The 55874-nt window shown below is 71.5% G+C and carries 54 protein-coding genes and 1 pseudogene (1 of these 55 only partly in view); 27 read left to right on the top strand and 28 right to left on the bottom strand.

What is annotated here, in order from left to right; translation table 11 throughout:
- The first annotated feature begins 31 nt into the window (after positions 1–31).
- Both OO60_RS08820 and OO60_RS08815 read left to right on the top strand, forming a co-directional pair.
- Positions 32–667, top strand: coding sequence for a class I SAM-dependent methyltransferase (locus OO60_RS08820; protein ID WP_004562801.1), 636 nt, complete (start codon positions 32–34; stop codon positions 665–667).
- 72 nt (positions 668–739) lie between these two features.
- A complete protein-coding gene (locus tag OO60_RS08815) occupies positions 740–1612 on the top strand; it encodes an SGNH/GDSL hydrolase family protein (RefSeq protein WP_004562800.1) in 873 nt (290 codons plus the stop codon).
- Here the strand turns inward: OO60_RS08815 and OO60_RS08810 are convergent.
- Both OO60_RS08810 and OO60_RS08805 read right to left on the bottom strand, forming a co-directional pair.
- On the bottom strand, positions 1596–2372 hold the full coding sequence (locus OO60_RS08810; protein ID WP_033261163.1) for an alpha/beta fold hydrolase: 777 nt from the start codon (positions 2370–2372) through the stop codon (positions 1596–1598). The two genes, OO60_RS08815 and OO60_RS08810, sit on opposite strands and share 17 nt — an antisense overlap.
- A gap of 3 nt (positions 2373–2375) precedes the next feature.
- On the bottom strand, positions 2376–3137 hold the full coding sequence (locus OO60_RS08805; protein WP_004562798.1) for an alpha/beta fold hydrolase: 762 nt from the start codon (positions 3135–3137) through the stop codon (positions 2376–2378).
- Between the two features lie 88 nt (positions 3138–3225).
- Here OO60_RS08805 and OO60_RS08800 point away from each other — a divergent pair, with 88 nt between their 5' ends.
- Positions 3226–4110 (top strand): LysR family transcriptional regulator, encoded by an 885-nt coding sequence (locus OO60_RS08800; protein ID WP_033261162.1) that lies wholly within the window; start codon positions 3226–3228, stop codon positions 4108–4110.
- 82 nt (positions 4111–4192) lie between these two features.
- Here the strand turns inward: OO60_RS08800 and OO60_RS08795 are convergent, their stop codons facing one another.
- Entirely contained in the window at positions 4193–6814 is a 2622-nt protein-coding gene (locus tag OO60_RS08795) for a valine--tRNA ligase (RefSeq protein WP_004562796.1), read from the bottom strand.
- A gap of 56 nt (positions 6815–6870) precedes the next feature.
- Here OO60_RS08795 and OO60_RS08790 point away from each other — a divergent pair, with 56 nt between their 5' ends.
- The 5 genes from OO60_RS08790 to OO60_RS08770 all read left to right on the top strand — a co-directional run bounded on the left by OO60_RS08790 (position 6871) and on the right by OO60_RS08770 (position 12408).
- Entirely contained in the window at positions 6871–7164 is a 294-nt protein-coding gene (locus OO60_RS08790; RefSeq protein WP_004562795.1) for a hypothetical protein, read from the top strand.
- A 50-nt stretch (positions 7165–7214) separates the two neighbouring features.
- On the top strand, positions 7215–8213 hold the full coding sequence (locus tag OO60_RS08785) for a hypothetical protein (RefSeq protein WP_004562794.1): 999 nt from the start codon (positions 7215–7217) through the stop codon (positions 8211–8213).
- A 42-nt stretch (positions 8214–8255) separates the two neighbouring features.
- Positions 8256–8693: a MarR family winged helix-turn-helix transcriptional regulator gene (locus OO60_RS08780; RefSeq protein WP_033261161.1), complete on the top strand. Its 438-nt coding sequence runs from the start codon at positions 8256–8258 to the stop codon at positions 8691–8693.
- Positions 8694–8757: 64 nt separating this feature from the next.
- Positions 8758–10059: an MFS transporter gene (locus OO60_RS08775; RefSeq protein WP_033261227.1), complete on the top strand. Its 1302-nt coding sequence runs from the start codon at positions 8758–8760 to the stop codon at positions 10057–10059.
- 42 nt (positions 10060–10101) lie between these two features.
- Positions 10102–12408: an FdhF/YdeP family oxidoreductase gene (locus OO60_RS08770; RefSeq protein ID WP_004562791.1), complete on the top strand. Its 2307-nt coding sequence runs from the start codon at positions 10102–10104 to the stop codon at positions 12406–12408.
- 3 nt (positions 12409–12411) lie between these two features.
- Here the strand turns inward: OO60_RS08770 and OO60_RS08765 are convergent, their stop codons facing one another.
- From OO60_RS08765 to OO60_RS08750, 5 genes are all read right to left on the bottom strand, one after another.
- On the bottom strand, positions 12412–13020 hold the full coding sequence (locus tag OO60_RS08765) for a hypothetical protein (protein ID WP_004562790.1): 609 nt from the start codon (positions 13018–13020) through the stop codon (positions 12412–12414).
- 237 nt (positions 13021–13257) lie between these two features.
- The gene (locus OO60_RS08760) at positions 13258–14670 is read right to left on the bottom strand and encodes an LCP family protein (RefSeq protein WP_004562789.1); all 1413 of its coding nucleotides are present in this window, start codon (positions 14668–14670) and stop codon (positions 13258–13260) included.
- A gap of 48 nt (positions 14671–14718) precedes the next feature.
- On the bottom strand, positions 14719–15471 hold the full coding sequence (locus tag OO60_RS08755) for an SDR family NAD(P)-dependent oxidoreductase (protein WP_004562788.1): 753 nt from the start codon (positions 15469–15471) through the stop codon (positions 14719–14721).
- The gene (locus tag OO60_RS48170) at positions 15468–15596 is read right to left on the bottom strand and encodes an MFS transporter small subunit (protein ID WP_004562787.1); all 129 of its coding nucleotides are present in this window, start codon (positions 15594–15596) and stop codon (positions 15468–15470) included. The genes OO60_RS08755 and OO60_RS48170 overlap by 4 nt, the downstream gene beginning before the upstream one ends.
- Positions 15596–16945, bottom strand: a complete 1350-nt coding sequence (locus tag OO60_RS08750) for an L-lactate MFS transporter (protein ID WP_004562786.1) — start codon at positions 16943–16945, stop codon at positions 15596–15598. Before OO60_RS08750 ends, OO60_RS48170 begins: the two co-directional genes overlap by 1 nt.
- A gap of 102 nt (positions 16946–17047) precedes the next feature.
- Here OO60_RS08750 and fdhD point away from each other — a divergent pair, with 102 nt between their 5' ends.
- Positions 17048–17872: a formate dehydrogenase accessory sulfurtransferase FdhD gene (gene fdhD, locus OO60_RS08745; RefSeq protein WP_004562785.1), complete on the top strand. Its 825-nt coding sequence runs from the start codon at positions 17048–17050 to the stop codon at positions 17870–17872.
- Positions 17873–17924: 52 nt separating this feature from the next.
- On the opposite strand, the gene OO60_RS08740 is transcribed toward fdhD, so the two are convergent.
- Positions 17925–19367 carry a carotenoid oxygenase family protein gene (locus OO60_RS08740; protein ID WP_004562784.1) on the bottom strand — a complete coding sequence of 481 codons (1443 nt, stop codon included), beginning with the start codon at positions 19365–19367 and terminating at the stop codon, positions 17925–17927.
- Positions 19368–19437: 70 nt separating this feature from the next.
- Between OO60_RS08740 and OO60_RS08735 the strand changes: the two genes are divergently transcribed.
- Positions 19438–20145, top strand: coding sequence for a TetR/AcrR family transcriptional regulator (locus OO60_RS08735; RefSeq protein ID WP_004562783.1), 708 nt, complete (start codon positions 19438–19440; stop codon positions 20143–20145).
- 79 nt (positions 20146–20224) lie between these two features.
- Positions 20225–21178: an alpha/beta hydrolase gene (locus OO60_RS08730; protein ID WP_004562782.1), complete on the top strand. Its 954-nt coding sequence runs from the start codon at positions 20225–20227 to the stop codon at positions 21176–21178.
- Positions 21179–21246: 68 nt separating this feature from the next.
- On the opposite strand, the gene OO60_RS08725 is transcribed toward OO60_RS08730, so the two are convergent.
- The 7 genes from OO60_RS08725 to OO60_RS08695 all read right to left on the bottom strand — a co-directional run bounded on the left by OO60_RS08725 (position 21247) and on the right by OO60_RS08695 (position 27731).
- Complete coding sequence (locus tag OO60_RS08725; protein ID WP_004562781.1) at positions 21247–22167, bottom strand: sensor histidine kinase; 921 nt, start codon at positions 22165–22167, stop codon at positions 21247–21249.
- Between the two features lie 53 nt (positions 22168–22220).
- Positions 22221–22628 (bottom strand): hypothetical protein, encoded by a 408-nt coding sequence (locus OO60_RS08720; protein ID WP_033261160.1) that lies wholly within the window; start codon positions 22626–22628, stop codon positions 22221–22223.
- A gap of 50 nt (positions 22629–22678) precedes the next feature.
- Positions 22679–23974, bottom strand: coding sequence for an ATP-dependent Clp protease ATP-binding subunit ClpX (gene clpX, locus OO60_RS08715; RefSeq protein ID WP_004562779.1), 1296 nt, complete (start codon positions 23972–23974; stop codon positions 22679–22681).
- Between the two features lie 231 nt (positions 23975–24205).
- Positions 24206–24862 carry an ATP-dependent Clp protease proteolytic subunit gene (locus OO60_RS08710; protein ID WP_004562778.1) on the bottom strand — a complete coding sequence of 219 codons (657 nt, stop codon included), beginning with the start codon at positions 24860–24862 and terminating at the stop codon, positions 24206–24208.
- A gap of 25 nt (positions 24863–24887) precedes the next feature.
- The gene (locus OO60_RS08705; protein WP_004562777.1) at positions 24888–25493 is read right to left on the bottom strand and encodes a ClpP family protease; all 606 of its coding nucleotides are present in this window, start codon (positions 25491–25493) and stop codon (positions 24888–24890) included.
- A 138-nt stretch (positions 25494–25631) separates the two neighbouring features.
- The gene (gene tig / locus OO60_RS08700) at positions 25632–27011 is read right to left on the bottom strand and encodes a trigger factor (protein ID WP_004562776.1); all 1380 of its coding nucleotides are present in this window, start codon (positions 27009–27011) and stop codon (positions 25632–25634) included.
- A 129-nt stretch (positions 27012–27140) separates the two neighbouring features.
- A complete protein-coding gene (locus OO60_RS08695) occupies positions 27141–27731 on the bottom strand; it encodes a TetR/AcrR family transcriptional regulator (RefSeq protein ID WP_004562775.1) in 591 nt (196 codons plus the stop codon).
- 138 nt (positions 27732–27869) lie between these two features.
- Here OO60_RS08695 and OO60_RS08690 point away from each other — a divergent pair, with 138 nt between their 5' ends.
- Entirely contained in the window at positions 27870–29966 is a 2097-nt protein-coding gene (locus OO60_RS08690) for a fatty acid desaturase (RefSeq protein WP_004562774.1), read from the top strand.
- A gap of 35 nt (positions 29967–30001) precedes the next feature.
- Here OO60_RS08690 and OO60_RS08685 read toward each other — a convergent pair whose 3' ends face one another.
- A complete protein-coding gene (locus tag OO60_RS08685; protein WP_033261159.1) occupies positions 30002–30577 on the bottom strand; it encodes a hypothetical protein in 576 nt (191 codons plus the stop codon).
- 188 nt (positions 30578–30765) lie between these two features.
- On the opposite strand from OO60_RS08685, the gene OO60_RS08680 reads away from it, so the two are divergent.
- The 3 genes and pseudogenes from OO60_RS08680 to OO60_RS47725 form a co-directional block, all read left to right on the top strand.
- Entirely contained in the window at positions 30766–32301 is a 1536-nt protein-coding gene (locus OO60_RS08680; RefSeq protein ID WP_033261158.1) for a sensor histidine kinase, read from the top strand.
- A gap of 4 nt (positions 32302–32305) precedes the next feature.
- Positions 32306–34156: an ArnT family glycosyltransferase gene (locus tag OO60_RS08675; RefSeq protein ID WP_051767659.1), complete on the top strand. Its 1851-nt coding sequence runs from the start codon at positions 32306–32308 to the stop codon at positions 34154–34156.
- 42 nt (positions 34157–34198) lie between these two features.
- Positions 34199–34612, top strand: a pseudogene (locus tag OO60_RS47725) (GNAT family N-acetyltransferase); the annotation flags it as partial.
- Between the two features lie 31 nt (positions 34613–34643).
- Here OO60_RS47725 and OO60_RS47720 read toward each other — a convergent pair.
- Both OO60_RS47720 and OO60_RS08665 read right to left on the bottom strand, forming a co-directional pair.
- Complete coding sequence (locus tag OO60_RS47720; RefSeq protein ID WP_003081599.1) at positions 34644–35903, bottom strand: hypothetical protein; 1260 nt, start codon at positions 35901–35903, stop codon at positions 34644–34646.
- Positions 35903–36958, bottom strand: a complete 1056-nt coding sequence (locus OO60_RS08665; RefSeq protein WP_033261157.1) for a helix-turn-helix domain-containing protein — start codon at positions 36956–36958, stop codon at positions 35903–35905. Before OO60_RS08665 ends, OO60_RS47720 begins: the two co-directional genes overlap by 1 nt.
- 251 nt (positions 36959–37209) lie before the next feature.
- Here OO60_RS08665 and OO60_RS08660 point away from each other — a divergent pair, with 251 nt between their 5' ends.
- The 4 genes from OO60_RS08660 (at position 37210) to OO60_RS08645 (ending at position 39488) form a co-directional block, all read left to right on the top strand.
- Positions 37210–37827 carry a hypothetical protein gene (locus tag OO60_RS08660; protein ID WP_003081601.1) on the top strand — a complete coding sequence of 206 codons (618 nt, stop codon included), beginning with the start codon at positions 37210–37212 and terminating at the stop codon, positions 37825–37827.
- A gap of 27 nt (positions 37828–37854) precedes the next feature.
- Positions 37855–38517, top strand: a complete 663-nt coding sequence (locus OO60_RS08655; RefSeq protein ID WP_003081602.1) for a Crp/Fnr family transcriptional regulator — start codon at positions 37855–37857, stop codon at positions 38515–38517.
- A gap of 78 nt (positions 38518–38595) precedes the next feature.
- Positions 38596–38865 carry a hypothetical protein gene (locus OO60_RS08650; protein WP_003081603.1) on the top strand — a complete coding sequence of 90 codons (270 nt, stop codon included), beginning with the start codon at positions 38596–38598 and terminating at the stop codon, positions 38863–38865.
- Between the two features lie 110 nt (positions 38866–38975).
- Positions 38976–39488, top strand: a complete 513-nt coding sequence (locus OO60_RS08645) for a hypothetical protein (protein WP_033261224.1) — start codon at positions 38976–38978, stop codon at positions 39486–39488.
- Here the strand turns inward: OO60_RS08645 and OO60_RS08640 are convergent.
- Genes OO60_RS08640 through OO60_RS08625 form a run of 4 tightly spaced genes read right to left on the bottom strand, consistent with a single transcriptional unit; the run spans position 39485 to position 43118 of the window.
- On the bottom strand, positions 39485–40537 hold the full coding sequence (locus OO60_RS08640) for a thiamine-phosphate kinase (protein WP_003081605.1): 1053 nt from the start codon (positions 40535–40537) through the stop codon (positions 39485–39487). The genes OO60_RS08645 and OO60_RS08640 overlap by 4 nt on opposite strands.
- Entirely contained in the window at positions 40521–41135 is a 615-nt protein-coding gene (dcd, locus tag OO60_RS08635; RefSeq protein WP_003081608.1) for a dCTP deaminase, read from the bottom strand. The genes OO60_RS08640 and dcd overlap by 17 nt, the downstream gene beginning before the upstream one ends.
- Complete coding sequence (locus tag OO60_RS08630; RefSeq protein WP_033261156.1) at positions 41132–41884, bottom strand: hypothetical protein; 753 nt, start codon at positions 41882–41884, stop codon at positions 41132–41134. Before OO60_RS08630 ends, dcd begins: the two co-directional genes overlap by 4 nt.
- A gap of 16 nt (positions 41885–41900) precedes the next feature.
- The gene (locus OO60_RS08625; RefSeq protein WP_003081612.1) at positions 41901–43118 is read right to left on the bottom strand and encodes a helix-turn-helix transcriptional regulator; all 1218 of its coding nucleotides are present in this window, start codon (positions 43116–43118) and stop codon (positions 41901–41903) included.
- 345 nt (positions 43119–43463) lie between these two features.
- On the opposite strand from OO60_RS08625, the gene OO60_RS45765 reads away from it, so the two are divergent.
- From OO60_RS45765 to OO60_RS08610, 4 genes are all read left to right on the top strand, one after another.
- Complete coding sequence (locus tag OO60_RS45765) at positions 43464–43787, top strand: hypothetical protein (protein WP_081911168.1); 324 nt, start codon at positions 43464–43466, stop codon at positions 43785–43787.
- The gene (locus OO60_RS08620; protein ID WP_003081613.1) at positions 43784–44356 is read left to right on the top strand and encodes a hypothetical protein; all 573 of its coding nucleotides are present in this window, start codon (positions 43784–43786) and stop codon (positions 44354–44356) included. Before OO60_RS45765 ends, OO60_RS08620 begins: the two co-directional genes overlap by 4 nt.
- A 93-nt stretch (positions 44357–44449) precedes the next feature.
- The gene (locus OO60_RS08615) at positions 44450–45706 is read left to right on the top strand and encodes a bifunctional glycosyltransferase family 2/GtrA family protein (protein ID WP_003081615.1); all 1257 of its coding nucleotides are present in this window, start codon (positions 44450–44452) and stop codon (positions 45704–45706) included.
- Positions 45706–47553 (top strand): ArnT family glycosyltransferase, encoded by a 1848-nt coding sequence (locus OO60_RS08610; protein ID WP_003081617.1) that lies wholly within the window; start codon positions 45706–45708, stop codon positions 47551–47553. The genes OO60_RS08615 and OO60_RS08610 overlap by 1 nt, the downstream gene beginning before the upstream one ends.
- A gap of 26 nt (positions 47554–47579) precedes the next feature.
- On the opposite strand, the gene OO60_RS08605 is transcribed toward OO60_RS08610, so the two are convergent.
- Complete coding sequence (locus OO60_RS08605; RefSeq protein ID WP_003081619.1) at positions 47580–48008, bottom strand: nuclear transport factor 2 family protein; 429 nt, start codon at positions 48006–48008, stop codon at positions 47580–47582.
- Between the two features lie 85 nt (positions 48009–48093).
- Between OO60_RS08605 and OO60_RS08600 the strand changes: the two genes are divergently transcribed.
- Positions 48094–48837 carry a hypothetical protein gene (locus OO60_RS08600; protein ID WP_003081621.1) on the top strand — a complete coding sequence of 248 codons (744 nt, stop codon included), beginning with the start codon at positions 48094–48096 and terminating at the stop codon, positions 48835–48837.
- Here OO60_RS08600 and OO60_RS08595 read toward each other — a convergent pair.
- Positions 48825–49559 (bottom strand): AfsR/SARP family transcriptional regulator, encoded by a 735-nt coding sequence (locus OO60_RS08595; RefSeq protein ID WP_033261155.1) that lies wholly within the window; start codon positions 49557–49559, stop codon positions 48825–48827. The two genes, OO60_RS08600 and OO60_RS08595, sit on opposite strands and share 13 nt — an antisense overlap.
- A gap of 112 nt (positions 49560–49671) precedes the next feature.
- Here OO60_RS08595 and OO60_RS08590 point away from each other — a divergent pair, with 112 nt between their 5' ends.
- Positions 49672–50382 (top strand): PP2C family protein-serine/threonine phosphatase, encoded by a 711-nt coding sequence (locus OO60_RS08590; RefSeq protein WP_033261154.1) that lies wholly within the window; start codon positions 49672–49674, stop codon positions 50380–50382.
- Positions 50383–50538: 156 nt separating this feature from the next.
- Here OO60_RS08590 and OO60_RS08585 read toward each other — a convergent pair whose 3' ends face one another.
- On the bottom strand, positions 50539–51018 hold the full coding sequence (locus OO60_RS08585; RefSeq protein ID WP_004560853.1) for a DUF2127 domain-containing protein: 480 nt from the start codon (positions 51016–51018) through the stop codon (positions 50539–50541).
- Between the two features lie 82 nt (positions 51019–51100).
- On the bottom strand, positions 51101–53431 hold the full coding sequence (locus OO60_RS08580) for a GH92 family glycosyl hydrolase (protein WP_004560854.1): 2331 nt from the start codon (positions 53429–53431) through the stop codon (positions 51101–51103).
- A 117-nt stretch (positions 53432–53548) separates the two neighbouring features.
- Between OO60_RS08580 and OO60_RS08575 the strand changes: the two genes are divergently transcribed.
- Positions 53549–54343, top strand: coding sequence for a MerR family transcriptional regulator (locus tag OO60_RS08575; protein WP_004560855.1), 795 nt, complete (start codon positions 53549–53551; stop codon positions 54341–54343).
- Positions 54344–55666, top strand: coding sequence for an erythromycin esterase family protein (locus OO60_RS08570; RefSeq protein WP_004560856.1), 1323 nt, complete (start codon positions 54344–54346; stop codon positions 55664–55666).
- On the opposite strand, the gene OO60_RS08565 is transcribed toward OO60_RS08570, so the two are convergent.
- Positions 55650–55874 carry the 3' end of an amidohydrolase gene (locus OO60_RS08565; protein WP_004560857.1) on the bottom strand. It continues 1224 nt past the right edge of the window, so 225 of the gene's 1449 nt are visible here — the last part of the coding sequence; the start codon falls outside the window, past its right edge; its stop codon occupies positions 55650–55652. The genes OO60_RS08570 and OO60_RS08565 overlap by 17 nt on opposite strands.

Genomic DNA, 55874 nt, shown 5'->3' with positions numbered 1-55874 from the left:
CTACGTGCGTGCCGGGTGGCACTCTCGACGCATGCCGTTCAACCACAACGACCACTACCACCCGCTGCTGCTGGACCTGCTGCCGCCGGGGCCGGGGATCGCGCTGGACGTCGGCTGCGGCACCGGCCGGTTCGCGCGGCGGCTGGCCGCGACCGGCATGGCGGTGGAGGCGGTCGACGTCTCGGCGGCGATGGTCGGGGCGGCGGCCGGGCTCGGGTCGCCGGGGCCCGGCGAGATCGTCTACCGGCAGGCTGACGTCACCACGGACGCGCTGCCCGAGGCGCACTACGACTACATCTCGTGCCTGGCGTCGCTGCACCACATGCCGTTCGAAACGGTCGCCAAGCTGCGCCGCGCGCTGGTGCCGGGCGGGGTGCTCGTGGTGCTCGGCCTGGCGAAGCCGAGCACGCCGGCGGACTGGGCGCGTGCCCTCGCGGCGTTCCCGGTCAACGCGCTCGCGCGGCTGGTCGTCTACGCCGGCGAACGGCTGAACGGCGGCCCCGAAGAGGGTCCGAAGGCCCCGGTCGTCGACGACTACCCGACGCTGGCCGAGCTGCGCCGCGAGTCGGCCCGGCTGCTGCCCGGGAGCACGGTCCGGCCGCTGCTGTTCTGGCGCACCTTGATCACTTACCGTGAGCACGGCGACGGTGACCCGACTGGCGGGTGAAGTCCGTCCCCTCGGCGGCCGGGGCTCGCTAAATCTGGTGGCAGCAGTTCCACCAGCGAGAACGGGGTCTTCATGCGCACCACCCGGCTGCTCGTCGCCGGCTTCTCGGCAGCCATCCTGCTCACCACCACCGCGGCCGCCGCGTCGGCGGCCGAGTACCACCACTACGTCGCCCTCGGCGACTCCTACACCTCCGGGCCGTACATCCCGGTCCAGCGAATCGACCCGCTCGGCTGCGGGCGGTCGACGGCGAACTACCCGTCGGTGGTGGCCGCGGCCCTGCACCCGGGTCGGTTCACCGACGTCAGCTGCGCCGGGGCGGACACCACGAACATGACCCGGCCGCAGAAGGTGCCCTTCGACGGCACCAACGCCCCGCAGCTGGACGCCCTGCGCGTCGACACCGACCTGGTCACCCTCGGCATCGGCGGCAACGACTACGGCGTGTTCGGCACCCTGACCGCGACCTGTCCCGGATTGCGGGCGAGCGACCCGACGGGCAGCCCGTGCGAACAGCACTTCAGCGCGAGCGGCACGGACACGATCATGGCGGCGATCGACAACATCGGCCCGCGGGTCGAGGCGGCGCTCGCCACGGTCCACGAGCGCTCGCCGGGCGCGCGGGTCCTGCTGGTCGGGTACCCGCGGATCGCCCCCGAACAGGGCTACTGCCCGGACGTGCTGCCGTTCGCCGACGGCGACTACGCGTGGCTGAACAGCGTCGAAGAAGCCCTGAACCGGACGCTGTCCGACGCCGCGGACGCGGACGGGAAGGCGGAGTACGTCGACACCTTCGGCCCGTCACGCGGCCACGACGCCTGCGCCCGCGGCGGCTCGGCGTGGATCAACGGCAAGAACCAGGACGTCTTCGCCGCGGCCGCCTACCACCCGGTCAAGGCCGGGATGGCCGGCGTGGCCGCGGTGGTGCTCAAGGCGCTGACCTGACGAAGTCCAGCACGAGCCGGGCGAACTCGGCCGGCAGTTCGGCCGGGGCACCGTGCCCCGCGTCGATCTCGGCGGCGCGCGCGTCCGGGATCGCGGCGGCCAGCGCCCGCTGCTGGTCCGCGGTGACGATCCGGTCGTGCGCGCTGCCGAGCACGAGCACCGGCGCGGTGATCCGGCCGAGCACCGGACGGAGGTCGACGGCGCGGTCGGCCGCGATCTGGCGGTCCGTGCCCGGTTGGATCGCCGGTTCGAGGGTCTTGACGAGCTGTTCGTTGCTCTCCGCGGTGGCCTGGTCCCAGTAGCGCGGGCCGAAGGCCATCAGCGGGAGCATCCGGGCGAAGGTCCCGGTCTCCAGCAGGTCCAGCCAGTAGCGGAACTCGGCGTCCTGCCTGGTGTCGGTGACCGGCCAGGCGGCGTGCAGGACCGCGGACCGGACCCGGTCCGGGCGGGTGCCGGCCAGGTGCGCCGCCACGACCGCGCCGAGCGAGTGCCCGACGACGTGCGCGGCGCCGAACCCGGCGTGGTCCAGGACGGCTTCGGCCTGGGCGGCGAGGGCTTCGACGGTGATCGGGCCGCCGCCGTCGGTGGTCCGGCCGGAGCCGGGGAAGTCGGGGGCCAGGACGGTGAAGCCTGTTGCCAGCGCGGTCAGCGGCGCCCACTGTTCGCGGGAGGCGGCAGTGCCGTGGAGCAGGAGCAGACCGGGGCCGTCGCCGGTCCGGTCGTAGTGGACGACGGCGTCTTCGAAGGTCACTTTCGGCATCGTTCAGGCGATTTCCCGGAGGGCGGCGGTGAACGCGCGCGGGTTTTCCTGGTGCGGCAGGTGCCCGCAGCCGGCGAGGACGTGCACGCGGGCGCCGGGCGTCTCGGCGGCGCAGGTGCGCGGCACGTCCAGGGGGATTTCGGCGTCGAGTTCGCCGTGCAGGTAGGTGATCGGGGTCTTGAGGTCCGCCAGCCGGGGCCGCGGGTCGTAGGTGGTGCACTCGGTGAACAGCTCGTCGATGTAGGCACCGGAGTCGAGCAGCTGGCGGACGGTCCAGTCGACGAGCTCGCGCGCGGCGCCCGGGGCGAACCAGTTCGGCACCCAGTCCCCGAGGGTGCCCGCCCGGTCGTCGACGAGCCGTTCCCGAAGGTCGCGGACCTTCTCCAGCATGCCGGTGCTGGGCCAGTACGCGGGGCTGTCGACGGCGACGACGTGGTTCACGAGATCGGGCCGGGCGAGGGCCAGTTCGGTGGCGAAGACGCCGCCGATGCTCGACCCGGCGACGGTGGGTTCGATTTCCAGCGTCTCGATGACCTCGGCGAGATCCGCGGTGATCCGGGCGATGGTGTTGCCGTCGGCGGGGTGGTCGGAGCGGCCGCAGCCGCGCCAGTCGAGGGTGACGACGCGGTGGTCGCGCACGAGATCGGGCAGGCACGACTGCCAGACGCGGCCGCTGGTCCCCCAGCCGTGCAGGAGCAGCAGGGCCGGGCCGGTGCCGGCGTCTTCGTAGTGGAGGCGGATGTTGTCGACGTCCAAGAGGGGCATGCCGTCGAGCTTGGGGTTCGGCTCGGCGCTTTTCGAGGGGCAGTCCGCTCCTACACTGATCACGAAGCCTGATGAATGGGGTCGGCCGGTGGAGCTGCGTCAGCTGAGGTATTTCGTGACGGTCGCGGAGGAGCTGCACTTCGGCCGCGCGGCGGAGCGGCTGCACATCGTCCAGCCGGCGGTGAGCCAGCAGATCCGGCGGCTGGAGCGTTCGCTGGGCGTGCCGCTGTTGACGCGCACGACGCGGTCGGTGGCGTTGACGGAGGCGGGGCAGCGGTTCCTGCCGGAGGCCCGGGCGGTGCTGACGGCGGCCCGGCGGGCGGAATCGTCGGTGGCGGACTTCCGCGACGTCCGGCTGCTGCGGCTCGGCACGAGCGAGGGCCTGGGCGACCGCTTGGACGTGCTGCTGGCCGAGTTCACGCGGCGGGCCCCGGAGGCGCAACTGGAGCTGGTCCACGCACCGACAGCCGAGCGGCTGCAGCGAGTCCGGGACGGATCGCTGGACGCCACGATCGTCCGGGGCTCCCGGTCTTCCCCCGGGCTCGACTTTACTCCACTGTGGACGGATGAGGTGGTGGTGGCCCTGCCGGCTTCGCACCCGCTGGCCGGGTCGGAGGTGGTCCCGTTCGCCTCGCTGGCCGCCATTCCGGCGCGGTTGAGCTCGCCTGCGCGGAACCAGCCGTTGTACGACCTGGTGGTGTCCTGCTGCCGGGAGGCGGGCTTCGAGCCGCTGCTGGGCCCGGACTTCACGACGGCTCAGGACACACTGGGGACGCTGGGGTTCGGCCGTCCACACTGGACGGTGTTCTACCGGGCGCACGCCAATCTGCTGCCGGTGCCGGGGGTGGTGTTCCGGCCGCTCCGGGACCCCTCACCGCGGATGCCGACGTACCTGGCCACGCCTTCGGACCGGCGGGTGACACCCGAGGTGGTCGCGTTGATCGAAGGGGCGCGGGCCACCGAGGCCGGCTGAGCAGCCCCCGTTTTCCACGCTACCCGAGGGGTACGACAAAGCCCGGCACTCCCGCGAGAGAGCACCGGGCTTCGTCCACAACTCAGGAAGCCGGAAGAGTCGCCAAGCGGGCCGTGATGCGGTCGATGTCCGCCGCCGCCGTTTCCTTGCGGGTCTTGATCTTGGCCACGACCTGCTCCGGGGCCTTCGCGATGAATGCCTCGTTGCCCAGCTTGGCCTCCGTCTGCGACAGCTCCTTCTCCGCCGCCGCGAGGTCCTTCTGGAGGCGCTTGCGCTCGGCCGCCACGTCGACCGTTCCCGACAGGTCCAGCTCCAGCGTCACCACGCCGTCCGCCAGGGCCACCTCCAGCGAGGCGCTCGCCGCGAAGTCGTCGGACGCCGGCGTCAACCGGACCAGGGACCGGATCGCCTCCTCGTGGCCGCCCGCGTAACCCGCCAAGCGCGCCGCCACCTTCTGGCCCGGCTTCAGCCCCTGGTCCGCGCGGAAGCGGCGGATCTCCGTCACCAGCTTCTGGACGTCCGCGATCCGGGCGTCGGCGACGGGATCCGCGTACCCCTCGAACGGCACCGGCCAAGCCGCGACGACCAAGGACTCGCCGCCGGTCAACGCCGTCCACAGCTTCTCGGTGATGAACGGGATGAACGGGTGCAGCAACCTCAGCACCGTGTCCAGCACGTGGCCCAGCACCGAGCGCGTAGCCGCCACCCGCGAGGAGTCTCCCTGGTACAGCTGGACCTTCGCCAGCTCCAGGTACCAGTCGCACAGCTCGTTCCAGGTGAACTGGTAGAGCGCGCCCGCCACCTTCGCGAACTGGAAGTCCTCGAACAGGCCGTCCACTTCGGACACCAGCGCGCCGAGCCGTCCCAAGATCCAGCGGTCCGCCTCGGTCAGGTCGGCAGCAGGCGGAAGAGCGGAAGCGACCGAAGCCCCGTTCATCATCGCGAACTTCGTCGCGTTCCACAGCTTCGTGCAGAAGTTGCGGGACCCCGCCGCCCACTCGTCGGCCAGTGCCATGTCCGCGCCCGGGTTGGCGCCGCGGGCCAGGGTGAACCGGGTGGCGTCCGCGCCGTACGCGTCCATCCACTCCAGCGGGTCGATCACGTTGCCGCGCGACTTCGACATCTTCTTGCCCTGCGCGTCGCGGATCAGGCCGTGCAGGTACACGTGGTCGAACGGCTGCTTGCCGTCCATCTGGTGCACGCCGAACATCATCATCCGGACCACCCAGAAGAACAGGATGTCGTAGCCGGTCGACAGGACGCTCGTCGGATAGAACTTCGCCAGATCCGCCGACGACGACGGCCAGCCCAGCGTCGACATCGGCCACAGGCCCGAGGAGAACCACGTGTCCAGCACGTCCGGGTCCTGCGTCCAGCCCTCGCCCGACGGCGGCTGCTCGTCCGGGCCGACGCACACCACTTCGCCGTCCGGGCCGTAGTACACCGGGATGCGGTGGCCCCACCACAGCTGGCGCGAGATCGTCCAGTCGTGCATGTTGTCGACCCAGTCGAAGTACCGCTTGCCCAGCTCCGGCGGGTGGATCTTCGTGCGGCCGTCGCGGACCGCGTCGCCCGCGAGGCGGGCCAGCTCCTCGACCTTCACCCACCACTGCAGCGACAGCCGCGGCTCCACCACCGTGTCACACCGCGAGCAGTGCCCCACCGCGTGCACGTACGGCCGCTTCTCGGCGACGATCCGGCCGGCCTCGCGCAGCGCGGCGACGACCGCCGGGCGCGCCTCGAAGCGGTCGAGGCCCTCGAACGGCCCCGGCGCGGTGATCTCCGCGCGCTCGTTCATGATCGTCAGCATCGGCAGGTCGTGGCGGCGGCCGATCTCGAAGTCGTTCGGGTCGTGCGCCGGGGTGACCTTCACCGCACCCGTGCCGAACTCCGGGTCGACGTGCTTGTCGGCCACGATCGGGATGCGGCGGCCGGTCAGCGGCAGCTCGACCTCGGTGCCGACCAGGTGCGCGTACCGCTCGTCGTCCGGGTGGACGGCGACCGCGGTGTCACCCAGCATCGTCTCCGCGCGGGTGGTCGCCACGACGATGGCGCCGTCACCGTCGCCGTAGCGGATCGACACGAGTTCGCCGTCGTCGTCGTTGTGGTCGACCTCGATGTCCGAGAGCGCCGTCTGGCAGCGCGGGCACCAGTTGATGATCCGCTCGGCCCGGTAGATCAGGCCCTCGTCGTAGAAGTTCTTGAACACCGTCTGGACGGCCTTCGAGAGGTTCTCGTCCATGGTGAACCGCTCGCGCGACCAGTCGACGCCGTCGCCGAGGCGCTTCATCTGGCCGAGGATCTTGCCGCCGTACTCGGCCTTCCACTCCCAGACCCGCTCGACGAACTTCTCCCGGCCCAGGTCGTGGCGCGAAAGGCCCTCGCCGGCCAGCTGCCGCTCGACGACGTTCTGCGTCGCGATGCCCGCGTGGTCCATGCCCGGTAGCCACAGCACCTCGTAGCCCTGCATGCGACGGCGGCGGCTCATCGCGTCCATCAGGGTGTGGTTGAGGGCGTGCCCCATGTGCAGCGAACCGGTGACGTTCGGTGGCGGCAGTACGATCGAGAACGGCGGCTTCCCCGACGAGGCGTCGGCCGTGAAGTACCCGGCCGCTACCCAGCGGTCGTACATCGGTGCTTCCTCGGCGGCCGGGTCCCAGGCACCCGGAAGGTCGGTGGTCTGCTGCGGAGCGTTCTCGGTCACAATGGACAAGTCTACGAACCCGTCACGGCGGGTCACCCAGGGGGAAGGCACTCGGGATGTCACAGCCTCAGCAGCCGCAGGATCCGGACGACCGGCGCCTCGAGACGCACCCGGACCTGATGAACCCGGACTGGCAGAAGTACGCCGCACGGGACGCCTGGCTGGGCGCGAAGAAGGACCTCAAGAAGCGCCGCAAGCACGAGCGCCGCGCGGGCGGCTTCCAGCAGCCGGGGACCAGCCGCTGGCCGGGCGTGCTCGCCCTGCTGGTCGTGGTCGCCCTGGTCGCGGCGGCGGTCATCCTGCACCAGCTCCAGGGCGCCGGCGTCAACGAAATCGCGTACTTCGGGTAACGCCCGTCCCCCGTCGCCGATGATCAGTCGTCGACCTTGGGGGGACGCACGTGGACGAGGACAACCCGCTCGACTCGCACCCGGACCTGATGGACCCGGACTGGCGCAAGCACGCGCAGACCGACGCCTGGCTGGGCGCGAAGAAGGACCGCAAGCAGTTCCGCAAGCAGCAGAAACGCGCCGCGCGCGGCCCGCGCCGCCGGTGGTGGGTCTTCGCCGTGTTCGTGCTGATCCTGGCCGTGACGACGGCGGCGATCGTGCTGATCGGCCGCCGCCCCGCCCGCGACGCCGCGCCGCCGGACCCGACGTCGGTGCCGGACGTCGCCGCGGTCGACCTGGCCCGCCCGTACGCGCACACCCCCGCCGACACCTGGCCGAAGGGCCTCGACGGCATCACGTCCCCCGCCGCGGCCGCCGTCGGCGCCTTCAAGGCCGGCGCGGTCGCCGACGCCTACGCGAAGGTCCGGCAGGCCATCAGCACCGCCCACCTCGACCCGGCGGTGCTGACCGGCCACGACGGCAAGGCGTATGCGGCGTTGTTCGCCCCCGACGACCGCGACCAGATCGTCCCGGAGCTGGCCAAGAAGCCGGTCAAGCACCAGGGCGGCTTCGCCGCGTATCTCACCGAGATCGCCGACGGCTACCACCTGCTCGACGCCGGCCCCCGCACCTTCGGCACGCTCACCGCGCGCGCCGGCGCCAAGCCCGGTGAGCTGGTCGTCGAGGCGAAGTACGCGGTCGCCTACGCCTTCGACCACCCCCACCCCAAGGAGCTCATGAGCCCCGCGGAGATCGTCACGTTCCAGCGCCTCGACGAGACGTACGTGCTCCGGAGCGGCTCGTCGTTCACGAAGAGCAGCCACGGCCTGTGGCTCGACTCCACGACCGGCGCGTACTCGTCGGTGGGCTGCGCGGCGGCGAACGAGGGCTACCTGGCACCGGGTTACGCGAACCCGCGGTCCGCCGCGCCGCAGACCGGCGAGCACGACGCGCCCGGCTACTACGACCCGAAGTACCCGGTCCCGACCCTCGACGGCTGCCCCGCGTAGCGCCAGGATGCACAGCCTGGACTGCACAGCTAAACTGTGTGTATGGGCGAAGTACCTCCGCACGTGGCCGAGAGCGCGGGCTGGATCCGCGGGGTCGTCGGGCAGCTGCACCGCCGGCTGCGCCACGTCGACAACGCCGGGATCCTGACGCCGTCGCAGTCCGCCGTGCTCCACCGGCTGCACCGCGAAGGCCCGGCCACCCAGGGCGAGCTCGCCGCGGCCGAGCACGTGCGGCAGCAGTCGATGGCCGCCACCCTCGGCGTCCTCGACGAGCTCGGCTACCTCGCCCGCACGCCCGATCCGGCCGACCGGCGGCGCGTGGTGATCAGCCTGTCCGGCGCCGGCCGCGACACCGTGCGCGGAATCCAGCAGAACCGCGACGAGTGGCTGGCCCGCGCCCTGCTGGACGAGCTGTCCCCCGCCGAACTCGACACCGTCACCCGCGCGCTGCCGTTGCTGCAGCGTGTTGCCGAGCACTGAAGGAGTGCGTACGAGCACCGTCACCGCCCCCGCCAAGTTCGGCGCCCGCCTGGTCACCCCGCTGGTGGCCGGCGCGGTGCTCAACCCGATCAACTCCACGCTCATCGCCGTCGCGCTCGTCCCGATCGGGCGGAGCTTCGGCGCCGGCCCCGGCCAGACCGCCTGGCTCATCTCCGCGCTCTACCTGGCCACCGCGGTCGGGCAGCCGGTGGTGGGGCTGCTGGTGGACCGCTACGGCGCCCGCCGTGTCCTGCTCGGCGGAGCGAGCCTGGTGATCGCCGCCGGGGTCGCGGGCCTGATCCCGGTGTCCGTCGGCTGGCTGACCGGGGTGCGGGTCGTGCTGGGCCTGGGCACGTGCGCCGGGTTCCCGGCCGCGATGGCCGTGCTGCGCCACCACGCCGAAGCCCACGGCCAGGGCGTGCCCGCCCGCGTGCTGTCGGTGCTGTCGATGTCCGCGCAGACGGTGATGGTGATCGGCCCGACGCTGGGCGGGGTGCTGATCGGCCTGTTCGGCTGGCCGGCCATCTTCGCGGTGAACATCCCGCTCGCCGGGCTGTCGCTGGTGCTGGCGCTGCTGTGGGTGCCGAAGGACGAGCGCGGCGAACGCACCGCCACCCGGATCGACGTGCTCGGCATCGCGCTGTTCTCCGCGACCCTGCTCGCGCTCCTGTTCTTCCTGATGGACCCGGGCACCGAGGTCTGGCTGCTCGCCGTCGCCGCCGCCTTCGGGACCGCCTTCACCCTCGTCGAACTGCGGCGTGACGCGCCCTTCCTCGACCTGCGGATGCTCGCGGCCAACCGCGCGATCCTGCGGACGTACCTGCGGCAGGCGCTCAGCTTCATGGCCATCTACGCGATCATGTTCGGCTACGTCCAGTGGCTGGAGACCGCGCGGCAGCTGTCGGAGGAAGCCGCCGGGCTGATGCTGCTGCCGATGTCGGGCACGGCCGTCTGCGCCGCGGCCTTCTCCGGGCGCGCGTCCGGGATCAGGGCACGGCTGGTCACCGTGGCGGTGGCGCTGGCCGGCGGCTCGGCCCTGCTGCTGCTCGTCCACGACGGCACCTGGGCCGGCGCGCTGCTCGCGCTGGCCGCGTTGTTCGGCCTGGCCCAGGGCCTGACCAGCGTCGCGAACCAGACGACGCTCTACCGCGAAGCGCCCGCCGAGCAGATGGGCACGGCCAGCGGCCTGTTCCGCACCGCCCAGTACCTCGGCGCGATCGTGGCCTCGACGCTCATCGCCCTCTGCTACGGCCCGCACGCGGACTCCGCGGGCCTGCACCGGCTGGCCGTCGCGCTCGTCGTCATCAGCGCGCTGTTGCTGCTCGTCACCGTCGCCGACCGGGGGCTGCGCGCCGGAAAGGCGTGACCCTCGTGGCGCCCGGCGATCATCGAGGCGCACGATGAACCCATGACCCGTGAAGCGCCGGCGCAGGACGTGGACGAGACCCGCCTCGAAGTGGGCAAGCCGAAGGGCTGGGCGGCCGGGATACCCGGGGTGGCCGTGTCGCTCGCGCGCAGCGTCGAGCAGATGGGCACCGGGCGGACCATCAAGGCCCTGCGGCTGCTGAACCAGCGCGAGGGCTTCGACTGCCCGGGCTGCGCGTGGCCGGAACCCCGCGAGGTCGACGGCGAGAAGCGCAAACTGGCCGAGTTCTGCGAAAACGGCGCCAAGGCCGTCGCCGAAGAAGCCACGAAACGGCGGGTGGACCGCGAGTTCTTCGCGAAGCACCCGCTCCGGGAGCTGACGACCAAGACCGACTACTGGCTGGGCCAGCAGGGCCGGATCACCGAGCCGTTCGTGCTGCGCGAAGGCGCCACGCACTACGAGCCGATCTCCTGGGACGACGCGTTCGAGCTGGTCGCGGGCGAGCTCAAGGCGCTGACCGACCCGGACGAAGCGATCTTCTACACCTCCGGCCGCACCAGCAACGAGGCTGCGTTCCTCTACCAGCTCCTGGTGCGTTCCTTCGGTACCAACAACCTTCCGGACTGCAGCAACATGTGCCACGAGTCCTCGGGCGCGGCGCTGTCGGCCACCACCGGCGTCGGCAAGGGCTCGGTGAGCCTGGCCGACATCCACAAGGCCGACCTCATCGTCGTCGTCGGGCAGAACCCGGGCACCAACCACCCGCGGATGCTCTCGGCGCTCGAGGAGGCCAAGGGCAACGGCGCCAAGATCATCGCCGTCAACCCGCTGCCCGAGGCCGGGCTGATGCGGTTCAAGAACCCGCAGAACGTCCGCGGGGTCGTCGGGCAGGGCACGCCGCTGGCCGACGAGTTCGCCCAGATCCGCCTCGGCGGCGACCTGGCGCTGTTCCAGGCCGTCGGGCACCTGCTGCTGGCCTGGGACGCCGAAGCGCCGGGCACGATCGTCGACCGCGAGTTCGTCGACCGGGTCACCGACGGCTTCGACGACTACGCCAAGCACCTGCGGGAGATCGACTGGACGGCGATCGAGCGGGCGACCGGCCTGCCGCGTGCGCAGATCGAGCGCGTCGCGCGGATGATCGCGTCGTCCGAGCGCACGATCTACTGCTGGGCGATGGGGCTCACCCAGCACAAGCACGCCGTCCCGACGATCTCCGAGATCGCCAACCTGGCCCTGATGCGCGGCATGATCGGCAAACCCGGCGCCGGGCTGTGCCCGGTGCGCGGGCACTCGAACGTCCAAGGCGACCGGACCATGGGCATCTGGGAGAAGATGCCGCAGTCGTTCCTCGACGCCCTCGCCGCCGAGTTCGGCATCGAGGTCCCCCGCGAGCACGGCTTCGACACCGTCGACGCGATCCGGGCGATGCGCGACGGCCGCGGCAAGGTGTTCTTCGCCGTCGGCGGCAACTTCGCGTCGGCCACGCCGGACTCGGAGCTGACCGAGCGGGCGCTGAGCTCGTGCTCGCTGACCGTGCACGTGTCCACGAAGCTGAACCGGTCGCACGTCGTGCACGGCACCACGGCGGTGATCCTGCCCACGCTCGGCCGCACCGAGCGGGACGTCCAGGCCGGCGGCGAGCAGTTCGTCACCGTCGAGGACTCGATGTCGCAGGTGCACACCTCGCGCGGGCGCCTGAAGCCGGCGAGCGAGCACCTGCTGTCCGAGGTCGCGATCCTGTGCCGGCTGGCCGAAAAGCTGTTCGGCGCGGGCCACGCCGTCCCGTGGCGCACCTTCGAGGCCGACTACGACCTGATCCGGGACCGGATCTCGCGGGTCGTGCCGGGCTGCCAGGACTACAACCGCCGCGTCCGCGAGCCGGACGGCTTCGTGCTGCCGCACGCCCCGCGCGACTCCCGCGAGTTCACCGGCACCGCGAACGGCAAGGGCAACTTCACCGTGTCCGGGCTGGAGTACCCGCAGGCGCCCGCGGGCCGGCTGCTGCTGCAGACCCTGCGCAGCCACGACCAGTACAACACCACGATCTACGGCCTGTCGGACCGCTACCGCGGCATCGAGAACGCCCGCCGGGTCGTGCTGGTGCACCCGGACGACCTGACCGCGCTCGGCCTCGCGGACGGCGCGGTGGTCGACCTGGTCTCCGAGTGGCGCGACGGCGACCGGCGCGCGCCCGCGTTCCGGATCGTGGCCTACCCGACCGCCCGCGGCTGCGCGGCGGCGTACTTCCCGGAGGCGAACGCGCTGGTGCCGCTGGACTCGGTCGCGGACAAGTCGAACACGCCGGTGTCGAAGGCGATCGTGGTGCGGCTCGAGCCCCGGCCCTGACACTCAGCCCTGGAAGTTCCGCTGCAGGGTGCCGGTCATGTCGGTCATCGAGGCCTGGACGTTGTCCAGCGACGCGGGCGTGATCAGCGCGGCCTCGGTGCCGCCGTCGGCGATGGCCAGCCCCAGCACGACGTTCCCGGTGCGCACGGCGGCCCACTGCTCGGCGATCCCGGCCTCGTCCCCGACCCCGGTGACGAGCCGGACGCCGGAGTGGTCGCCGAGCGCGTCGGTCATCAGCTGGCTCGCCTTCGTGGCGCCCTGGTCGGGGTCGGCATCGGTGAACCGGACCACGGCGATCGTGACGAGCCGGTAGTCCTGCAGGTCGGCCTTCCCGCCGCCGAGGTCACGGGCGAACAGGCGCTTGCAGCCGGTGGCCTCGGTGCCGTCGCCGGGCTGGTCCTCCGGGACGACCTTGGCTTCGGCGGTCTTCACCGAGCCGGCCGGGATTTCGACGGTCCCGGGCGCGAGCTGCGCCTGCAGGTTGCCGCCGGGGAGCCGGCAGGCGTCGATCGCGCCGGGGTAGTGGACCGAAGCGGACGCCGACTGACATCCGGCACAAAGCACGGCGAGGACCGGCAAGATCCATCGGCCGCGGGCGAAGCTGGTGCGCATAAATCCCGGACTTTCCGTATTCCCTGAAATTGACTTTCCGACTCGCTCACCGATCGGGTGAACTTTTCGGGCCGTCACGTGGTCCTGCCCGCCGACGGTCACCGCACCCTGCCTCACCAGTGCGGCAGCGTCAAGACCAGTGACCCGGGTGGTCCGCCGTGGTCCGGTACCGGGTGGCCGGGGGCAATTCCGGGAATATTTCAGAGAATCCGTCGAAATCCGGTTGCCCGGTGTCGATCAATAAACGCAGACGACCCCGCTCGAGGTGATCGTCTCGTCCCCGCCGGGTGCGCCGCCGCCCCCGGTCGCGCCGGGACCGGAGTAGACCGTCCCGAGGACGACCTCGACGTGCCCGGCCGGGACCGCCGCGGACTCCTGCGTCGCCAGCCCACCCAGCAGCTGCGCCACTTCGGCGCCGCGCTCGGCGAGGCCGGGCCCGAACCGGACCACCGACGTCCGCCGAGCGGCGGTGTTGCCGGTGGTGCCCGGGGTGAACCCCTTGTCCTTGAGAACGCCCGCGACGCGGGCCGCGAGCCCCTCCTTCGGGCCCGCGTTGGCCACGTCGACGGTGACCGGGGCACCCGGCCGGCCCGACGGCACCGGCGGCGGGGTCCCGATCAGGCTCGCCGCGAAGGCCTTGACCGCGGCCGGGTCGACCTGCACCGCCGTCAAGCGCGGATCACTCTTGCTGTAGCGGTAGTCGACGTTCCCGACCGGGATCGTCGCGAACTGGATCCCGCCGCCGCTGACCCCGCGCATCTGGGCGACGAAGTCGAGGAGGTTCCACGAGGCGTCCAGCACCACCGAGCGCTTCACGGCGTCGATCAGGTCCGAGAGCTTGCCGGGGTCGGCCAGCGTGCCCGCCGACAGCACCTGCCGGGCCAGCCCGGCGAGGAACACCTGCTGCCGCCGGACGCGGGCGAGGTCGGTGCCCGGGAGGCCGTCGCGCTGCCGGACGAAGGCGAGCGCGTCGGCGCCGGCAATGCGCTGCTCCCCGGCCGGGAAGTCGGCACCCGAGTTCTTGTCCTTGGTGGCTTCCTTGAGGCAGACGTCGACGCCGCCGACGGCCTTGCTGATCTCGTAGAAGCTGAGCAGGTTGACCTCGGCGAAGTGGTCGATCTTCACCCCGGTGAGGTCCTCGACGGCCTGCCGCGTCGCACGCCGCCCGGCGGTCAGGGCGCCCTGCTCGATCTTGGCCTTGTCGGTCTCGCCCGCGTTGCGCAGCCGCCGCGCCTCCGCGGCCTTCCCGCGCCCGAACGCGGCGTTGATCTTGTCCTTGCCGCCGCCCGGCATCGACACGTAGCTGTCCCGCGGGATGGAGAACGCCTTGACCTCCTTGGTGCCGTTCGGGATGCGCAGCACGATCAGGGTGTCGGTGAGGTCGTCGCCGTTGGGCCCGACCCGCAGCTCGCGCAGGACGTCCGGGGGCAGCGGCTTGCCCTGCTGGTCGGCGCGGGAGTCCCGGCCGACCAGCAGGATGTCGAGCGAACCGTCGGCCGGCTGTTCACCCGGCCGGGTCCCGCCGTCGGCGTCGATGACGCTGTCCCGCGTCACCTCGTCGAGGGCCTGGAGGTTCGCGTAGCCGTACGCCGTGCCGCCGAGGACGACCAGGGCCAGCCCGGCGACGGCGATCTTCCCCAGAACATGCACGCCCCCTCGACGCACGGGCACCGGGCTCCGCTGCACGGGTGACCGGTGTCACATCCGCAGGTGCGACGCTCCGTTGAGGTCGAGGATCGCGCCGGAGGCCCAGGTCGCGTCGGCGGAAGCCAGGTACACCACGGCCGCTGCGACCTCGCCGGGCGTGCCGACCCGGCCGAACGGGCTCTGCGCGCGCAGGGCGTCGTCGATCCGGTCCGCCACGCGCTCGGTCGCGGTGAAGCCGGGCGCCACCGACGTGACGGAGATCCCGTGCGGCGCGAGGGAGACGGCGAGCGACTGGCCGAAGGCGTGCAGCGCGGCCTTGCTGGCGCCGTAGGCCGGGTGGTCCGGCTCGCCCTTGAAGGCTCCGCGCGACCCGATGTTGACGATCCGGCCCGGCGCGCCGCGCCCGATCAGGTGCCGCGCCACGCAGTAGCTGAGGTTCGCCGCGCCCACGAGATTGACGTCGAGGGTGCGCCGCCAGATCCGCTGCCAGTCCGCATAGGACACCGCGGCGACCGGGTGCGCGGTGTCCGGCGACGTCGCGACGGCGGCGTTGTTGACCAGGACGTCGACCCCGCCGAGCCCGGCCTCGGCCGCGTCGGCGATGCGCCGCGCGGCCTCGGGATCGGCGAGGTCGCCGCTGATCAGCAGGTGCCCTTCGCCGGGAAGCGCCTTCAGCGTCTCCTCGGCGTCGGCGACCCGGTGTCCATAGTGGACGGCCACCCGGTCGCCGCGCGCCGCGAAGGCCGTGGCCACGGCGCGCCCGATGCCGCGGGACGCGCCGGTGACCAGGACTCCCCGGCTCATCCGAACAGCTGCACGAGCTTCAGGAACAGCTGGTAGACGCCGTAGCCGAAGGGGATCACCACCCACGCCCAGGCCAGCACGATCAGCGGCACCCGGCTGGGCTTCGTCGTCGTCGGCTCGCTCATCACGCCTCACTCCCGACGGCCTCGGGGGCCGGCTCGTGGAACTTCTCCTTGACCGGGCGCACCAGCTCGTTGGCCACGAAGCCGGCCACGAGCAGGCCGATCATGATGTAGAACGACGTCGTGTACAGGTCGGGGCCGGACTTGCCCGCCGCCTTCTCGCTGTCGGCGATGCGGTTGACGATCAGCGGGCCGAGCACCCCCGCCACCGACCACGCGGTGAGCAGCCGGCCGTGGATCGCGCCCACCTGGTAGGTGCCGAACAGGTCCTTCAGGTACGCCGGGACGGTCGCGAACCCGCCGCCGTAGAACGACAGGATCACCATGGCGCACAGGATGAACACGAGCTTCGACGAGTTCTGCGTCAGCGCGATCACCAGGTACAGCAGCGCGCCGATGCCGAGGTAGGTGCGGTAGATGTTCTTGCGGCCGACCAGGTCCGAAGTGGACGACCAGACGAACCGGCCGAGCATGTTGCACAGCGACAGCAGGGCGACGAACCCGGCCGCCGCGGCCGTGCCGACCGGCGTCGAGGTGTTCTTGAAGAAGTCGACGATCATCGGGGACGCCTTCTCCAGGATCCCGATGCCCGCGGTCACGTTGAAGCACAGGACCACCCACAGGCACCAGAACTGCGGCGTCTTGATCGCGTTGGCCGCCGAGACATTAGCCGTGCTGATCATCGCCCGGCCGTGGTCGGTCTTCGGCTCCCAGCCCGCCGGCTTCCAGTCGTCGGCCGGCACCCGCACGAGCAGCCAGCCCATCGACATGAACACCGCGTAGACGATCCCGTGGATGAGGAACGCCGTCGCGATGGTGCCCGTCGTCGGCGCGGTGCCCAGCATCGAGGACGACCACGGCGAAGCGATCAGCGCGCCGCCGCCGAAGCCCATGATCGCGATCCCGGTGGCCATGCCCGGCCGGTCCGGGAACCACTTGATCAGCGTCGACACCGGCGAGATGTAGCCGATCCCGAGCCCGACCCCGCCGATGCCGCCGTAGCCGACCACGACGAGCCAGAACTGCCCGGTCGCCACGCCGAGCGCGGAAACGAGGAATCCGCTGGCGAAGCAGCACATCGACACGAACATCGCCCAGCGCGGGCCGTTGCGCTCGACGAGGGTGCCGCCGAACGCGGCCGACAGGCCGAGCATGACGATGCCGAGCTGGAACGGCAGCGAGCTCTGCGTGCCGTTGAGGTGCATCGTCTTCTCGAGCGGGGTCTTGAAGACGCTCCACGCGTAGGCCTGCCCGATCGACAGGTGCACCGACAGGGCCGCCGGCGGCACCAGCCAGCGCGTCCAGCCGGGAGGTGCCACGATCCGGGATCGGTCCAGGAAGCCGAGAGCCATCGGTTCCCTCCGTAATCTGGGGATGATGGTGGGAATGTATTACTAAATCACCGGTGTTGCACCATACGAGTGTCAAACTTCCGGGCAGGGAAAGGTGTGCCGATGGGCAGGGTGATCGTGCGCAGGCCGGTGCGGCGGATCTCCGCGACCGGGGACCGGCGCCGCCCCGACGCGCTGGCGGCCGAAGAGCCCCTGGAGCTGCGGGTCGGCGGCCGGGCGCTGGCGGTCACCATGCGCACGCCCGGGCACGACGTCGAGCTGGCCCACGGCTTCCTGCTGTCCGAAGGCGTGATCGGCGGCCGCGAGGACATCGCCGTCGCCCGCTACTGCGACGGCGTCGACGACCAGGGCCGCAACACCTACAACGTGCTGGACATCGCGCTGGCCGACGGCGTGCCGCCGCCGGACACCGGCGTCGAGCGCAACTTCTACACCACCTCTTCGTGTGGTGTCTGCGGCAAGGCCGCGCTCGACGCGGTCAAGCTCCGCACCCGCTTCTCCCCCGCTACGGCGGCGTTCTCGGTGAAGAGCGAGACGCTGGCCGGGTTGCCGGACGCCCTGCGCGCCCGGCAGAAGGTGTTCGCCAGCACGGGCGGCCTCCACGCGGCGGCCCTGTTCACCCCGGACGGTTCGCTCGCCACCGTCCGGGAGGACGTCGGCCGGCACAACGCGGTCGACAAGGTCCTCGGCTGGGCGGTCCTCGAGGGCCGGGTGCCGGCGCCCGGGTACGGCCTGCTGGTGTCCGGGCGCGCCTCGTTCGAGCTGGTGCAGAAGGCCGCGATGGCCGGGATCGGGCTGCTGGCCGCGGTGTCCGCGCCGTCGTCGCTGGCGGTGGAGCTGGCCGAGGAGAACGGCATGACGCTGGTCGGCTTCCTGCGCGGCGACTCGATGAACCTCTACACCGGCGACCACCGCATCCTGACCTAGCTCGCCGCCGGTGCTCGTGAGTGGTAAGGCGAGTTAGAACTCGCCTTACCACTCACGAGGCGGAGGCGACCCAGTTGCCGTGGAAGCCGTTCGGCACGCGGTCGGGCAGGTGGACCGCCGCCACCGTCTCCAGCGTGCCCGCGTCCAGGACGGTCAGGTCGCTGCGCCGGGTCGCCGGGTCGAACACGAAGCCCAGCAGAACCCCGTCGTCCTCCGCCGCGTCTTCGTGGCAGGGGACGAACACGAATTCGCCGGGCTGCCGTCCCGCGCCGAACGCGCGCTCGGCACGGGCACCCGTCTGGAAGTCGTGCTTGTACAGCGAGCCGCCGGGCTCCGCGCCGCCGTCGGCCGACATCGCGTAGCCGTAGCGGTGGCGGCGGCCGACCAGGCGCTCGTCGACGCGCGGGAACTCCTGGCCGCGGTCGTCGAGCCGCTCCTCCAGGACCTTGCCCGCGGCCAGGTCGACGGTCCAGCGGTCCAGCGTCGGGCCGCCTTCGCCGGGGCCGTGCAGCTCGGTGTCGAACATCTTCGGGTGGCGGACGACGTCGAGCACGATGCTGTCGCCGTCGTCGTAGGCGTTGAGCGGGTGGAAGACGTAGCACGGCTCGACCTCGAACCAGCGGACGTCGCCGTTGCCGCCCTCACGCGGCATGACGCCGATCCGGGCCGGGTACTTCGGGTTCCAGCGGTAGGGCAGGCCGCCGTTCGCGCCGATCTTGCGGGCCATCATCGCGGTCACCGGGTCCGGCACGCGGACCTTGCCGACCATGGCCGACACGACCAGCTTCGCCGGCGTCCGCAGCGCGTTCGGCACGCTGGCCGCGACCGCCATCTCGGCGTCGAAGGTGACCGGCAGGTCGTAGAACACGACGTGGTTCTCGGTCAGCGAGAAGTCGTGCATCATCGGCGACCCGGTGACCTCGACGTCGACCGTGCGGCGGGCGCGGCCTTCGACGTCGATCACCGAGTACTGGACCTTGTTCCCCATGCCGAAGAAGTACGAGACGGCGTGCAGTTCGCCGGTGCGCGGGTCGCGCTTGGGGTGGGCGGTGTAGCCGCCGGGCAGGGTGCCGTCGAAGTCGCAGCGGCCGACGGTGCCGAGCTCGTCGGTCAGCTCGTAGATCGGCGCGCCCGCCTCGACCAGGGCGAGGGTCTTGCCGGCGTGGCCGATGACGTTGGTGTTGGCGCCGAGCGCGTCCAGCCCGCAGAACCGGCTCGCGTCCTCGCCGTTCAGCGCCGCCGCGACGGCCGGGTTGCGGACCCAGCGGTTGCGGTACCACTCGGCCTTGCCGTCGCGCAGGCGGACGCCGTGGACCATGCCGTCGCCCATGAACCAGTGGTAGGCCGCCGGGTCGACCTCGGACAGCGGGTTGGGGCCGTTGCGCAGGTAGCGGCCGTCGAGGAAGTCGGGGATGTGCCCGGTGACGTCGAGATCGGTGATCGTGTGCTCCCGGCTGACCGGAGCGAAGTTTCCCTCGAGGAACTTGTTGCCCATGTGACCCCTCCACGGTTTCATAACTCGGTTATGGAACCAGGTATAACAGGGTTATGGGATACTGGCAAGCATGAGCCCGAAACCGCGCGCGACCGACGTCAAGGCCCGGCTCGTGGAAGCCGCCATCCGGCTGCTCGACGAGAGCGGTCCCGAAGCCCTGCAGGCCCGCAAGCTGGCCGCGGAGGTCGGCGTCTCGACGATGGCGGTGTACACGCACTTCGGCGGCATGGCCGCGCTGGTCGACGAGGTCGCGCGGGCCGGGTTCGTGCGGCTGTCGGAGTGGCTGGCGCAGGTCGGCGAGTCCGACGACCCGGTCGCGGACATCTTCAGCCTGGCCCGCACCTACCGGCAGGCGGTCGCCGAGCAGCCGCAGCTGTTCGCGGTGACGTTCGGCCAGTCCGCCCCCGGCGGCAAGCGGGCGACACTGTCCGACGTGACCACGGCGGAAGGCCGCGAAGCCGCCCAGGAGGGGCTGGAGGCGTTCGCCCCCATCGTCCGGGCCACCGAGCGGGCGATCGAGGCGGGCCGGTTCCGGCCCGCGGACGAGTACCAGGCCGCCGCCCAGCTGTGGAGCGCGCTGCACGGCTTCGTCACGCTGGAGGCGTCCGGCCACTTCGGCCCCGCCGAACAGGGCATAGACCACATTTTGCTCCCCCTCGGGATCACCATGGCGGTGGGTCTCGGGGACACTGTGGACCGGGCGCGGCGCTCGGCCGAGGCGGCGAAGGCGGCTTGGCGAGCGCGGACCGGAAACACCGGGCAGGGTGGTAACGATTGACCCGGTGAACAGGGGCGCGAGGGAACGCGGAGCGGCTGCGCGGCGTCTCTGATTACGGGGGCAGGGGGATGGAGACAGGGTGAACGAGGAAAACGAGGCCGGGGAGCCGGCCGGGACGGTCGCCGAGGCGGTCCAGGGCGCCCGGCGGTGGCTGAGCCGCCGGTCGGTGCTGATCGCGGGCGCGTCCGGGCTGGCCGTGACCGGCCTGGCCGTCGGCACGGCGACCGGCAAGCTGCCGTTCAGCCCGGCCCTGCAGCGCACGCTCGGCGTGACGTCGTCGAACCCGACGACCCAGCTGGGCAGCACCCGCGTCGAGCGCGTGTACTCCGCCGCGCGCGGCCGGATGGTCGACCTGGTGTTCATCCTGCCGTCGAAGACCCCGCCGAAGGGGCTGCCGATGTCGCTGGTGCTGCACGGCCTGCACGGCAACGCCCGCAGCGCGGCCCCGACCGGCACGCTCAAGCAGCTGGCCAGCGACGTCGCCCGCAAGGCGGTCCCGGCGTTCGGCTTCGTGGCCGTCGACGGCGGCGACAACTACTGGCACGAGGTCCACCCCGGCGACGACCCGATGGCGATGCTGCTGGAGGAGGTCCCGCAGTGGCTGCGGGCCCGCGGCTTCGCCGGCCCGACGGGGCAGCCGTTCGCCGCCACCGGCGTGTCGATGGGCGGGTTCGGCGCACTGGTGTACACGCGCCGCCGGGTCGAGCGGCGCCAGCCGCCCGCCGCGGTCGCGACGCTGGCCCCGGCCCTGATCACGTCGTGGCCGGAGATGGCCAAGCGGCACATCTTCACCGGCATCCAGGACTGGACGGCCCTGGACCCGCTGCGCCACATCGACGAGACCAAGGGCGTGCCCAACGGCATCTGGTGCGGCACGGAGGACTCGTTCATCACGGGCGTCCGCCGCTACATCGAGGAGGCCCACCCGGCGGTCGCGCACACCGCGCACGGCAAGCACGGCGACCCGTTCAACCGCACGGTGGTGCCCAGCTTGATCAGCTTCCTCGGCAAGCACGTCCCCCGCGCCGACTGACCCAGCCCTGCCGCCGCCCTCGTGAGTGGTAAGGCGGGTTCTAACCCGCCTTACCACTCACGAGCGGTTCAGCGGGTGAAGTGGATGCGGGTGATCGTGCGGCCCGGGATCCAGTACGTGCGGACCAGGTCGGCCAGGCGGTTGACCAGCAGGAGGCCGCGGCCGCCGAGGGTCGTCGCCGGTGGGGGGATGCGGCCGGCCAGTGGCTCGGTGATCGTGCCCGTGTCGGTCACCTCGCCGATCACCTGGGCCGGCTCCGCCCACAGGCGCAGCACGCCGGTGCCGCCGCCGTAGAGCACGCTGTTCGTGGTCAGCTCGGCGATCGCCAGCGCGAAGTCGTCGCGGCGGGGGCGGCGCAGACCGTGCCGGGCGGCCCAGATCTCCGCGAAGCCGCGCAACGACGCCAGCTGCCCGAGGTCGAACCCGCGCTCCACCGCGCCCGGTGGCGGTTCGAGGGGGCGGGTGAAGTCCGCGAGCACGCCGTCGGGGTTGAAGCGGGCGCTGCGGAACGGCCCGGCCAGGCCCCACAGCTCCGGGTGCGTCCGCTCGGCGTCGGCCAGGACCGGCGGCGGCAGTTCCCCGACGTCGTACGGGCAGAGCACCGCCAGGTCGCGCCCCGCGAAGGCGTGGTTGACCAGGGCCTCGTGCACCACGCACGCCGGGTACTCCGAGCCCGAGCGGCCGGCCCAGATCGGCTCGGCCACGATGCGCACCGGGCCCGGGTGCGCGCCGGCGAAGGCGTGCAGCACCGACGGCAGGATCGCGCCGGGATTGCGGCCCGCCCGCTCCATGTCGATCAGCCGGACCGCGTCCGCCCGGCCGGCCAGGGCTTTCTCGATCAGCCGCAGGTTGGGCCCGGGAACGGCGACGGCCGCGGGCTCACCCCGGTCGAGACCCTCACACAGATACGGAATGACACCAGCCAGGAACTCGGTGTCACCACGGTAGAAGAACGCGGGATGCCGGAACGGTCTGAGGGCATCTACCACGGGAGCTGCTTACCCCACCGGCGCCGGACTCAAACCCTCCGGACGGCGGCAAGTCACTCCACCCAGCGGCCGACCACCGAGATCAGCCAGAACCCCACCAGGGTCGCGAGGGCGAACAACAGGATCCAGTTGACCAGCTGACGCCGTCCGGTGACACCGCGGGCCTGCCGCAGCGCGAACCCCGCGACGACGAACAACGGCACCGGGATCAGCGGCAACGGCGACAGCCGGGACACCACGGCCACGACGCAGGTGCCGGTGAACACGGCCAGCACGCCCATGAGCACGCGGTCCAGCCGCGGGTACCGGTCGAAGACGGACGCGATCACGCGTTCGCTCAGCTCGCGGAACCCGAGGACGGGCCCCGCGGCGGGCTCGTCGGGTACCGGGGCCGGCGGTGGCGGCGCCTGCACGCCACCACCGGGAGCGGCCCCGGAACCCGGGAGGGAGTCAGCAGTCATTCAGCTTTCCTGTCGGGTCTCCGGCCCGGGCGGCCCGGAGACGCCCGGCGTCAGGCCGACTTCTCGCCGCGCTCGCTGCGCGCGCGCCGCGTCGGCTGCCGGGCGACGATCGTCGGGTTCACGTTCTCCCGGACGGTCTGCTCGGTGATGACGACCTTCGCCACGTCGTCGCGGCTCGGGATGTCGTACATCACCGGCTGGAGCACTTCTTCCATGATCGCCCGCAGGCCGCGAGCGCCGGTGCCGCGCAGAACCGCCTGGTCGGCGATGGCCTCGAGCGCGGTCTTGGTGAACTCGAGCTCGACGTTGTCCATCTCGAAGAGCTTCTTGTACTGCTTCACCAGGGCGTTGCGCGGCTGGGTCAGGATGTTGACCAGCGAGTCCTTGTCCAGGTGGTTCACCGTCGCCACGACCGGGAGCCGGCCGATGAACTCCGGGATCAGCCCGAACTTGATCAGGTCCTCGGGCATGGTGTCGGAGAAGACGTCGCTCTCCTCGATCTCGGACTTGGTGCGGATCTCCGCGCCGAAGCCGAGGCCGCGCTTGCCGACCCGCTCGTTGATGATCTTCTCCAGCCCGGCGAACGCGCCGGCCACGATGAACAGCACGTTCGTCGTGTCGATCTGGATGAACTCCTGGTGCGGGTGCTTGCGGCCGCCCTGCGGCGGGACCGAGGCGGTGGTGCCTTCGAGGATCTTCAGCAGCGCCTGCTGGACGCCCTCGCCGGAGACGTCCCGGGTGATCGACGGGTTCTCGCTCTTGCGGGCGATCTTGTCGACCTCGTCGATGTAGATGATCCCGGTCTCGGCCCGCTTGACGTCGTAGTCCGCCGCCTGGATGAGCTTGAGCAGGATGTTCTCGACGTCCTCGCCGACGTAGCCCGCCTCGGTCAGCGCCGTGGCGTCCGCGATGGCGAACGGCACGTTCAGCAGCTTCGCGAGCGTCTGCGCCAGGTAGGTCTTGCCGCACCCGGTGGGACCGAGCATCAGGATGTTCGACTTGGCGAGCTCGACCGACTCCTCCTTGGAGTCCTTCGGCCCGGCCTTGTCGTCTGCCTGGATCCGCTTGTAGTGGTTGTAGACCGCTACCGCGAGGGTCCGCTTGGCGTCTTCCTGCCCGATGATGTACTGCTCGAGGAACTCGTGGATGTCGGCGGGCTTGGGCAGCTCGTCGAGCTTGACGTCGCCGGCCTCGGCCAGCTCCTCCTCGATGATCTCATTGCAGAGGTCGATGCACTCATCGCAGATGTAGACCCCGGGGCCGGCAATGAGCTTCTTCACCTGCTTCTGGCTCTTCCCGCAGAAAGAACACTTCAGCAGGTCTCCGCCGTCACCGATCCGTGCCATGGCCGTTGACCTCGTCCCCTCCGGCGCGGGTTTCCGCGCCTGACGTGTGTTGCGACGGTGCGACCCGGCCGGTCACGCCGGACCGGGCGGAGCCTCACGCATTGCCACTGACGGTACCCGTCCGATGCCGCGGGCGGGAACACCCACGAACTCCGGCAGCACGTCAGAGGACGACCCTAAACCAGGATGCCGGTGTGTGTCGTCTTCTCGACACACACCGGCCTGGCGGATCTACAGAGCCGACGCCTTACGGTACGGCAGCACCTCGTCGATGATGCCGTACGCCTTGGCCTCCTCGGCGGTCAGGATCTTGTCCCGCTCGATGTCGGTCTTGATCTGGTCCGGGTCCTTGTTCGTGTGCTTGGCCAGGATGACCTCCATCTGGCGCCGCACCCGCTGGATCTCGTTCGCCTGGATCTCCAGGTCGGAGACCTGGCCGTAGGTGCCCTCGGTGGCCGGCTGGTGGATCAGCACGCGCGAGTTCGGCAGCGCGTAGCGCTTGCCCGGCGTGCCGGCCGACAGCAGCACCGCGGCGGCCGAAGCGGCCTGGCCGAGGCAGTACGTCTGGATGTCCGGGCGGACGAACTGCATCGTGTCGTAGATCGCCATCAGCGAGGTGAACGAGCCACCCGGCGAGTTGATGTAGATCAGGATGTCGCGGTCCGGGTCCTCGTGCTCGAGGTGCAGCAGCTGGGCCATCACGTCGTTGGCCGACGCGTCGTCCACCTGCACGCCGAGGAAGATGACCCGCTCTTCGTACAGCTTGTTGTACGGGTTCGACTCCTTGACGCCGTAGCTGGTGCGCTCGACGTAGGAGGGCAGGATGTACCGCGACTGGGGGATGTTCGGTGCCCGGAAGTCGTCACCCGGGAGCCTGAAGTTGCTCATCGAAAGTCTCCTTGGTGCTTCGGGCTCAGCGCGAGCCCGGGCGGGCGATGTCGGCGGTGAGGACGTGGTCCACGAAGCCGTAGTCCTTCGCCTCCTGCGCGGTGAACCAGCGGTCGCGGTCGCCGTCCTTGATGATCTGCTCGACCGTCTGGCCGGTCTGGTCCGCGGTGATCTGGGCCAGCTCGCGCTTCCACTTGTTGAACAGGTCCGCCTGGATGGCGATGTCCGACGCGGTGCCGCCGACGCCGGCCGACGGCTGGTGCATCAGGATGCGCGCGTGCGGGAGGGCGTACCGCTTGCCCGGCGTGCCCGAGGACAGCAGGAACTGCCCCATCGAGGCCGCCATGCCCATCGCGTAGGTCGCCACGTCCGGGCGGATCAGCTGCATGGTGTCGTAGATGGCGAACCCGGCGGTGACCGAACCACCCGGCGAGTTGATGTAGAAGCGGATGTCGGACTCGGCGTCGTCGGCGTCGAGCAGCAACAGCTGCGCGGTGATCCGGTTGGCGACCTCGTCGTTGACCTCGGAACCGAGGACGACGATGCGCTCCTGGAGCAACCGCTCGAACACCGAGTCGGTGAGGTTGAGCCCTGCGGTGCCGGTCCGCGCCTCGGGCGTGTGCTGCGTCACGTCTGCCTGCCTTTTCGCCGGCGGCGGCCCGGTGCTGACGGCCGCCGCTGTCGTTTCAGATGCTTGAGATCTTGTATCCGACCCTAACGAACTCGGGCGGTGCAGAATGCCTGACACCGCCCAAGTTCGCTCACAGCTTCACTCCGCCGGAGTCTTCGCCGCCTCGTCGGTGACCTGCGTCTCCTCGGTTGCCAGCTCGTCGCTGCCGAACAGCTCCGAAAGGTCGACCTCGGCACCCGAACCGTCGGTCACGGTCGTCTTGCGGACGACCGAGGCGAGGGCCTTGCCGCGCCGCACGTCGGCGTAGATCGCGGTCAGCTGGCCGGACTGCTGGGCGCGCTGGACGTACTCGTCCGGGCTGATCCCGAAGCGCTGGGCCTGGTAGATGATCCGCTCGGTGAGCTCGCCGTCGTTGACCGACACCTCGTCCCGGTCGGCGATGGTGTCCAGCAGCAGCTGCGTGCGGACGGCCTTCTCCGACTCGGTGCGGGTCTCCGCGTCGAACTCCTCGAGCGTGCGGCCCTCGGCCTCGAGGGCCTTCGCGAACTGGGCCTCGTCGTGGTCGAACGGGTGGATCGCGTCGTGCTTGCGGTTCTCGATCTCGGCGTCGAGGACCTTCTCCGGGATCGGCACCTCGGTGCGCTCCAGGAGCTCGTCGAGCACCTTGTCGCGGGCCTGGACACCCTGCTGCATCTTCTTGACGCGGCCGAGCCGCTCGCGCAGGTCGTTCTTCAGCTCTTCGATCGTGTCGAACTCGCTGGCCATCTGGGCGAACTCGTCGTCGGCCTCGGGCAGCTCGCGGGTCTTGACCGACTGGACGGTCACGGTCACCTCGGCGTCCTTGCCGGCGTGCTCCCCGGCGACGAGCTGGGTGGTGAACGTCTTGGTCTCGCCGGCGGTCGCGCCCACGATGGCCTCGTCGATGCCGTCGACGAGCTGGCCGGAGCCGATCTCGTAGGACAGCCCGGTGGTGCTCGCCTCCTCGACGGTCTCGCCGTCGACGGTCGCGGACAGGTCGATCGAGACGAAGTCGCCGTTCTCGGCCGGGCGCTCGACGCCGGTCAGCGTGCCGAAGCGGGCGCGCAGCTCGTCGAGCTGCTCGTCGACCTCCGCGTCGGTCAGCTCGACGTCGTCGACGGTGATCGCGAAGCCGTCCAGGTCGGGCAGCTCGATCTCCGGGCGCACGTCGACCTCGGCGGTGAACTCGAGCACGTCGCGGTCCTCGAGCTTGGTCACGTCGAACTCGGGGTTGCCGAGCGTGCGGACCTCGTTGGCGCGGACGGCCTCGATGTACTTGGCCGGGATGGCCTCGTTGACGACCTCGTCGAGCACCGGGCCGCGCCCGATCCGGCTTTCCAGGACGCGAGCGGGCGCCTTGCCGGGCCGGAAGCCCGGGATGCGCACCTGCTGGGCGATCTTGCGGTAGGCGCGGTCGAAGTTCGGCTTGAGCTCGTCGAACGGCACCTCGACATTGATCTTGACTCGCGTCGGGCTGAGCTGCTCGACGGTGCTCTTCAAGGTCTTCTCCTCGAGCGGTAACGATTGTGGTGGACAATCCGGCGGAAATGGCCCCGCCTGGCGTGCAGGCCGGGACGTCCGAGTCTAGGCCAGTGGCCTCCGCCACCGGGCCGGGGGCCACCTGCGCGGTCAGGCGCCCAGCATCCGGCCGATCACCCAGCGCATCTGGCCGCTCGCGTGCGCCACCGACCCGCTGGGCTGCACGAGGTGCGACAGCAGCAGCCGGACGAAGGCCTCGACCGCGACCGTCCACTCCGAGAGGCTCAGCCCGACCTCCGGGTAGCTCCGCGCGAACAGGGCCGCCACGGTGTCGACCGAGCGCTCCAGCACGCCCTCGGGCCGGGTGGTGAGCAGCGGGAGGAAGTCGTCGCGGCCACCCTTCGGGCAGCCGAGCGCGACCAGCAGCAGCGGGTTGGCCCTCGCCGCTTCGAGCGTCTCGCGGAAAGCGGCGGTGACGCCGTCGACCGCGCGGCCGGGGTGGGCGGCGGCGACCTCGGTCAGCCGCTCGGCGAACCGCTCGGTTTCCCGCAGCAGCAACGCCTCGGCCAGCTCGGCCTTGGAGCCGAGTTCGTTGTAGACGGTCTGCCTGCTGACGCCGACGTGCGCGGCCAGCTTGCCCATCGTCACGGCGGCCCAGCCGTCGCCGGCGACGAGCTCGGCGGCCGCGTCCAGCAGCCGGTCCCGGGTGCGTGCCGGGGCGGGAGGGGTGACGGCCTTCACAAGGGCAGCTTACCTGCCGCTTGCGTTCGGCTGGCCCAGACCTTTTTTCGGAGCCTGGCACGTCGTTTACAAATGACGGCGCGTTGTCTACGGTGACTCCCGCCTCGCCAGGAGCTTCTCGACCGAGGAGACCGCTCGATGCCCGTCGTCGATACCCCGCCGCGCGGCTCCCGGACGTCCGGATCCCCGCCGTCGCCGCCCGGCCGCCGCCCGGTGCCCTCGCCCCGGATCCCGTTGCCGCGCCTGTCGGTCCCGACGCTCCTGTTGTTCGCCGGCGGCGTCGCGCTGTGGGTCACCGCGACCTGGCTGCTGCTGGCCGGGATCGCGCCGCCGGTGTTCACCGTGCCGCTGCACGCGATCGTCACCTTCACGATGTTCACCGTGGTGCACGAATCGGCCCACCACGCCGCAGGGAAGCTGACATGGGTCAACGAGCTGCTCGGCCGGCTGGCGATGCCGTTCGTCGCCGCGTACGCGTCGTTTCCGCTGCTGCGATTCGTCCACAGTGAACACCACCGCAACACGAACGCGGACTCGCACACCGATCCGGACGCGTGGACGTCGCAGGGATCCTGGTGGTCGCTGCCGTTCCGCTGGCTCACCATCGACTTCTGGTACGCGCACTTCTACACCTCCCGCGCGCGCAGCAGGCCCGCGCCGGAGCGGGCGGAGTCGATCGTGCTGCTGTCGCTGGCGTTCGCCGCCGCCGCGCTCCTGGTCGCCTGCGGCCACGGCACCGAGCTGCTGCTGGGGTACGTGCTGCCGCAGCGGATCGGGCTGGCCGTGCTCGCGTGGTGGTTCGACTGGCTGCCCCACCACGGCCTGCCCGCGGCGAAACCGCGGGACAAGTTCGGCACCACGCGGGTGCGGGTGGGGCTGGAGTGGCTGATGACGCCGATGATGCTGTTCCAGAACTACCACCTGGTGCACCACCTGCACCCCGCCGTGCCGTTCTACCGCTACCTGCGGGCGTGGCGCGACAACCGGGACGCCTACCTGGCCCGCGACGTCCCGATCATCACGGCGTGGGGCCGGGAGCTGACCCCGGCGGAGTACCGCGCGTGGCGGCGGCTGGCCGACGGCCTCGGCGACCAGGACCCGGGTCCCGAACCGCCGCAGCTCGGGCCGAGCCGGTTCCACCGGCTGCGGGTGCGGGAGGTCCGGCCGCTGACCGCGGACGCCGTCGCGATCACCTTCGACGTCCCGCCGCCGCTGGCACCGGAGTTCCGCTTCACCGCAGGCCAGCACGTGGCCGTCCGCGCGGTGGTCGACGGCCACCCGGTGCGGCGGACGTACTCGATCTGCGCGCCGGCGGACTCCGGCGAGCTGCGGATCGCGGTGAAGCGGCGGGCCGGCGGCGCCTTCTCCGGCTTCGCGACCACGACGCTGGCCGCGGGCGACCACCTCGACGTGCTGCCGCCGTCGGGCGCCTTCACGCACGTCCCGAACCCGGCGCGGACCGCGCACTACGTCGCGCTGGCGGCGGGCAGCGGGATCACGCCGGTGCTGTCCATCCTGGTCAGCACGCTCACCGCGGAGCCGCACAGCCGGGCGACGCTGCTCTACGTCAACACCTCGGGCGCGACGACGCTGTTCGCGCCGGAGCTCACCGCGCTCGCCGAGGGGTTCGGCGGGCGGCTGCACGTCGTCCACTACCGCACCGACGAGCGCGACCCGGACCTGCACGCGCACCGGCCGCGGCACTTCGACACGGTCGGCGAGGCGCTCGCCATCTCGCACGAGCGCTACCAGCGCGGGCGGCTCGACGGGACGCGGCTGCGCGCGCTGCTGCAGAACCGCCTGCACCCGGCGAAGGTCGACGAGTGGTTCCTGTGCGGGCCGCGCGGCCTCCTGGACATGGCCCGGCGCACCCTGGCCGACGCGGACGTCCCGGAGGAGAACGTCCACTTCGAACTGTTCCGCGGCGCGGCGCCCCCGAGCGACCCGGCCGGCGCGGCGGCGACGGTGGCGGTGACGCTGGGCGGCGCGACGACGTGCGTGCCGGCCGAGGCGGGTGAGACGGTCCTGGACGCGGCCCTGCGGGCGGGCTTCGAGGTGCCGTACTCGTGCACCGGCGGCGCGTGCGGCACGTGCCGGGCGACGCTGGTGCACGGCCAGGTCGACATGGACGTCCGCTACGCGCTGACCGAGGACGACGTCGCGGCGAACCGGATCCTGACCTGCCGCTCCCGGGCGACGACCCCGGAGGTCGCGGTCGACTACGACCGCCGCTGACCTCCGGGCCGCCGGGACCGGCCGGGTCAGCCGGGTCAGCCGGTCCTGGTCGGGGCGCCCGAGGGCGGGGTGCCCTGGCCGCCGCCCGGGCCCTGGCCCTGGCCTTGGCCGCCCGACTCGCCGTCCGTCACCGACGTCGCCGTCGCCGTGCTGCCGGACTCCGTGGCCACCACCGTGACCGTGTCGCCCGTGGCCAGGCCGGTCGCCTGGGCCGACGTGATCGTGTACGTCTTCGAGAACCCGTCGTCGCTCTTGGCGGTCAGGGACGTCGCGCTCAGCTCCGTCACCTCGCCCGTCTGCATGATCTTCGTGACGTAGCCGCCGTTGCCGTCGGACGCCACGTACTCGCCGTGCAGCGCCCCGCCCAGACCGCCGCCCGGCATTCCACCGGGACCGCCCATCGCCCCGCCCGGGCCGGCCTGCGCGTCGGTGGCCGCCGAGGAGGACGAAGCGGCCCAGACCGCCGCTCCCCCGCCGGCCACGATCACCGCCGCGACGGCACCCGCCGCGACCTTTCTCCCCGGCGACCAGGCCGGCTTCGGGGCCTGGCCCGGTGCCGGCGCCGCGCCCCACGTCTGGTCCGGAGTGGACGGTGCCTGCGGTGTGGTCATGTGCTGCTCCTTCACGAGATCCTTCGGTGCGATCCACGGTGGAGCCGTTCGCTGTGCGCGGACTGTGCCCGCCGTCAGCCGTTCCTGTGACCGGAGGAACCGGACATCCCGTCCCGGGCCGGTCACCGCACAGCCGCCTCACAGGCAGCACACAACCCGCACACACGGCGCGGACGGACGCTGAACCCATGGCCGCGCGAACCGTTCCAGCACGCCCCCGCCGGGGGCGGCTCTCGCTGCGCGCGAAGCTGACCGGCTCGATGGTCGTGCTGCTCACCGTGGTGTGCCTGCTCGTCGGCGTGGTCAGCGAGTTCGCGCTCGACCTGTTCCTCACCCGCCAGATCGACCAGCAGCTCTCAGCCGCGGCGAACCGCTCGCTGGTCTTCGCGAGCAACACCCGGCCGCCGGACGGCGGGCCGCCGCCGCAGCAGCAGGGCGCGCACCCGCTCGGGCAGAACGTCGGCACGGTCAGCGCCACCTTCTCGGGGCAGGTGCTCGTCCACGACGACAGCATCGCCGAGCACGGCGGCCGGCTGTACCTCACCGCGGACCAGCAGGCGCTGATGCTCTCCGTGCCGGCCGACGGCAAGCCGCACACGATGTCCTTCGCCGACCTCGGCGAGTACCGGCTGATGGCGCTGCCGGTCGCCGGCACGTCCGACGTGGTGGTGACCGGCCTGCCGATGAAGCCGGTCACCGACACGCTGCTCACCGTCGGGCTGATCCTGTTCGGCGTCGCCGCGGCGGGCGTGCTCGGCGTGGCCTTCCTCGGCGCGTTCGCGGTCCGCCGCACGCTGCGCCCGCTCGACCGCGTCGCGGCCACCGCGGGGCGCGTCACCGAGCTGCCGCTCGACCGCGGCCAGGTGGCGCTGTCCATCCGGGTCCCGGAGGGCGACACCGACCCGCGGACCGAGGTCGGCCAGGTCGGCTCGGCACTGAACCTGATGCTGGGCCACGTCGCCCAGGCCCTCGAAGCGCGCCACGACAGCGAAATCCGGGTCCGGCAGTTCGTCGCGGACGCCAGCCACGAGCTGCGCACGCCACTGGCCGCCATCCGCGGGTACGCCGAGCTGGCCGCCCGCGGCAGCGCGCTGGTGCCGCCGGACGTCGCGCACTCGATGGGCCGGATCCAGTCCGAAGCCGTCCGGATGTCGTCGCTGGTCGAGGACCTGCTGCTGCTCGCGCGGCTCGACGCGGGCCGTCCCCTCGACGTGCGCGAGGTCGACCTGACCCGCCTGGTCGCCGACGCGGTCGGCGACGCCCGGGTCGCCGGGCGCGAGCACCGGTGGCTCCTGGAACTGCCCCCGGAGCCGGTGCTCGTGCTCGGCGACGTCCAGCGCCTGCACCAGGTGCTGGCGAACCTGCTGGCCAACGCCCGCACGCACACCCCGCCCGGCACGGCGGTGGTGACGGCGCTCGCCCGCTCCGCGGACGGCAGCGCCGTGCTCACGGTGACCGACAACGGCCCCGGCATCGCACCGGACCTGCTGCCGGACGTCTTCGAGCGCTTCGCGCGCGGCGACTCGTCGCGCTCCCGCAACGCCGGCAGCACCGGGCTCGGGATGGCGATCGCGTCCGCCGTCGTCGTCGCCCACCACGGCACGATCGAGGTGCACAGCCGGCCCGGCCGGACGGAGTTCGCGGTGCGCCTGCCCGTGGCCGTGCCCGCACAGCGCGTGCACAGCATCGGCACAACGCTGCCCCAGCTGGGCACCGGAAGCTGATCACATGACCGCTCTGGCGTCCCGCGACACCGTGACAACCCCCGTACTCCCGGCCCGCCGTTCCTGGTACTCACCGCTGCTGGCCGTCCTCCTGCTCGGCACCGCCGTGCTCTACCTGTGGGGGCTCGGCGCCTCCGGCTGGGCGAACGCGTTCTACTCCGCGGCGGCCCAGGCGGGCTCGCAGAGCTGGAAGGCGCTGTTCTTCGGCTCCAGCGACGCGGCCAACGCCATCACGGTCGACAAGACCCCGGCCGCGCTGTGGGTGATGGGGCTGTCGGCGCGGCTGTTCGGCGTGAACGCGTGGAGCATCCTGGTGCCGCAGGCGCTGATGGGCGTGGGCTCGGTCTGGCTGCTGTCGGCGGCCGTCCGCCGCTCGTCCGGCCCGGCGGCCGGGCTCCTCGCGGGCCTGGTGCTGGCCCTGACCCCGGCCGCCGCGCTGATGTTCCGGTTCAACAACCCGGACGCGCTGCTCGTGCTCCTGTTGGTGGCGGGCGCTTATTGCGTCGTCCGGGCCTGCGAGAAGGCGAGCCCGCGCTGGCTCGCGCTGGCCGGTGCCGCGGTCGGCTTCGGCTTCCTGGCGAAGATGCTGCAGGCGTTCCTGGTGCTGCCCGCGTTCGCCGTCGCCTACCTCGTCGCCGCGCCGGTGTCGCTGGGCAAACGACTGCTGCACCTGCTGGGCGCGCTGGTCTCGACGCTGCTGGCGGCGGGCTGGTACCTGGTGGTCGTGGCGCTGTGGCCGGCGGCGTCGCGCCCCTACATCGGCGGGTCCCAGACGAACTCGCTGTGGGAGCTGGTGTTCGGCTACAACGGCTTCGGCCGCATCACCGGCGACGAGGTGGGCAGCGTCGGCGGCGGCGGGGGCCGCGGCTGGGGGTCGACCGGCCTGACCAGGCTGTTCGGCAGCGAGATGGCGGGCGGCATCGCCTGGCTGCTGCCGGCGGCGCTGCTGGCGCTGGGCGCGGGCCTGTGGTTCACCCGCCGCGCCCCGCGCACGGACGCGGCCCGGGCGGCACTGCTCCTGTGGGGCGGCTGGCTGCTGGTGACGGCCCTGGTGTTCAGCTACATGGGCGGCATCATCCACCCGTACTACACGGTGGCACTGGCCCCGGCGGTGGGCGCGCTGACCGGCACGGCGGCGGTCCAGTTGTGGCGGATGCGAGCCCACCCGGCGGCGTCGGGTCTGCTCAGCGGCGGCGTGGCGTTGACAGCGTTGACGGCGTACCTGCTGCTGGGTTCGTCCTGGCAGCCGTGGCTGGCCCCGACGGTCCTGGTGGGCGGCCTGCTGGCCGCGGTGGCGCTGTTCTTCGCGGCCCACCTGACCCGCTGGGCGGCCTCGTTCGTGGCCATCTTTTCGCTGGTGGTCCTGCTTTCGGGTACGGGCGCTTACACGCTAGCCACGGCATCGACACCCCACAGCGGCGCAATCCCCTCGGCCGGCCCGACGTCCGGCTTCGGCGGCCGCGGCGGCTTCGGCGGTCCCGGCGGCCCGGGCTCGCTGCTTTCGACGACGCTGCCCGGCGAATCGCTCACGGCGTTGCTGAAGCAGGAGGCATCCCGGTACACCTGGACGGCCGCCACGGTGCTGTCGAACGCGGCGGCGGGTTACCAGCTGGCGAGCGGGGCACCGGTGCTGGCGGTGGGCGGGTTCAACGGAACGGACCCGTACCCGACGCTGGCCCAGTTCCAGCAGTACGTGGCGAACGGACGGATCCACTACTTCCTGGGCGAGGGCATGACGATGCGGGGCTCGACCGGCTCGGACGCGGCCCAGCAGATCGCCGAGTGGGTGGCATCGCGGTATCAGGCGTCCACAGTGGACGGGGTAACGGTCTACGATCTCACCACGGCCGTGTGACCGACGAAAGTTCCCTGGCCCGCACCTGCCTTGTTTGGCAAAATGATGTGGCCCCGGCGAACAGGAGTGCCTGCTGTGACCGAGCCCGATCTCAGGCCGGCCCGCACAGACGACGTGAATCCGTTCGCGACGACCTTCGGCGACCGCCGATTCCTCACCGATCGGCTACATCGCCAGCGGAACGGCCTCGGTGTGCTGTTCGTCGCCTGGTTGGGCGACCGGCCGGCCGGAGATGTCTACCTGTGGCTGGAGCGGGCCGAGGAGGAGGCGATCCGTTGGCACCTGCCTGGCGTAGCGCTGCTGACGCATTTGGAGGTGGTTGGGGATTTGCGCAACCGTGGGCTGGGGAGTGCCCTAATCCATGCTGTCGAACGTTACCTCGTGGAGGAGGGACATGAGCGGGTCGCGTTGGCGGTCCGCACCGACAACGTTGGTGCGGCGCGCTTGTACCGCCGGTTGGGTTATTGGGACTGGGGCCACGGTGAGGTCATCTGCTACGCGCGGACGACCTTGCCTGACGGCCGGGTCCGGTCAGAAGCCGAATTCTGTCACGTTCTGGTGAAGCAACTGGGGCCGGTGCTGCCCGTGCAAAGGGGCGGAATTCGTCCGATCGAAGCTTCTCGCTCAAGGTGATCCCGGACTCGACGCCGCGGTGCACGAGGTGGTCGATGCCGAGGGTCACCAGGGCATCGTCGAGACCGAGCGACTCTCGGCGGATCGCCTTGGAGATCAACCTACGCCAGAGAACGGTGTCCGCTTGCCAGGCTTGCATGTACTGCACGCAGAGCTCGGGGCGGATGAGGTGGCTGCGCCCGATAGATGCCTTCAGCGCGGCGATCATCCGCCTCTTCTGGCCCGGTTCGATCCTGGACGCTGCAACCTGCCCGATCGTCGTACTGATGATTCGCCGCCGCTCTCCCAGGAATTCAGTCCAGTAGGCGTCGTCGGCGTCCACCAGGCCGTAACCGTTGTCGAGTAGGCCGTAGACCCCTTCGGCGAGGGTGTCTCCCAGCTCCTCACCACGAGCGCGCCGCGGATCCCGGAAAGGATCATAGTCGTACTGCAGCGCGGTCCCGGTGACAGCGGAGGGCCGAAGTCTTCGCCCGTCCAGGAGAAAAAACCAGTCTTCGTTGTAGATGTTGGGAAAGAACGAGCCGAATGCAGATTCGCCGACCACCATCGCGCCGCCGCCGATGAAGGTGTCTTGGGCGGCACCGATCGCCCGGAGCGCGTGACAGACGACCGAGTTGTCCGGCATACCGGCGTTCGCAAGGCCGACGACCGAAGATTTCTCCAGAAGACCGGCGGCCGCCCTGAGGTTGTCGACTTCCGGCAAGAGGATATCGTCGTCGAAGAAAAGGATTCGTTTCCAGCCCGCCAGTGCCGCGATCAGAAGGCCGAGGTTCCGCTTTCGACTGGTGTCGACGTTGCGATGAAACCTGCTGTGACGAAGGAGTTGATCAGTCGCAAACCGGGGAATGATGTTATCGGGCACTTTGCCGATATCCAGGGCCACAACCTCAACGCCGGCACGGGCCGCACGTGAGGCGGCGTGCTCGACATTGGCTCGCAAACTGCACAACAACAACAGGTGCGCACCGAGGCGCTTCGCCGCCTCGATGGCCTGATCCAGGTAGGCGGGCGGACGGCCGTTCGGCACGATTATCGCATCCAACTGCGCCCATGGCGCAAACTGGGCAGCCACGTATTTCAGCAGATGGCGATGCGAAAGCTGCTGGCTAGGCATTAGGCGTCAGCCTCGGGCCACTCGTGCAGCCGGTTGTCCTCAACGGTCCAATCGGGAGTCAGCCCTGACGAACCGGTAACGGGGATGCGACTGACGATGCTGAAGTTCTCCGCGCCGCTGAATCGTTCACGCAGGTACTCCCAGTTCCGATCACGGAAACGGCGGTCGGTCAGCGCCCGGACCGCACCATAGGTGCCACGGCCGTACATGCCATTGCACACGGTCACAGTGCGCTTCCGGTTGAACGGACTCACACATCGGTAGAAGAGCGCCACGTCCTCGAGGAGATGGCCGGCGCCGTCGAGCCGGGACCTGAAGAGGCGGGTCTCGCCGTCCTCCTCCACGGAGAAGCCGTTGTTCTCGGGTTCGTCGTCGCGGCTGACCTGCCTCACGGGAAGGCCGGTGCGCTGCATCACTTCCTTGGTCACGGGGTTCCAATCCACACCACCGAGCAGGATCAGGTGCGTCGTGTAGTCGTCCGTCAGCAGGTTCTCGGTGGTGCGGAACCGCACCTCGTTGTCGAGGTTCCGCGACCGGATGTGGCCGTGCAGTTCGATCAGCGCATCCAGATCGGCGTAGGTGTACAGGGACACGTAGTCGGCGTTCTCGGGATCCGCGTAAGTGAGGTTCCTCCGGTGCTCTTCCGGGAGCCGGGCACAGACGATCGTGATGTCCTCGTCGTCCCGGAACTGCCAGAAGTCCGGCCGGGCCGGCGCCGGCTCGGCGAGCTCGCCTTGATCGCGCAACGAGAGCAGCTCGGCCTGCAGTTCCTTGCGGCGGACTTCCTCGACGTCCGTCAGTTGCTCTACAGGCAGGAGACGGACGGTGTCACCCGCCACGGACCGACGGGTGGCGAACAAAGCTGCGTAGGCATTCAAGCGGTGGCTTGGCGGCACGACCGGCTTGTCGGCGTTCTCCCACGACGAGATGAGCGAGACGCTGAGTGGCTTCGACCCGCCGAGGGCCTGGCCCAGCTGAGCCTGGGTGATACCCGCCTCTTCCCTCAGCGCGCGCAGACGGCGTGCAAGCGCAGGCCGCGGCTCGGCTCGGGACATGACTGGCCACCCTTCGGGGAAGTTCAGTATAGTTCAGTAGAGGTAGGTAAGGGCAAAGACCCTACCCAACCTGCTCCGCCTTCCCCGGGCGCCACGCCGCAGTAGGGACTGAACCGTTATCACGTGCGCGAAATCCGCCTGGCACCAAACGGGTAACACCCCATACATCCCGGTTGTTCGCCACACTCCAGCGCCATACAGTCGGCTTGACTGAAACTTCAGTTCCGCCCCTGAAAGGGCAGGTGCGAGCCATGGACATCTCGGCCGACTTACCCCGGCACCGGGCCATCGTAGCGGTCGACATCGAAGCGTCGACCGACCGGACGAACTCGGTGCGTACCCAACTCCGGATCGCCCTCTTCGAGCTGCTCGACGAAGCCCTCGCCGCCGGCGGGATCGGCCGGAAGCACCGGGATCCGTTCGTCGACCGCGGGGATGGGGCGCTCTGCCTCATCCGGCCGCACGACCAGCTTCCCAAGACGCTGCTGCTCACCACGGTCGTGCCCGCGCTGGCCGAACTGCTCGCCGGGCACGCCGGCAGCCGGCCCGAGCTCGCCTTCCGGTTGCGGGTTGCCGTGCACGCCGGTGAGGTGCACCGCGATGCCCGGGCCTCCTACGGGGAAGACGTCGACATCGCGTGCCGGCTGGTCGACTCCCAGGAGCTCCGGCGACGCCTCGGCCAGACCGCCGACTGGCTCGCTTTGGCTGTCTCGCAGGAGATCCACCGCTCGGTCGTGCGGCACGGCTATCCCGGGATCGATCGCAGCGCCTTCACCAGGGCCGTCCACTTCAAGCTCGGTGACGAACGGCTGCGCGGCTGGCTCTACACGCCCGAGACACGAGCACCTCGACAAGGTATGACCGCGTAGCCGAGCCCCCTGGGAAGGTGGCACGCCATGCACGAGGACGGCTTCCGGGCCCTGCTGGGCGAGGACGGCCGCCGGGAACTGGATGCGCTGGCGACCCCGCGGACCTTCCGCCGGGCCGACCTGCTCTGCCGCGAAGGCGATTCGTCGAGAAGCGTTCTGATGCTGCTGTCCGGACGGGTGCGCATCACGAGCGTGACACCCGACGGCCGTGAGGTCGTCCTCGGCGTGCGCGAAGGCGGCGACATCGTCGGCGAGCTGGCCGCGATCGAAGACCGGTCGCGGTCGGCGACCGTCGAGGCGCTCGGGGACGTCAGGGCGCTGGAAGTCCCCGGCAGCACGTTCGTCGAGCTGTGCCGCGGCAACGCGCGGATCGCCTGGGCGCTCGTTGTGGTGCTGAGCGGACGGTTGCGCGGCACCGACCGGCAGTGGCTGGACCTCACCGGCGGATCCTCGATCCGCCGCGTCGCCGCTCAGCTGATGTTGCTCGCCGTGCGGCTCGGGGTGCACCGGAACGGGACGGTCGAGATCGCGATCCCGGCGACCCAGGCGGAACTGGCGATGACCGCGGGACTGTCCCGCGAATCCTGGGCCCGTGCCACGCGGGAACTGCGCCGGACGGGAGTCATCAGCACCGGCCGGATGCGGGTGACGATCCACCGCCCGGCCGAACTTCGGCGGCTGGCGGAGTGAATCCCGCGCTCTGTGCCGGATGACACAGACCCCGGCGCCGCCCGGAGGTTTCCTGGATTCACCGAGGAGGAGGCACCCATGGACCCCAACCCGACCGCACCACGCCACAGCCGCTGGCGCCGCGGCATCTACGCAGCCTGGCTCGTCATCCCGTTCACCGCCTCGCAGGTCTGGGCCCTGCTCGTGCTGCTGCGGCTGGCGCCGCTCGGCGGCCTGCTGGGCCAGGCTTTCGCCGTGACACTGCTCGGGTCCGTCGTCGCGATCTGGGCGGGGTGGCGCTGGACCTGGCAGCTCGGCCGCGACCGGGACCGCCTGCCCGGCCCCGCCAAGACCCGGATCCCGACATGACGCCCGGCCTCGCGATCGTCGCGACCCTCGTGGCCGGCATCGCCGCCGGCCGTTTCTCACGCCACCTCGGCGGGCTTCTCCGCCGACGGCTCACCGGAAGGAACACGCACATGACCAGCACTCCGCGGCCGTCGTTCCCCGCACGGCTCTACCACTGGCGGTGGGAGATCCTGGCGGTGACGCTGCTGCCCTACGTCCTGGTGACGTTCGCGCTGTGGGCGGGCGCGCTGTGGACGTCGGTGCTCCTGGCCGCCGTCCTCGGCGTGGCGGTGCTGCGGCGTCGGCAGCTGCGGACCCGGATCCAGGCGATCCGCCTGCAGCACCGGCTGCGGGCGGTGTTCCCGCTGTTGCGCCTGCCCGGCCGACGCTGTCCGGCGATCCTGTGGAGCCGGCCCCGCGGCGAAGACATCGTCGTGTCGCTGTACGGCCGGGAAGCGTTCGAGGACCTGCACCGCCAGCGCACGGTGCTCGCGCGGGCGTGCTCCGTGCCCGACGTGTACGTCGACCGCCACCCCAGGTTCGCGAGCCTGGTCACCTTGACGATCAGCCCGACGGAGGCACCGCGCGAACTCGGCCGGGCCGTGCTGCCGAGCAACGTGGTGCCGCTGCGGGCGCACAGCTAGGCCACCGGGCCGCCCAGCACGTCGGTGACCAATGTGGACACATCGCCGCCGTGCCACGAACTGGCCGAGAACCGCTCCTGGGCGATCCCTTCCCACGGAGCGGTTCCGGCCGTGAGTCCCCCGTCCGCGGTGAGCACGCCGATTTCCTGCGCACCGATACCTTCTTCGCGCAGGGTCTTCGTGACCACCCGGACGTCCGCCGCGCCGACCGCGACGACCAGGCCCCAGTCACCCCACGTCTGGGCGAGGGTGAACGGGGCGAGGCCGCACTGCCGGGCCACCTCGGCCGGCAGTGCGTCGAGCGTGAACCGGCCCGTGACGGCCGCGCCGAGGCCGTTCGCTTCGCAGAGCGTGCGGACGGTGGCGAACAGCCCGTCGGAAACGTCCATCGCCGCCCGCGCGTACCCGGCCGCGGCGAGCAGCCGGCCCGCCTCGAGCTGGGCCACCGGCCGGCAGGCCCGCCGCCAGACCTCGGCCCGGTCCGGTTCCGGCAGGGCCGCCTGCCCGGTTTCCAGCAGGGCCGCGGCCCAGAGGTAGCCGGGTGAGCCCACCAGCAGGAGGCGGTCCCCGGCGCCGGCTCCGGACCGCCGCAACCGGCTGCCGGGGACGCACCGGCCGACGGCCGTGGCCGTCAGCTGGACGACTTCACCGTCCCGGATGTCCCCGCCGGCGACCTTGGTGCCGTGGGCGGCGCAGCAGTCGTCGACGCCGTCGAGCAGCCGCTCGAACTCCCGCACCGTCGTCGCCTTGGGCAGCGTGTAGTTGACGACGAGCCCCAGCGGTTCGGCGCCGGCCGCCGCCAGGTCGGACAGGTTGATCGTGGCCAGCAGCCAGCCCGCGTGGTAGAGGTCGGGCTCGCGCAGGAGGTTGACCACCGGCGTCGGGCAGCTGTCCGTCGTCGCCACGAGCTCGCTGGGCGTGCTCACCGCGCCCAGCAGCGCGCTGTCGTCGCCGAAGCCCTCCGTCCGGCCGTAGCGGGGCCGCAGGAGGTGTTCCTGGATGCCGCGCTCACCGAGGTCGCCGAGCCGCCGCTCATCGTTGCCGGACATGATCCGCCAATCGGGACGCAACCACCGCGTGGTCACTCGAATAGTTGTGCGGCATGGTGCCGTAGGGCAGCTCGCTCCCGGTGGAAGCGAACAGCATCAGGTTGCAGATGCGGGCGCCGGGGTACAGCAGGACCGGGTGCCGGAGGTGGTTGACGATCTCGAGGGTGAGCACCGCGCCCGTCTCGTGGCCGAACCCGGGGCTGACCTGCCCGCACAGCACGACGCCGATCCCGAGCCGCGCGTAGTCGCTGGTGCCGTCGACGAGCCCGGCCAGTGTCCCGGCCAGGCCGATCTTCTCCAGGGTGGGCGCGAGCACGACCTCGCCCGGCTCGACCGTCAGCCTGCCCTGTCCGTCCGGTTCCTTCGGGACGAGCTCCGGGTGGGTCGAGCGGTCCGCGACGTCGACCGGCCCGGTCGTCACCAGGGTGAACGCCTCGTACCCGAGCCGCAGGCTGAGGGCCGCCGGCCGCACCAGGCCGGCGTCGAACGGATCCACCCTCAGCTCGCCCGTGCCGAGGGCGCGGCGGATGTCCCGGTCGGTCAGCACGCCCGGCCGGGTCCGCTGCCCGCCCCGGCCCGTCGGTTCCACGAAGTTCATGGTGCGACCTCGCTGTCCAGGCTCGCCAGCACGGCCGTCACGAGTTCGTGGAAGCCGGCTGCGGTGAGCTCGGTGTTCGGCTGCTCGTCGCTTTCCCCCGGCTCGCAGTAGACGACCGTGGTGGGGGTCCGCCGGGGCCCCTGGATCACGACCGTCGCGGTCAGCCCCGCGTCGATCGGCCGCACCGTGTGGACGATCTCGGTGTCGCACGTGTAGACGTCGCCGCCTCGCACGTGCGGCACCGCCCGGCGGGCGAGCCGGACCTCGCCGTCGGCGACGAGGGCCGCCGGGTTCGCCGGGTCGGTTCCGTAGCGGTAGCGGCGGAACGGTTTGCCCCGCTCGGCGGTCTCCGCGAACTCGACCGTGTGCAGCCCGGTTCCGGTCAGCACGTGCGAGGCGAAGTCCCACCGGTGGCTGTGCGGGTTGGATTCCCCGCGCGAGGGCCGTTCGCTGCACGGCCAGACGTGGAGGCGGATCCGGAATTCCGGCTCGACGCCGGTGTGCAGGACCAGCTTCGCGAAGCCGTTGGGATGCCAGTACGAACGCTTCGCGATCTCGGCGACCGCCGCGTCGTCGGCGGCGAGGTCCCGCAGCCAGGCCGCGAACGCGCCGCGGGCGGCACGGACGTGCCCGGCCGCCGCGGCGAGCTCGGCCGGTCCGGGCTGGGAACGGGCACCGCGCAAAACCGCCGCGAGCTGTCGCGGGAAGGTGTGGTCGCCGGTGGCGGCCACCATGGGTGTCGTGCTCATCGTGGGTGGCAGTTCTCTATTCTGCGGCTGTGGTCGGGAGGAACGGCGGTGCCGCGAAGGCCAGCGCAGCTGCGCGCAGCGCGGTGACGGCGTCGAGGGTCATCCAGATGGGGAGGTCGCCACTGCCCCAGGCCCACAGGCCGATGCCGGCTTCGTAGCGTTCCCACAGCGAGCTGAGCGCGCGGCTCAGCCGGATCGCCGGCACCTGCGGCGCCTCGGCCAGTGCCTGGACGACCCAGGCCGAGGTGAAGTGCTTGATGTTCACCCGGGTGGCTTCCCGGCCGCCGGGTTGCGGCAGGGCCAGGTCTTCCATGATCCCGTCGTCGGGATGGGTGCGGTTGACGAGCCACTGCGTGGCCACCTCGACAGCCTCCTGGACGTCGGCGCGGTCTTCGCCGGCGCGCAGAAGCGCCCGCAGTGTCACGACGGCCCGGGCGGTGTGCGCCGTCGACGGTTCGGGCGCCACCAGGCGGGGTTCCTTCTTCTCGCCCCAGAGCGGGACGCCGTCGAAGTCGAGCCGGGCGGCGAGGAGGTCGTCGGTCAAGCGCCGGGTCAGCGGGGCGTCCGGGGCGAGCCGGACCGACGTGCGCAACGCGGCGGAGAGCAGGAACGGCCGGGTCCGGCTGTAGTCGTCGAGCGAGCCCTCGAGCCTCGCGAGCCCTTCCTCCGCGGTGAGGATGGTGCTGGTCTGCGACAGGGCGTCGACGACCGCCGACGTCACCTCGGGACGGCGGCCCGCCGACCGGCCCTGCCACCCGAACTCGGTTCGCTTGGCGTACAGGTCGTCGACCACCGGATGTAGGTCGATGTAGGGCTCACCCAACACGACCATGGCGCTGATCCCGTAGGCGGTGGCCAGGGTCGTGTGCTGGCCGCGCTGCTGCAGGTTGTGCCGCCAGCCGACCGCCCGGCCGTTCTCGTCGCGGATCAGCTGCGCGGCCAGGGCTCCCCCGGCGCGCCGGAAGACGTCGAGCAGGGAACCGCCGGTCGTGAGCGCACCGGCCGACGCCGGGCCGGGTGACCGGGCCGCCTCGGCCAGCTCCACCAGCGCGTTCGCCGCGCGGAAGTGGTCGTCGAGCAGCCGGGCGTTCTCCACCGACGGCAGGTAGCGGCCGGTTTCCCACTGGGTCAGGTTCGCCCGGCTCACGCCGACGATCCGGGCCACGTCCGCCTGGGTCTGGCCCGCCGCCTTGCGCAGCCGGCGCAACTCGGCGCCCACCGCTTCGACCGTCACCGTTACCACATCAGTACCTATCGGCCGCGACGCGGTCGACATAGAATGTAGGTAGGCATCCCGCACCTGCCTTACCTACTCAGGTAGGCCAACGTAGGGAGGTGACAATATGTGGACACAGAGCGCACCTTATCTCATCCCCGACGCTTCGCCGGTGCGGACTTCACGCGACTCGCCCGAACGGGTTGTCTCCGCAGCTCGCGGCCCACCCGTTCCGCCGGATAGGTCGCGACCGCGCGCAGCTGGGGCACCACTGAGGGTGCCCGGCGGCCTCCCCGAGCCGCCCGTGGGCGACCCGCGCCGGGTCGGCCTTCCGAGTCCGTGCGTTCTCCCGGGGGTGTCACGATGCCAGACCACAACCTACCTACGGCAGGCCGGCCTGCCTGGTTCGACCGCCTGCTCGACCGCCTCGGCGCCTGGCTGTCCGCCGACGACGAAGACGCCCGCGCGACCGCGCGCGGCTGGGTGGTTCGACGCGGGGCCCGAGGCACCCGCGTCTACCGCGATCCCCGCTGGGACACCGTGCACGCCTGTATCTCCTGCGGCGGCCGCGGGCTCGGCTTCACCGACGGCGCGGCTTGCCCGGCCTGCGCCGGCTCCGGAGTCGTCCGCCGGGCGCCCGCGACCGCCGTCCCGGTCACCGACGGCTGCGAAGGAGCACGGTCATGACCCACGACAACCACGTCCCCGAACTGGCCCGGCAGCTGGCTCCGGTCAAGCGGCCCAACCCGGTGCTGTGGCTCTACCACTGGCGTTACGAGATCCTCGCCGTGACGCTGCTGCCCTACGCCCTGGTCAACCTCGTCCTCTGGCTCGGGCCGGTCTGGACCGCCGTCGCCGTCGTGGTGACGTTCAACTGGCTCTTCTACTGGCGCGCCGCCCGCCGCCACCTGCGCGGCCGGCTGCGCGCGATCGTGGTGCAGCACCGGCTTCGGTCGGCGTTCGCCGGCGCCCGGATCTGCACCGTGGACGGCCGCCGTCCGGCGATCCTGTGGACCCGCCCGGTCGACGGGGACGTCGTGGTCTCGCTGTTCTGCCCGGCGGGCATCGGGTTCGAGCAGATCCACGCCCGGCGCGACGTCCTGGCGGACGCCTGCTTCGCGACCGACGTCTACGTCGACCGCCACCCGAAGTACCGGGCCCTGCTCACGCTGACGATCAGCACCACCGCGATCCGGCGCAAGCCCGGCCGGGCCGCGTCACCGGGTGAGGTCGTGCCGCTGCGCGCGCACAGCTGAGCCCGCCGGTGCCCGGCCGCGGGCCGGGCACCGCACAGGAACCGCACAGAGAGATCACACCGTCACCAAAGCGGCGGCCGCGACCGTAGGGGCATGACAGCCACCGCCTCCGCATCGCGGCCCGGGACCGTCCCGGTCGACCTGGCCGGGCCGCACCCCGTCCTCGACGTCGTCATCCCGGTCTACAACGAAGAGACCGACCTCGAACCGTGCATCCGACGGCTGCACGCCCACTTGGCCGAGCACGTCTCCTACCCGTACCGGATCACCGTCGCCGACAACGCGAGCACCGATGCGACGCTGCAGGTGGCCGAGCGGCTCGCCAGGGAGTTCCCCGAGGTCGCCGTCCGCCACCTCGGTGAGAAGGGGCGCGGCCGCGCGCTCAACGCCGTCTGGCGGGCCTCCGACGCCGCCGTGCTCGCCTACATGGACGTCGACCTCTCCACCGACCTCGCCGCGCTCGGGCCGCTCGTCGCGCCGTTGCTGTCCGGGCACTCAGACCTCGCCATCGGCAGCAGGCTCGCTCGGGGGGCGCGAGTCGTGCGCGGGCCGAAGCGCGAGTTCATCTCCCGCTGCTACAACCTGATCCTCCGCTCGACCCTCGCCGCGAAGTTCAGCGACGCGCAGTGCGGCTTCAAGGCCATCCGCGCCGACGTCGCCCGCGAGCTGCTGCCGCACGTCGTCGACACCGGGTGGTTCTTCGACACCGAACTGCTCGTCCTGGCCCAGCGGGCCGGGCTGCGGATCCACGAGGTGCCGGTCGACTGGGTCGACGACCCGGACTCGTCGGTCAACATCGTCCGGACGGCCACCGAGGACCTCAAGGGCATCGTCCGCGTCACCAAGGCCACGTTCACCGGCGAGATCCCGGTCAGCAGGCTGCGCGAGCAGCTCGGCAGGCAGCCGATCGGTGTCGACGCGCCGGGCGTGCCGCCGCGGCTGGTGACGCAGCTGGTGCGGTTCGCCGCGATCGGCGTCAGCAGCACCCTCGCCTACCTCGTGCTGTTCCTGCTGCTGCGGACGGCCGTCGGCGCGCAGCCGGCGAACTTCGCCGCGCTGCTGGTGACCGCGGTCGGCAACACCGCGCTGAACCGGCGGCTCACGTTCGGCATCCGCGGCCGCACCGGGGCCGGGCGGCACCAGTTCGAAGGGCTGCTCGTGTTCGGCCTCGGGCTCGCGCTCACGAGCGGGTCGCTGGCCTTGCTCAACGGATCCACCACCCCGGGCCTCGTCCTGGAGATCACCGTCCTGGTGCTGGCGAACCTCGCCGCGACGGTGCTCCGGTTCCTGCTCCTGCGCGGCTGGGTGTTCAACCCGCGCCGCCAGGCGACCACCCAGAAGGAGTACTGATGACCGCCGTCCTGCCCGCCCCGGTTTCCGAACCGCGGCACCGCAAGGAGTCCGCCGCGCACGCACCACCGCGCTGGGTCCGCCCGGCCGCGTTCGGGCTGCTGGCCGCGACCGCCGTGCTGTACTTCTGGAACCTGACCGCGTCCGGCTACGGCAACTCCTTCTACGCGGCGGCCGTGCAGTCCGGGACGCAGAGCTGGAAGGCGTGGCTGTTCGGGTCGCTGGACTCCGGCAACGTGCTGACCGTCGACAAGCCGCCCGCGGCTTTGTGGGCCGGCACGGCGTTCGCCCGGATCTTCGGCTTCTCGAGCTTCACCGTGCTGGCCCCGCAGGCGCTGATGGGCGTCGCTTCCGTCGGGATCCTGTACCTGACGGTGAAGCGGACTTCGGGCCCGGTCGCCGGGCTGCTGGCCGGCGCGATGCTGGCCGTGACGCCGGTCGCGGCGCTGATGTTCCGCTTCAACAACCCGGACGCGCTGCTCGTCCTGCTGATGGTGGCCGGCGCCTACTTCGTCGTGCGCGCCACGGAAAAGGCGAGCCCGCGGTGGCTGGCGCTGGCCGGGGTGGCGCTCGGGTTCGGCTTCCTGACGAAGATGCTGCAGGCGTTCCTCGTGCTGCCGGCGTTCGGCCTGGCGTACCTGATCGCGGCGCCGGCATCGCTGGGCAAGCGCCTGCTGCACCTCGGCGGCGCGGTGGTGGCTCTGGTCGTTTCGGCGGGCTGGTTCATCGCCCTGGTGGACCTGTGGCCGATGGCGTCGCGGCCCTACATCGGCGGGTCCGAAGGGGACAGTCTGCTCGAACTCGCGTTGGGCTACAACGGGTTGGGTCGCATCTTCGGCGGCGAAGGCAACGGCGGCGGCATGGGCGGCGGCGGGATGGGCGGCAACACCGGGTTCGGCGGCTCGACGGGGCTGTTCCGGATGTTCGGCGCCAGCTTCGGCACGGAGATTTCGTGGCTGCTGCCGGCCGCGCTGATCGGCCTGGTCGCCGGGCTGTGGTTCACCCGCCGCGCACCGCGGACGGACCGGACCCGGGCGGCGCTGGTGCTGTGGGGCGGCTGGCTGGTCGTCACGGCGGCGGTGTTCAGCTTCATGAGCGGCACGGTGCACCCGTACTACGCGGTCGCGCTGGCCCCGGCGATCGCCGCGCTGGTCGCGATTTCGGGCCGCGCCCTGTGGCAGGGCCGGGCCCACCTCGCGCCGCGGGCCGCGCTGGCCGGGATGGTGGTGGCGACGGCGGTGTGGTCGTTCATCCTGCTGGACCGGACGCCAGAATGGTTCCCGGCGCTGCGCTGGATCGTCGCGGTGCTCGGCGTGCTGGTGGGCACGGTGCTGGTGATGGGCGTGCCCGCGGCGCGCCGGGTGGTCGCCGTCGTGGCGGCCGCGGTGGTCCTGACGATCGGCGTGTCGTCCGCGGCGTACGGCGTCGAGACGGCTTCGGTGGCGCACAGCGGATCGATCCCGACTTCGGGCCCGACGTCGAGTGCCATGGGCGGCTTCGGCGGCGGCCCGGGCGGCGACGACGCCTCGTCGAGCGCGATCGGCAGCCTGCTCGCGAAGACGACGACGAAGTGGGCGGCGGCGACGACGGGTTCGCAGAGCGCGGCGTCCCTGGAGCTGGCCAGCGGCAAGGCGGTGATCGGCATCGGCGGCTGGAGCGGTTCGGACCCGGCGCCGACGCTGGACGAGTTCAAGGCGTACGTGGCCGCGGGTGAGGTCAAGTACTACGTCGAGGGTGGCCGCGGCGGCGGCCCGGGCGGCGGCTCGTCGGAGATCACGGCGTGGGTGACGGCGAACTTCACCGCCACCACGGTCGACGGCCAGACGGTGTACGACCTGCAGGGCTGAAGATCGTGAAGGGGTCGTGGGCTCGCTCACGGCCCCTTCGCGCGCAGGTGGTGGCTGACGTCGCCGACGAGGTCCACCGCCGCCCGGCGTTCGGTGAACCGCCAGTGGCCGGCTTCCCTGGTGAACCGGTCCTCGTACCGGCCGGCCGCGATCGTCTGCAGTGGCAGTCCCGGAACCGCCTGCAGGACCGTGAAGTAGGCGCGGCCCGACGCGACCGGGCCGGACACCTCGAGCGCGATGTTCGTCGTCACGTGCTTGGTGCGCGGGGTCCCGTCTTCGTACACGATCACCGACTCGCGCAGCATCCGCTCGACCTCCGCCGCGCCCCGGACCACGCCGCCGCTGCCTGCGAACGCGCCGGCCGCGAACAACGCGCCCACCCCGGCGAAGTCGCCCGCGTCGACCAGGGCCGCGTAGGAAGCGATCAGGTTCTCCAGCGCGCGGTAGTCGTCCACGGCACGAGCGTACAGAGAAAATATAGGCGGCTTCCGTACCTTGGCGGCGAACGGCGGCAGGGGGCCGCCGCACCAGGGGGTGCACATGGATCGCCGCAGTCTGCTCAAAGCCGGGGCCGCCGTCGCGGCCGGGGTGGCGCTCGCCGCCGCCGGGACTCCGGCCGCGCTCGCCGATTCGGGGCTGCCGCCCGTGCCCGGGATGCTCGGGGACCGGCGCGCCAACGAACTCTGGTACCAGCTCGACGAAATCGCGCTGTACCACCCGGCCCAGGAAGTCATGGACGCCTACACCGCGCTCGGCACGTACTTCCAGCAGAACGCGCCGGAAGGGCTCTACCGGAAATGGCTGGCGCTGAGCCAGGAACCCGGCTACCCCGGGAACTACGCGGAGTTCGCGAAGCCGGTGGAACAGCCGCTGCGCACGCTGTCGAAGCTGCAGCTCGACAACTTCGACCACTTCTACCGCGAGGACGAAAGGGGGCTCCTCAACGCCTTCGCGTACTTCGGGCAGGGCGTGCTCTTCGACCCGCGGCGCGCCGACGTCGAGTCGGAAGTGCACACCATGGACGGGAACCCGCCGAGCAGCTACCACTTCTGGTACGCCGTCCAGCGCGCGCAGCTGCTGCTCGGCATCGACCGGCACCGGTGGGTGCGGATCGCCCCGATGACCGGCTTCGCCTGGGGGCTGCAGTCCATCGCGAAGCCCGACCACCGCCACGTCAACCCGCCCCTGCCGCGCGAGCAGGTGCAGCACGAGGCCCGGTACTGGCTGCGGCGGACCCCCGCCGAGCTCGACCGGGACTTCCGGTCGTCGCCCTACCCGGCCTGACCGTCCAGGACCCGCCGGTACGCCGCCTGCAGTGCCGGGCTCGGCGCCAGCCCGAGCCGCTCGTCGAGCAGCCGGCGGCCGTGGTGGTAGACCGCCACCGCGTCCGCCGGCCGGCCGCTCGCGCCGAGGGCCGTCATGAGCAGGGCCCGCGCGCGTTCTCGCAGCGGGTGTTCCAAGACGAACGCGGTCGCGTCGGGCACCACGCGCAGGTGGTCGCCCGACGCGATCCCGGCTTCGAACCGGGCCTCCAGCACCGCCAGGCGCAGCTCGTCGAACCGCGCCGCCTCGCCCGCCCGCAGCGGTTCGGCGACGTCGGCGAGCACCGGTCCGCGCCACAGCGCCAACGCGGCGCCGAACAGCTCCGCCGCGCGGACCGGACGACCCGCGAGGAGCTCGTCGTGGCCCGCCGAGGCCAGCCGTTCGAACTCCTCGGCGTCGACGGTCCCGCCCGGCGCCAGCAGGTAGCCGCCGCCCGCCCGGACGAGCCGCGCCGGCCGCCCGAGTGCGGTGCGCAGCCGGGACGCGTACGTGCACACCTGCGCGTCTACGGTCGACGGCCGGACGCCCTCCCACAGCAGCGAAACCAGGCGCTCGTCGGACACCACGCGGCCGCGGGCCAGCAGCAGCGCGGCCAGCAGCGTGCGCGGCTTCCGGCCGCCGAGCGCGGCCGGGCGGCCGTCGGCGCGCGACACCGCCAGCGGCCCGAGAATCCGGAACTCCATGCCCCCACCCCGTTCCCACGGTACGCGGACCGGCGCCACCCGCACAGGAAAGTCTCAGCCGCGGCTCAGATTCGGCGCGGATCATGGTGGGCAGAGGGATGAGGAGGCCGCGATGATCACCACCCGTCCGGAATACCCACGCTGGCACACCGCGAGCGCGCAGGGGCCGCGCTCGCTCAACGCCGACGCGGTCGGCGCGTACGCCGCGGCCGGCGGCCCCGGCATCGTCTTCGCGCTCGCCGACGGGGTCGGGGACGATCCGGCCGCCGCGCGGGCCGCCCGGGCCGCCGCCGCGGCCGCCGCGCGGACGCCAGTCCACAAAGGACCGGTCGAGGCCGTGCTCGCCGCGCAGCGGGCGGTCCGGGAGCAGACGCTCGGGGACGCCGTGCTCGTCGTCGCCATGCCGGCCGGGCACGGCGGGTACCGCATCGCCTGGGTGGGTGACGCCCGCGCGTACGCGTGGGACGGCACCACGCTGAGCAGGCTGACCACCGACCACACGCTCGCCGAGTACTTCCGCGCCCGCCACCAGCCGGTGACACCGCGGATGGAGCACGTCGTGACGACCAGTGTCCGCACCGCCGAGGCGCACGAGATCGGCACGGCGGAGACGTCGAGCGCGGGCCTGCTGCTGACCAGCGACGGCGTCCACAAGCCGCTCACCGGCAGCGGCATCCGCGCGGTCCTGGCCCGGCCGGGCACGGGCGCGGCGGAACTGGTGGAAGCCGCGCTCGCCCGCGGCGGCTCGGACAACGCGACCGCCCTCTACGTCGAACCCCTGGAGGTCGACAGCGCCACCGTCCGGTTTCCCGTCGCCGCGTGAACCCTAGGACCACGCCGAAGACGGCCAACCAGCACAATCCCGGAAGCCGGTCTACCGCGGCTGGTCGTGAGTGGTAAGGCGGGTTAGAACCCGCCTTACCACTCACGACCTCAGCCACGGTGGACGGTGACTCGTCTACCCAGGGTCGCTGTTGATCTAGGTCTCGCGCTTGAGCTGCCGGTACTCCCGCAGCACCAGCACGATGATCACCACGTCCAGCGCGGCGAAGAACGGCAGCGCGATCGAGTGGGTGTGCACCGCGCGGAAGATCTCGTACACCACGAACGCGGCCAGGATCACCGCCGCGACCGGGTAGGCGCGGACGATCTTGCGGGCCAGTGCCCACACCAGGCCGAGCTTGATCAGGCCGTGGGCGAGCAGGTACGCCACCGCGAACGTCTTGGTGTCGCCGTGGAGGAAGTTCTCCGTCGCCGACTGCAGGTGGCGTGCCAGCGTGCCCGACGGGTCGCCGAGGAAGTCGCGGGTGATCACCGCGTGGGTGAACCCGCTGACGGCCGCCGCCGGGACGAACGCGAGGACCAGGGCCCCGACGACCTGCAGCGCGCCGTCGAGGCCCTTGATCGCGATCGCGATGCGGAAGAACCGCTCGGTGGCGGTCGTTTTCTGGTCGGGCATGCCCCCAGCTCAGCAGAAACGGCGGGGTACCGCACGGGGGAGGCACCTTTCGTGCCACGTTGTCCGGTACCCCGCCGCCGGGCTACATCGCGGGCGGCGCCGCCTTCGTCCCCCACGCCGTGGGGGTGTCACTCAGGCGGAACTCGATCTTGCCCGCGCGGAGCAGGTCCCCGTGCGAGATCCAGCTCCGGTCGTACCCACGGTGACCGACCTGGACCGCCTTCGGGTACTGCAGCTTCGCCGCGCTCGCGCCCGGTGCCTCGATCTCGATCCGGCGGCCGCCGGCCGGGCGGATCTCGACCTTTTCGAACATCGGCGAGCTCAGCAGGTACGTCCCGGAGCCCGGCTGGGCTTCGAAGACGCCCGTCATGCCGAAGACGAGCCACGACGAGATGGTGCCGAGGTCGTCGTTGCCCGGCATGCCGTACGGCGTGTCGGTGAACAACGTCCGGGCCGCGCGCAGGACCGCCGACGTCTTCCACGGCGCGCCCGTCCAGCTGTACATCCAGGGGGCGTGCAGGTCGGGCTCGTTATTCGGGTTGAACGCGAAGTTGTTGTGGTAGTCGTACGCGCCGTGGACCCACGAGTCCTTGGCCGCCTTCGCCGGGTCGGTGAGCAGCAGCGGCATGTCGAAGAACGTGTCGAGCCGCTTCTCCGCCTGCGCCGGGCCACCCATCAGGGCGAACAGCTTCGCGGTGTCCTGCTGGGCGAGCCACTGGTACTGCCACGGCGTGCCCTCGTGGAAGCCCACCGACTGAGCCGGGTCGGGGTCGCCGACGCCGGTGCCGTCCGCCGCCTTCGTCCGCGGGAAGCCGGTGAAGCCGTGGGAGTCCACGCTCGTGTCCCACAGGTGCGCGAAGTTGCCGCAGCGCGCCCGCAGCGTCGCCGCCTTGTCGCCGTAGCCCAGCCCGGCGGCCATTGTGGACAGTGCACAGTCGGCGAGGGCGTACTCGAGGGTCGCCGACCCGGCCTGGCGCGTGTCGCCGTAGGTGTAGCCCGGCAGGTCCTGGTAGCCGATCCAGCCGTTCTTCACGTACGTCGGGTTGCCGTCGCGGCCGCGGAAGATCGACTGGTCCGCCGGCAGTTCGTTGGCGTTGCGCCACAAGGCGTCGAACAGCTGCCGCGCGGTCCGGTCGTCGAGCAGGCCGCGGCGGTAGTTGTCGACCACCCACGGCGTCACGGGGTCACCGCTCATCACGTTCGTCTCGCCACCGGCCAGCGCCCAGCGCGGGACCCAGCCGCCGTCCTGGTAGATCTTCAGGACCGACTTCGTCATGTCCGCGGCCTTGTCCGGGTGCAGCAACGCGACCAGCTGGTTCTGCGAGCGGTAGGTGTCCCACAGCGAGAACATCTGGTAGTACGTGTCCCGGCTGCGGTGGACGGCGTCGTCGAAGCCGCGGTAGGAACCGTCCACATCGGACCCGACGGACGGGTGCAGGAGCGACCGGTACAGGGCGCTGTAGTAGGTGCGCTGGTCGGCGGTCGTCCCGCCGGCGACGCGCATCCGGTTCAGCTCGTCGCGCCAGGTGTCGTGCGCGGCCGTGCGGGCCTTGTCGAACGACTTCGGCTGCTCGGCCGCGCGGTTCAGGCGGGCGCCGTCGATCGAGGTGTACGACAGCCCGACCGACGCGCCGACCTGGTTCTTCGCGGTGTCGAAGGTGAGCCAGGCGCCGGTGCGCCGGCTGCCGAGCCCGGCGTCACGCTGGTTCGGCGCGAGCTTGTCGTCGGTCCAGGTGCCGAAAGCGGTGAACTTGCGGTCGAACTTGGCGCTGAAGAAGACCTTGTAGCGCTCCTTCTGCGTCTCCCAGCAGAAATTGCCGCCCTGCAGCCAGCCTTCGACGGTGTCGTCCCCGACGACGTGGACATCGCCGGCGTAGGTGTAGCCGTTGCTCTCGCCCACCTCGATGAGGACGTTTTCGCTGGTCGCGCCGCTGGGGAAGGTGTACCGGTGCTGGCCGGTGCGCTGGGTGGCGGTCAGCTCGGCGCCGATGCCGTTGGCGAGCTTGACGCCGTAGAAGCCGGGCTGGCGGGTCTCGTCGGCGTGGCTGAACTTCGCGCCGTACTTAGCGGGATCGCTGCTGGTCACGGCGCCGGTGGTCGGCATGAACCGGAAATTGCCCATGGTCTGGCAGCCGACGCCGGAGAGGTGGGTGTGGCTGAACCCGAGCGTGGTGTCCTGCGCGTAGTCGTAGGACGCGTACTTCTTGAGCTGGGTGTCCGGGCTGAGCTGGACCATCCCGAACGGCGTGGTGGCACCCGGGAAGGTGGTGCCGTCGCCGTTGTTGCCGATCGAGGTGTCGACGAGCGTGGCCGGGTCGTCGGCGAATCTCGGCCCCGCCTCGGCGGGGGTGGCGAGAGCCAGCGTCGTGGCCCCGGCGAGCAGGGTGGCCAGGACGCGCGTACGCGTTCTCATCCGTGTCCTCCTGACAACGTTGTCACATGCACGGTGGGATCTTTTCCGTTGTCCGGTGGACAAATCAAGCCCGGAAAGCCTTGAACCTGACGTGACGTCGGGTTCTACGGTCGAGCCGTGAGCGAGCGCAGGTGGAGCATCGGTGAGCTGGCCGAGGCCGGCGGCGTCACGGTCCGCACGTTGCACCACTACGACCGGATCGGCCTGGTGTCCCCCGGCGAACGGACGCCGGCCGGGCACCGGCGGTACCGCGAGGCGGACGTGCGCCGGCTCTACCGGGTGCGGACCTTGTGCGGGATGGGCCTCTCCCTGGACGAGGTGGCCGTCGTGCTGCGGAACGCGGGCGACGACCCCGGTTCACTGCGGGGCCTGCTGACCGCGCAGCTCGCCGACCTGGAGGCCAGGGCCGCCCGCATCGCGGAGTCGGCCCGGCGGCTGCGGGGCCTGCTCGACCGGCTGGCCGAGGTGGCCATGCCGGAACCGGAACAGTTCCTCGCCGCCCTGGAGCCGATGTCCGTCGACACCGGCCGGTACCTGTCCGCCGATCAGCTCGCGGCGATCACCGGACGGGCCGCGGAGCTGGGCGTCGAGGCGGTCGAAACCCTGAAGACCGAGTGGCTCGGCCTCTTCACGCGGCTCCGGCAGCACCTGCGGGACGGGACCCCGGTCGACGATCCGGCGGTGCAGGACCTGGCCACCCGGTGGCGGGAGACGGCGGCCGCGTTCCACCCCGGCGACCGCCGGTTCGAGGCGGCGACCACGGCGTTGTGGGAGGACAACCGGGCCGGCCTGGGCCGGGAGCTCGACGAGCGCCTCGGCTGGGCCGGCCCGGGCGGTGCCGCCGAAGTCATCGACTACCTGCGCAAGGCCCGCGCCGCGGGTGAAAGCGTTTCCCGAGAAGAGGACGGGTGAATGGACATCGACATCACCGGGTGGCTCCGGGAGAACCTCGTCCGGCTGCGGACGCTCGAGCCGGACGACGCCGGCCACGACGAGCTCGAGCCGTTGCGCGACATCGTCGGCGACGCCCGCGTCGTCGCGATCGGCGAGAGCACGCACCGGGTGCACGAGTTCTACCGGCTGCGCCACCTGGTGACCCGGTTCCTCGTCGAGGAAATGGGGTTCACCGGGTTCGCGATGGAGTCCGGTTTCCCGGAAGGCTGGGCGGTTCACGACTGGGTGCTCGGCGGCGACGGCGACCTGGACCGGCTCCTGCGCACCGGGATCACCTACCACATGGGCAAGTGCGCGGAGATGCGCGACCACCTGGTCTGGATGCGCGAGCACAACCGCACCCACGACCGCAAGGTCCGCTTCTACGGCATGGACCTGCCGGACTCCAGCGCGTCCGCCCGGCCCGGCGTCACGGCCGCGCTGGCGTTCCTGGACGAGGCCGATCCGGCCTACGCCGCGGCGGCCCGCGAAAACCTGCTGCCCCTGTTCGGCTACCTGCCTTCCGACCGGACCGGGCTGGCCTGGGCCGCCCCCGCGATCCACGCGTACCTGGCGCTCGACGCCGCGCACCGCCACGAGCTGACCGCCCGGATCGGCGAGCTGACCGAACGCCTCCACGCCCTGCGCGTCCCTTACTCCACTGTGGACGCTGCCGGAGCCGGCATCGCCCTTCAGTGCGCGGTCACCGCGCGCCACGCCGACGCCTTCCTGGCCGCCATGGCCGCCGCGCCGGGGCGCACCTACCGGGGCGCCAACGTCCGGGACGCGGCGATGGCCGACAACGTCGAATGGATCCTCGGCCGCGAGGAGCGCCTCGTCGTCGGGGCCGCCAACGGGCACCTGCAACGCTGGCCGTACCGCGTGCCCCCGATCATCCACGAGGACCAGGTCATGCTCGGCCAGCACCTGGCCCGCTCGCTCGGCGACCGGATGGTCGTCATCGCGACCACCTACGACGGCGGCCGCGTGTTCGGCCACCGTCCCCTGCCCGACGGGCCACCCGGCCACACCGAGGTGTTCTACGAGGACGTCGCCCCCTGCACCGAGCCGGGCAGCCTCGACGCCCTGCTCGCCGGGGCCGGCGAACCGCTCGCCCTGCTGGACCTGCGCCGCGTCCCGGTCGACGGTGAGGTTGCCCGGGTCTTCGCCGGGATCGACGGCACCCGGAACGGACCGTACAAGCAGCTGGTGAACCCGCTCGTCGCGTTCGACGCCGTCGTGCACGTCGGCAGGGTGACCCCGTGGCACACCTTCGTCGACGGGGTCAGACCTGGTGCGTGACGTGCCCGTCGAGGATCGTCGCCGTCACCGGGAGGGCGCGGAGGTCGGCCGGGGACAGCACCGACGGGTCCGCCGCCGTCACCATCAGGTCCGCGACGTCGCCCACCGCGACGCCGCGGCGGCCGCCCGACGACGCGGCCAGTGCCTCGGCGAACGGGATCGCCTGCTCCGGGTGCCACGGCGGGCGGTCGTCGTCCGTGCGGGCGAT

This window comes from Amycolatopsis vancoresmycina (assembly GCF_000716785.1).
Lineage (GTDB): Bacteria > Actinomycetota > Actinomycetes > Mycobacteriales > Pseudonocardiaceae > Amycolatopsis > Amycolatopsis vancoresmycina.
Note: the sequence above shows the minus strand (reverse complement) of the source record. Positions and strands in the feature narration are given on the sequence as shown.

What these genes read in the sequence shown, in the direction of transcription:
- OO60_RS08820 (WP_004562801.1), top strand. Translation starts at nt 32, where the DNA reads ATGCCGTTCAACCACAACGACCACTACCACCCGCTGCTGCTGGACCTG.
- OO60_RS08815 (WP_004562800.1), top strand. Translation starts at nt 740, where the DNA reads ATGCGCACCACCCGGCTGCTCGTCGCCGGCTTCTCGGCAGCCATCCTG.
- OO60_RS08810 (WP_033261163.1), bottom strand. Translation starts at nt 2,372, where the DNA reads ATGCCGAAAGTGACCTTCGAAGACGCCGTCGTCCACTACGACCGGACC.
- OO60_RS08805 (WP_004562798.1), bottom strand. Translation starts at nt 3,137, where the DNA reads ATGCCCCTCTTGGACGTCGACAACATCCGCCTCCACTACGAAGACGCC.
- OO60_RS08790 (WP_004562795.1), top strand. Translation starts at nt 6,871, where the DNA reads ATGTCACAGCCTCAGCAGCCGCAGGATCCGGACGACCGGCGCCTCGAG.
- OO60_RS08780 (WP_033261161.1), top strand. Translation starts at nt 8,256, where the DNA reads ATGGGCGAAGTACCTCCGCACGTGGCCGAGAGCGCGGGCTGGATCCGC.
- OO60_RS08770 (WP_004562791.1), top strand. Translation starts at nt 10,102, where the DNA reads ATGACCCGTGAAGCGCCGGCGCAGGACGTGGACGAGACCCGCCTCGAA.
- OO60_RS08765 (WP_004562790.1), bottom strand. Translation starts at nt 13,020, where the DNA reads ATGCGCACCAGCTTCGCCCGCGGCCGATGGATCTTGCCGGTCCTCGCC.
- OO60_RS08755 (WP_004562788.1), bottom strand. Translation starts at nt 15,471, where the DNA reads ATGAGCCGGGGAGTCCTGGTCACCGGCGCGTCCCGCGGCATCGGGCGC.
- OO60_RS48170 (WP_004562787.1), bottom strand. Translation starts at nt 15,596, where the DNA reads ATGAGCGAGCCGACGACGACGAAGCCCAGCCGGGTGCCGCTGATCGTG.
- OO60_RS08750 (WP_004562786.1), bottom strand. Translation starts at nt 16,945, where the DNA reads ATGGCTCTCGGCTTCCTGGACCGATCCCGGATCGTGGCACCTCCCGGC.
- fdhD (WP_004562785.1), top strand. Translation starts at nt 17,048, where the DNA reads ATGGGCAGGGTGATCGTGCGCAGGCCGGTGCGGCGGATCTCCGCGACC.
- OO60_RS08740 (WP_004562784.1), bottom strand. Translation starts at nt 19,367, where the DNA reads ATGGGCAACAAGTTCCTCGAGGGAAACTTCGCTCCGGTCAGCCGGGAG.
- OO60_RS08735 (WP_004562783.1), top strand. Translation starts at nt 19,438, where the DNA reads ATGAGCCCGAAACCGCGCGCGACCGACGTCAAGGCCCGGCTCGTGGAA.
- OO60_RS08720 (WP_033261160.1), bottom strand. Translation starts at nt 22,628, where the DNA reads ATGACTGCTGACTCCCTCCCGGGTTCCGGGGCCGCTCCCGGTGGTGGC.
- clpX (WP_004562779.1), bottom strand. Translation starts at nt 23,974, where the DNA reads ATGGCACGGATCGGTGACGGCGGAGACCTGCTGAAGTGTTCTTTCTGC.
- OO60_RS08710 (WP_004562778.1), bottom strand. Translation starts at nt 24,862, where the DNA reads ATGAGCAACTTCAGGCTCCCGGGTGACGACTTCCGGGCACCGAACATC.
- OO60_RS08690 (WP_004562774.1), top strand. Translation starts at nt 27,870, where the DNA reads ATGCCCGTCGTCGATACCCCGCCGCGCGGCTCCCGGACGTCCGGATCC.
- OO60_RS08685 (WP_033261159.1), bottom strand. Translation starts at nt 30,577, where the DNA reads ATGACCACACCGCAGGCACCGTCCACTCCGGACCAGACGTGGGGCGCG.
- OO60_RS08680 (WP_033261158.1), top strand. Translation starts at nt 30,766, where the DNA reads ATGGCCGCGCGAACCGTTCCAGCACGCCCCCGCCGGGGGCGGCTCTCG.
- OO60_RS08675 (WP_051767659.1), top strand. Translation starts at nt 32,306, where the DNA reads ATGACCGCTCTGGCGTCCCGCGACACCGTGACAACCCCCGTACTCCCG.
- OO60_RS47720 (WP_003081599.1), bottom strand. Translation starts at nt 35,903, where the DNA reads ATGCCTAGCCAGCAGCTTTCGCATCGCCATCTGCTGAAATACGTGGCT.
- OO60_RS08665 (WP_033261157.1), bottom strand. Translation starts at nt 36,958, where the DNA reads ATGTCCCGAGCCGAGCCGCGGCCTGCGCTTGCACGCCGTCTGCGCGCG.
- OO60_RS08660 (WP_003081601.1), top strand. Translation starts at nt 37,210, where the DNA reads ATGGACATCTCGGCCGACTTACCCCGGCACCGGGCCATCGTAGCGGTC.
- OO60_RS08655 (WP_003081602.1), top strand. Translation starts at nt 37,855, where the DNA reads ATGCACGAGGACGGCTTCCGGGCCCTGCTGGGCGAGGACGGCCGCCGG.
- OO60_RS08650 (WP_003081603.1), top strand. Translation starts at nt 38,596, where the DNA reads ATGGACCCCAACCCGACCGCACCACGCCACAGCCGCTGGCGCCGCGGC.
- OO60_RS08645 (WP_033261224.1), top strand. Translation starts at nt 38,976, where the DNA reads ATGACCAGCACTCCGCGGCCGTCGTTCCCCGCACGGCTCTACCACTGG.
- OO60_RS08640 (WP_003081605.1), bottom strand. Translation starts at nt 40,537, where the DNA reads ATGTCCGGCAACGATGAGCGGCGGCTCGGCGACCTCGGTGAGCGCGGC.
- dcd (WP_003081608.1), bottom strand. Translation starts at nt 41,135, where the DNA reads ATGAACTTCGTGGAACCGACGGGCCGGGGCGGGCAGCGGACCCGGCCG.
- OO60_RS08630 (WP_033261156.1), bottom strand. Translation starts at nt 41,884, where the DNA reads ATGAGCACGACACCCATGGTGGCCGCCACCGGCGACCACACCTTCCCG.
- OO60_RS45765 (WP_081911168.1), top strand. Translation starts at nt 43,464, where the DNA reads ATGCCAGACCACAACCTACCTACGGCAGGCCGGCCTGCCTGGTTCGAC.
- OO60_RS08620 (WP_003081613.1), top strand. Translation starts at nt 43,784, where the DNA reads ATGACCCACGACAACCACGTCCCCGAACTGGCCCGGCAGCTGGCTCCG.
- OO60_RS08615 (WP_003081615.1), top strand. Translation starts at nt 44,450, where the DNA reads ATGACAGCCACCGCCTCCGCATCGCGGCCCGGGACCGTCCCGGTCGAC.
- OO60_RS08610 (WP_003081617.1), top strand. Translation starts at nt 45,706, where the DNA reads ATGACCGCCGTCCTGCCCGCCCCGGTTTCCGAACCGCGGCACCGCAAG.
- OO60_RS08600 (WP_003081621.1), top strand. Translation starts at nt 48,094, where the DNA reads ATGGATCGCCGCAGTCTGCTCAAAGCCGGGGCCGCCGTCGCGGCCGGG.
- OO60_RS08595 (WP_033261155.1), bottom strand. Translation starts at nt 49,559, where the DNA reads ATGGAGTTCCGGATTCTCGGGCCGCTGGCGGTGTCGCGCGCCGACGGC.
- OO60_RS08590 (WP_033261154.1), top strand. Translation starts at nt 49,672, where the DNA reads ATGATCACCACCCGTCCGGAATACCCACGCTGGCACACCGCGAGCGCG.
- OO60_RS08585 (WP_004560853.1), bottom strand. Translation starts at nt 51,018, where the DNA reads ATGCCCGACCAGAAAACGACCGCCACCGAGCGGTTCTTCCGCATCGCG.
- OO60_RS08580 (WP_004560854.1), bottom strand. Translation starts at nt 53,431, where the DNA reads ATGAGAACGCGTACGCGCGTCCTGGCCACCCTGCTCGCCGGGGCCACG.
- OO60_RS08570 (WP_004560856.1), top strand. Translation starts at nt 54,344, where the DNA reads ATGGACATCGACATCACCGGGTGGCTCCGGGAGAACCTCGTCCGGCTG.